Raw genomic sequence first — 46,494 nt, 5'->3', positions numbered from 1 at the left:
CCCCGGCCCCTCCGCCTGTCGTGGCGGCCCCGCCGCCGCCCGCGCCGCCGAGGCCGGTCGTCTCCGGCGCCGACTGGAAGGCCCGCCCCTCGGCCGCGGATATCGCCGCGGTCTATCCGGCGAACGCCCGGGCGCAGGGCCAGTCCGGGTTCGTGGTTCTGCTGTGCGACACCGAAGAGGACGGTTCGCTGTCCAACTGCACCACCCGTGGGGAGAACCCGGCCGCCAGCGGCTTCAGCGAGGCCGCCTTGAAGCTGGCCCCGAAGTTCCGGATCAACGCCATCCACCCGGACGGCGGCGGGCCGCACCGGGGCAAGGTCGGCATTCCGCTAAAGTTCCAACCGCCGGCCCGCTGACCGGCCGCGGTCAGAACGTCCGCTCTTCCAGGTGCCCTTCCTTGAGGGCGAAGACCCGGTCCATGTAGCGGGCCAGTTCCAGATTGTGCGTGGCGATCAGGGCGGCGACGCCATGATTTCGCACGAGGTCGTGCAGGGCCTGGAAGACGCTGGCCGCGGTGTCGGGGTCCAGGTTGCCGGTCGGCTCGTCGGCCAGCAGCAGGATCGGCTTGTTCATCAGGGCGCGGGCGATGGCCACCCGCTGCTGTTCCCCACCCGACAGCTGGGCCGGCTGGTGGTCGGTACGCTCGGCCAGGCCCAGGTCGGTCAACAGGCCGGTGGCCCGCTCCTGCGTCTGGCCCCGGTCACGGCCGGCGATCAGCGCCGGCATGGCGACGTTCTCCAGCGCCGTGAACTCGGGCAGCAGGTGGTGGAACTGATAGACGAAGCCGATGCTGTCCAGGCGGACCTGGCTGCGCGGGCCGTCACCCAGGTGGGTGCAGTCGCGGCCGGCAATGGTCACGCTGCCCTCGGTGGGATGCTCCAGCAGGCCTGCGGCATGCAGCAGCGAGGACTTGCCCGAGCCCGAGGGACCGATCAGACCGACGATCTCGCCCGGGTTCACGTCCAGATCGACGCCGCGCAGGACGTGGAGTTCCCCTGACCCGGTCTTATAGTCGCGCTTGACCCCGCGCAGGGAGAGGGTCGGCTCACTCATAGCGGAGGGCCTCCACCGGATCGAGGCGGGAGGCGTGCAGGGCCGCCGGCAGGGTGGCCAGGAAGCTAACCACCAGGGTCCAGCCGACGATCAGCGCCGTCTCCTGCCAGTCGATCAGCGCAGGCACATGGCTGAGGAAGTAGATCTCGGGGTTGAATACCTGGGTCCCGGTCAGCTTTTCGAGGCCCTGCTGGATTGCCTGGATGTTCATGCAGAACAGCACGCCCAGCACGAAGCCGACCGCCGTACCGACCAACCCGATCGAGGCCCCGGCCATGAAGAAGACCCGCAGGATAGCCGAGCGGCGTGCGCCCATGGTGCGCAGGATGGCGATGTCGCGGCCCTTGTTCTTCACCAGCATCACCATGCTGGAGATGATGTTGATCGCCGCCACGATGACGAAAAAGAACAGGATGAAGCGCATGGCCCAGCGCTCGACCTGCAAGGCGCTGAAGAAACTCTGGTTCTTCTCGGTCCAGTCCTGAACCGACGCGCTGGGGCCGGCGGCGCGGCCGATCTCGAATTTCAGCTTTGGGGCCAGATCGGGGTCGGAGAGCTTGACCTCGATGACGTCCACCGTGCCCTCGCGGCCGAAGAACAGCTGTGCCTGCTCGAGTGGCATGTAGGCAAACGCTTGGTCGTATTCGCTCATCCCCACGGAAAAGAGGCCGCCGACCGTGTAGTCCTTCTGGGTCGCCGACATGCCGAACGCGCTCGAGGCGCCGCTGGGCGAAACGATGGAGACGAAGTCGCCGGGACCCACGCCCAGCGCCATGGCCAAGCGCTGGCCCAGCAGCACCATATCGCCGCCGTACTCGCCCTCGCCGTAGCCCTGGAGGGAGCCGGCCTTGATGCTGTCGGAGACGATCTTGGTGGCCTTTACGTCCGGGGCGCTGACGCCGCGGACGATGGCGCCGGTGATCTGGCCCTGGCCGATGACCATGGCCTGGCCCTCGATCATCGGCGTGGCCTGGATGACGCCGGGAATGGCTCTGATCCTGCGCAGGGTCTCGGCCCGGTTCTGGTCGGCCAGCGGCAGGGCGCCCGCGACATAGACATGGCCGTTGAAGCCCAGCATCCGGGTCAGCAACTCGGCCCGGAAGCCGTTCATGATCGACATGATCACCACCAGGGCCATCACCACCAGGGTGATGCCGGTCACCGCCAGCACGGAGATCAGGGCGAAGCCCGCGTCCTTGCGCTTGGCGCGCAGGTATCGCCAGGCGACCGCCCGCTCCCACAGGCCGAAGGGCGCGGCGGCCACGCGGCTCAGGCCCCGACCGACTTGAGCGCGTCGGCCAGCGGCAGGGTGGACCGCTCACCGGTGGCGCGGATCTTCAGTTCCACGTTGCCTTCGGCCAGGGACTTGGGACCCACCACGATCTGGCGCGGAATGCCGATCAGGTCCGCCGTGGCGAACTTGCCGCCCGGCCGCTCGTCGCGGTCGTCATAGAGGGCCGCCTTGCCGGCGGCGTTGATGGCCGCATAGGCCTGCTCGCAGGCGGCGTCGCAGGCCGCATCGCCCGTGCGCAGGTTGATGACCGACACGTCGTAGGGCGCCACCGCGTCCGGCCAGATGATGCCGTTCTCGTCGTGGCTGGCCTCGATGATGGCGCCCAGCAGGCGGGAGACGCCGACGCCGTAGCTGCCCATATGGACCGGGGCGTTGGACCCGTCCGGACCGGCGACGTTGGCCTTCATCGGCTTGGAGTACTTCTCCCCGAAATAGAAGATGTGGCCGACCTCGATGCCGCGGGCCGACAGTCGATCGGCCTCTGGCACGGCCTCGAAGGCCGCCGCGTCGTGCATCTCCTCGGTCGCCGCATAGAGGGCGGTGCGCTGGTCGACCAGGGGCTGGAGGTCGCCGTCCCAGTCGACATCGGGGCCGGGGGCGCCCATCTCGACCAGGTCCTTGTGGCAGAACACCTGGCTCTCGCCGGTCTCGGCCAGGACGATGAACTCGTGGGAAAGATCGCCGCCGATCGGGCCGGTGTCGGCCTTCATCGGCACCGCCTTCAGGCCCATGCGGGCGAAGGTGTTGAGGTAGGCGACGAACATCCGATTATAGCTGCGGCGGGCGTCCGCCTCGTTGAGGTCGAAGCTGTAGGCGTCCTTCATCAGGAACTCGCGGCCACGCATGACGCCGAAGCGGGGGCGGCGCTCGTCGCGGAACTTCCACTGGATATTGTAGAGGTTGAGCGGCAGGTCCTTGTAGCTCTTCACCGAGGCCCGGAAGATGTCGGTGACCACCTCCTCGGCGGTGGGGCCGTAGAGCAGGTCGCGCTTGTGGCGGTCGGTGATGCGCAGCATCTCGTCGCCATAGGCCTCGTACCGGCCGCTCTCGCGCCACAGGTCGGCGAGCTGCAGGGTCGGCATGAGGATCTCGATGGCGCCGGCGCGGTCCATCTCCTCGCGGACGATCTGCTCGACCTTCTTGAGCACCCGCAGGCCCAGCGGCAGCCAGGCATAGATGCCGGCCGCCTCCTGGCGGATCATGCCGGCGCGCAGCATCAGCTGGTGGGAGACGATCTGAACGTCGGCCGGCACTTCCTTCAGCACCGGCAGGAAAAAGCGCGACAGGCGCATGGTATCCCCTGGAAATCGATTGGCGCTGACTTAGCCGCTGGGGATGTTGATTGGCAATGTGACCGGGCGAAAAGAAGGCCGCCGGGGGGAGGCCCGGCGGCCATCAGTCAATCGTCGGGGAACATACGCCACGGAACACAGCGGGCGGGGCCCGCTTCCGAGACTTGAGAATGCCTGGGGTGGGCGGTTGGTGGCAGGGCCGTTGCGCATTTCGGGGGCGCCGACGGCGATCTGCTCAACGATTGGGCAGACACGGTAAGGGGCGGCGCCCATTTCCTAGTCGCTCCCCCTTTTGGGGGAGCTTGGCGGCGCCGATAGGCGACGTCTGAGGGGGCAGCGCCGGCGTCCGAATTGTCGTGGCTCTAATCACTCACCACGGCGCTGCCCCCACCACCACGCGCGTATTCGCGCGCGGTCCCCCGCCCCCAAGGGGGGCGGAATTGGGGACTGGCGGCCGGCGCCGGCTAGTGAGTCTGCGCCAGCGGCGGGAGGGTGATCAGGCCGAACTTGATGATGGCCATGATGATCAGCCAGAAGACCGCGGACACCCAGGTGGTGGTGATGAACTTCTTCTTGAGGTTGGGATTGATCGGCGCGCCGGGGTCACCGCCGTCGGACACCTTCATGCCTTCCTCGTGGTAGGTGCGGTTGCCCAGCGGCAGGACGGCGAAAAGCACCGTCCACCACAGGGTCAGATAGACGGCGAAGGCGGTGATCGGACCCATCAGTGATGGCCTTCCTTGGGGGTTTCCATCAGCTCGACCAGCATCCCGCCCATGTCCTTGGGATGGATGAAGATCACCGGGGTGCCGTGGGCCCCTATGCGGGGCTCGCCCAGCACGGTGGCGCCCTTGGCCTTCATGGCGTCGCGGGCGGCCAGGATGTCCTCAACCTCGAAGCAGATATGGTGCTGGCCGCCCTTGGGGTTCTTGGCCAGGAAGCCGTGGATGGGCGAGCTTTCGCCGTAGGGTTCGATCAGTTCGACCTGGCTGTTGGGCAGGTTGACGAAGCAGACCCAGACGCCCTGCTCCGGCATCGCCCACTTGTCGGTGATCGAAGTGGCGCCGAGCACCTCGCGGTACATCTTCACGCTGTCGTCGATGGAGGGGGTCGCGACCCCGACGTGGTTCAGTTTGCCGATCATGGGATCCGTCTAGCAGTCGTGGGTTTCAGGAAGGTCGAGAAGGGCGCGCAGACTCCATTCGGCAGTGGTCACATCGACCACACGCCAGTCGCCGTTGGATTGGCGGCACAGTTCCCAGCGCACCGCCTTCTCCTCGCCGAAGTTGTTGAAGGTGGCCTCGATCAGCGAGCCTTCAGGCCCGTCGGCAATGGCTTCGAGAGCAAGGCCGGTCATCTCGGCGTCCTGCGCGTCATAAAGCCAGTCGAAGCCGACTCCGCCCTCTTCGCTGTCCTGGCTGCGGGCCAGGGCGGCGGCCAGGTCGCGGCTGTAGTAGAGAGGCAGCCTGTCCTTCGGCAGGAAGGACTGACCCTCTTCATAGATCGCCTGGACCACGGCCTCGGGCGTCTGGGCGGCAGCAAAGCTGGGCGTGAGCAGCGCCAACGCAGCGATGAGGATCGGGAGGAGTCGCATGAGGGTTCCCTACACCCGAACGCGACGCGCCTCCACCATGACGGTGGGTTAGCGGCGGCGCGACTATCGTAGCGAACCCCTGAACAGGGGTCGCAGGCGGGGCGATAATTTTACCCGGGTATAATTGCCAGCGATCAGATCCGCAGCACCACCGCCTCGACCATCGGCCGGCGCTCCCAGATGCGGTAGGCGGCCTTCTTGACCACGCGGCAGATGGCCTGTTCGACGATCTCGTCGAAGGCGCGCTCTTCGCCGGGGATCTTCCGGATGGCCTGTTCGGCCTCGTCGGCCAGGTCGTCGAGGGCGTCGTCGAGGGGGTATTCGGCGTCGCCGGGGAGGCCCAGGGCCCGGACCTGGGGGCCGCTGACCAGCTTGCCCTTGGCGTCGAGGGCGACGGAGATGGTCAGGGCGCCATTGAAGCTGGCGTGGCGGCGTTGCTTGAGGGCGTCGCCGTTCTCGGGTGTGAGGACCCCGGCGTCGACGTAGAGGCGACCGGCGGGAACCTCGTCGATGATCTGCGGATGGCCGGGGGCCAGGCGGACCATGTCGCCGTTGCGCGGCGTGACGGCGTGCGGGACCTGCAGGTCCTTAGCCAAGGCGGCGTGTTCCAGCAGGTGGCGGCGCTCGCCGTGGGTGGGGACGGCGATCTGGGGCCGGGCCCACTGGTACATCTGCTTGAGCTCGTCGCGGCAGGGGTGGCCGGAGACGTGGATGCCGGGGTGGTCGCGCTCGGTGTAGAGACGCACGCCCCGGTCGGAGAGGCCGTTCTGCAGGGCGCGGATCGGGATCTCGTTGCCGGGGATGACGCGGCTGGAGAAGATGACGTGGTCGCCCTTGCCGAGGGTGATGTGCGGGTGGGTGCCGGAGGCGATGCGCGCGAGGGCGGCGCGGGCTTCACCCTGGCTGCCGGTGCAGAGGTAGAGGATGGTGCTTTCGGGGAAGTAGCCGGCTTCCTTCTCGCTGACGAACTCGGCCGTGCCCTTCATCAGGCCGACCGACTTGGCGGCGGCGGCCATGCGGTGCATCGAGCGGCCGACCAGGCAGACTCGGCGGCCGGCGTCCTCGGCGGCGCGGATGACGGTGTCCATGCGGGCGACGTTGGAGGCGAAGCAGCCGACAGCGATCTTGCCCTTCAGCGAACCGATCAGCTTGGTCATCGCCACGCGGACCTCGCCCTCGGAGCCGGCCACGCCGTCGACGAAGACGTTGGTGCTGTCGCAGACCATGGCCAGCACGCCCTCGTCGCCAAGGCGGCGGATGGCCTCGGCATCGGTGACGGCGCCCAGCAGCGGATCCGGATCGATCTTCCAGTCGCCGGTGTGCAGGATGGTGCCGAGCGGGGTGCGGATCGCCAGGCCGTTGGGCTCGGGGATCGAGTGGGTCAGGGTGATCAGCTCGAGATCGAAGGGGCCGAGCTCGATGGAGCCGCCCAGGGCGACCTCATGGATGGTCACCTCGTCCAGCAGCCCCTTCTCGCGCAGCTTCTCGCGCAGGAGGAAGGCGGTGAAGGGGGTGGCGTAGACGGGGGCCTTCAGCCGCGGCCAGAGCCAGGCGACGGCGCCGATGTGGTCCTCGTGGGCATGGGTCAGGACGATGCCGAGGATGTCGCGGGCGTGGGCCTCGATGTACTCGGGGTCGGGAAGGATGACCTCGACGCCGGGCGTGGTCTGGTCGCCGAAGGTGATGCCGAGATCGACCACGATCCACTTGCGGTCCTCTTCCGGCCCATAGCCGTAGAGGTTGAAGTTCATGCCGATCTCGTTGGAGCCCCCCAGTGGCAGGAAGATGAGTTCGTCGGAGGGGGAAGGCGTGGGCATGAGGCTCAAGTGGTGTTCCTGCGGTGGATTTCCAGCAGACCCCGGATGGTGAGGTCGCCGTCGAAGTGGTCGATAGACTCGGTGGCGCCCTCGAACAGGGAGAAGACCCCGCCCGTGGCGACAACGGTCAGGTGCTCGCCGCGTTCATCCTTGATACGTTTGATCAGCCCTTCGATCAGGCCGATGTAGCCCCAGAAGACGCCCGACTGCATGGCGGTGACGGTATCTGTGCCGACCACGCGGTTGCGCTCGGGCCGCTGGATGGCGATGCGGGGGAGCTTGGCGGCGGCCTCGTGCAACGCCTGCATCGAGAGGTTGATGCCGGGGGCGATGACGCCGCCCTCGAAGCCGCCGTCGGCCCCGATGACGTCGAAGGTGGTGGCGGTGCCGCTGTCGATCACGATCAGGGGGCCGGGATAGACCATGTGGGCGCCGATGGCGTTGACCAGGCGGTCCGCGCCGGCCTCGCTGGGCTTGTCGATGCGCACGGGGATGCCGAGCTCGGCGTTCTCGCCGATGACCAGCGGTTCGACGTGCAGGTAGCGGCGCGAGAGGTTGCGCAGGTTGAACAGCGACTGGGGCACGACGCTGGAGATGATGCAGGCGGTCAGGGCGCCCAAGCTCATCCCCGACATGGCCAGCAGCTGCGACAGCCAGACAGCATATTCGTCGGCCGTGCGGGTGCTCTCTGTTGCGGTGCGCCACTGGGCGATCCAGTCCGTGCCGTCGTGGACGGCGAACAGGGTGTTGGTGTTGCCCTGTTCGATGGCGAGCAGCATCAGGTCTCTCCGAAGAAGACGTCGCCGGCTGTGATGCGGCGCAGCATGCCGTCTGGCAAGCGCAGTCTGAAGGCGCCATCGGGATCAAGGCCCTCGGCGACGCCATGAAGCGTCTCGGTCCCGAGGCGGGCGACGCAGGGCTCGCCCAGGCCGTGGGCGCGGCGGGTCCAGGCCTCGGCGACGGCGGGGAAGCCCAGGCGGTCCCACAGGTCGAGCCAGCGGGCGAAGGATGCGGCTAGGATGTTCAGTGCGTCCAGCGGCGCCGGGGGCGGGGCGGTCATGTGGGCGGCGAAGGTGGTGGCGGGGCGCTCCGGGTTCAGCGGCGCCTCGGCGAGGTTCACGCCTATACCGATGGCCAGCCACAGGCCGCCGCCTGGGGCTGGGCCGGATTCGATGAGGACGCCGCTGGCCTTGGTCCCGGAGATAAGCGGGTCGTTCGGCCATTTCAGGGTGACGATGGACGGCGGGACGAAGGCGTCGGCGAGGTCGGCGACGGCCAGGGCGGCGACGAAGCTGATCTGGGCGGCCTCGGCGGGGGGCCGTTGGGTGGTAAGCAGCAAGGTGGCGGCGAGGTTACGGCCCTGGCCGGTTTCCCAGTTGCGGCCACGACGGCCACGGCCGGCGGTCTGGCGGCCGGCGGTGAGCCAGACGGGGCCGGTCTCACCGGCCTCGGCCCGGCGGCGGGCCTCGGCGTTGGTGGAGTCAAGTTCGTCGAAGGCGATGATGGGGGGGATGGTTGTGCTCATCGCTCTGCCCTCCCCGCTTCAAATCCGTCATCCTCGGGCTTGTCCCGAGGACCCATGGTCAAGCTGCCGCAAAACCTTGCCGTGGAGGCGCGGCTGCGCCTCCACCCCACCGTTTGTCGATGCCGACAAACGGGTCCTCGGGACAAGCCCGAGGATGACGGATGGGGGGGATCGGGGGAGTAGGAGGGATGAGGGATCATGAACGCTAAGCCGTCTGCTCCAGCCAGCGCGCGAACAGCTCCCCGAGCGCCGGCCGCTTCATCTCGATCTCCGCCAGGGTGGCGAAGGTGAGCACACCTCTATCGGAGGCAGGCCATCTGGCGAGTTTGTCGGGGTCGGGGAAGTCGAAGCCGGCGCTGTCCTTGGCCTTGGCGCCGCGGTGGAGAACGACGCGGACGCCGCCCTTGCGCTCGAGGCCCAGGGTGATGCGGTCTTCATCGCCGATGGCGAAGCTGGGGGCGTTCCACTTGATGCGCTCGTTCAGGGCGGGGCCGGCGGCGGCCGCGAGGCCGCGCAGGGCGTCGACCATGGCCAGGGTGTCAGGGTCGAGGGTCGCGCGGTAGGTGTCGATGGGTGACATTTCAGTCCTCCCCCTTCCCCGTCATCCTCGGGCTTGTCCCGAGGACCCATTCATCCGAGCGCACGAACCCATCGGAAGGCCCCATGGCCGGTGCACCAACACCATCCGTTCTTGCGCGCCGACGGATGGGTCCTCGGGACAAGCCCGAGGATGATGGAAAGGGAGTGGGGGTGGCGGGAGTGCTAATCCCCTACCCCAGCACCGCCGCCGCGGCCTTGGCCACCGGCTCGATGAAGTAGAGGAAGGGCATGCAGGCGAGGAAGCTGAACACGGCCGCCACGTAGGCGAAGGCCTTGCCTTCGAAGGCGGGCTTGTCGGTGGCGCCGGGGGCCGGGTCCATCCACATCACCTTGAGCAGGCGCAGATAGTAGAAGGCGGCGACCACGCTGCCGACCAGGCCGAGGACGGCGGCCCAGACCATGTAGGTCTCGCCGGCGCCGATGGCGGCCTTGAACACGTAGAACTTGGCCCAGAAGCCGGCGAAGGGCGGCAGGCCGAGCGCCGACAGGGAGAAGGCGGTGATGGCCAGGGCCAGCCCCGGGCGTTCCTTCACCAGGCCGGCCATGTCGTCGATCGTCTCCATCGGCTTGCCGTCGCGGTTCAGCGCGCAGAGGCAGGCGAAGAAGCCGGTCACGTCGACCATGTAGAGGACCATGAACAGCAGCATGGCCGTGCCGCCCGCCTCGCCGCCGGCGGCGAGGCCGAGCAGGGCGTAGCCGATGTTGGCGATGGAACTGTAGGCCCAGAGGCGCTTGAGATTGCGCTGCGCCAGGCCGGCGAAGGCGCCGACGAAGATGCTGAGCAGGGCGATGGCCACGATCACCTGGCGCCACTCGTCGATGGCGCTGCCGAAGGCTTCGGAGAGGACGCGGGCCAGAAGGACCATGGCGGCCAGCTTCGGCGCGGCGGCGAAGAAGCCGACGATGGGGGTGGGGGCGCCCTCGTAGACGTCCGGCGTCCACATGTGGAAGGGGGCGGCAGAGACCTTGAAGGCGATGCCGCAGATCAGGAAAACCAGGCCGAACAGCACCCCGCCCTCCGCGCCGCCTTCGGCCACCGCCGCGGCGATTTCCGGAAACTGGGTGGAGCCGGCGAAGCCGTAGATCAGCGAGGCGCCGTAGAGCAGCAGGCCCGAGCTGAGGGCGCCGAGCACGAAGTACTTCAGGCCCGCTTCCGAGCCCTTGGCGTCGTCGCGGCGGAAGGCGGCGAGGACGTAGAGGGCGAGGCTGTGCAGCTCGATGCCCATGTAGAGGCTGATGAGGTCGCCGGCGCTGGCCATGACGCCCATGCCCAGCGCCGCCAGGATGACCAGGATGGCGAGTTCGAACTTCTGCTCGCCACGCCGGGCCAGCCAGCGGTCGGAGAGGATGATGGCCACGGCCGAGAAGCCGTAGATGAACACCTTGGCGAAGGCCGAGATCGGGTCGGCGATCATGCCGCCGGCGAAGGCCGAGCCGTGAGGCCCGACCACGGCGGCGATCGCCGCGGCGGCCAGCAGAAGGACGGCCGCGCCGTTGAACACGGCGTTCGACTTGCCCTGGAAGGCGCCCCAGACGATCAGGACGAGGACGCCGACGCCGAGGATGACTTCCGGCCAGGCCAGCGAGAGTTGGTCTAGGAACATGGCGCCCTCACCCGCCCGTCGCGGCGCGGTAGGCGCCGACCAGCGCCTCCACCGAGGCGTCGGTGAACTGGAAGATGCTGGCCGGGTAGACGCCCAGGTAGAGCGTGCCGACGATCAGCGGAATGAAGATGGCCACCTCACGCCAGTCGAGGTCGGTGATGTTGGCCAAGGCGGGGTTGGTCAGCTCGCCGAACATGACCCGGCGATAGAGGCTGAGCGCGTAGACGGCCGACAGGATGACGCCGGTGGCGGCCAGCAGCGCCGTCCAGGTGGAGGCCTGGTAGGTCCCCGTCATGGTCATGATCTCGCCGACGAAGCCGCTGGTGCCGGGCAGGCCGACGTTGCCCATGGTGAACAGCATGAAGACCGCCGCGTACCAGGGCATGCGCTGGGTCAGGCCGCCGTAGAAGGCGATCTCGCGGGTGTGCATGCGGTCGTAGACCACGCCCACGCAGAGGAAGAGGGCGCCGGAGATCACCCCGTGGGAGATCATCTGGTAGAGGGCGCCCTGCTCACCGACCGTATTGCCGCTGAAGATGCCCATGGTCACGAAGCCCATGTGGGCGACGGAGCTGTAGGCGATCAGCTTCTTGATGTCGGTCTGACGGAAGGCGACCAGCGAGGTGTAGATGATGGCCACGACCGAGAGGGCGAAGACCAGCGGCGCCCAGACTTCGGAGGCCTGGGGAAACATCGGCAGGCTGAAGCGCATGAAGCCGTAGCCGCCGAGCTTCAGCAGGATGCCGGCCAGGATGACCGAACCGGCCGTCGGCGCCTCGACGTGGGCGTCGGGCAGCCAGGTGTGCACCGGCCACATCGGCATCTTCACCGCGAAGGAGGCGAAGAAGGCCAGCCACAGCCAGGTCTGCAGCATGGGGTCGAACTTGTAGGTCATCAGCTCGGGGATCGAGCTGGTGCCGGAGATGCCGATCATCGCCAGGATGGCGGCCAGCATCAGCACGCTGCCCAGCAGGGTGTAGAGGAAGAACTTGAAGGCCGCGTAGATGCGCCGCTTGCCGCCCCAGATGCCGATGATCAGGAACATCGGCACCAGGCCGAACTCGAAGAAGAAGTAGAACAGGATCAGGTCGAGGGCGGTGAACACCCCGATGACCAGCACCTCCAGCATCAGGAAGGCGATCATGTATTCGCCGACCCGGTTCTCGATCGACTTCCAGCTGGCCGCGATACAGATCGGCATCAGGAAGGCGGTCAGCACCACGAACAGCACCGAGATGCCGTCGACGCCCATGCGGTAGTGCAGACCGGCGAAGGCGGCGAAGTCCTCGACGAACTGGAACTGGGTGGTCGCCTTGTCGAAGTTGGCCAGCATCAGCAGCGACAGGCCGAAGGTGACCATGGTGGTCACGAAGGCGATCCAGCGGGCGGCGTTGTTGGCGGCCTCGCCGGTGCGGCCGGTCAGGCGGATCGCCAGGATGGCCGCGACGCCGATCAGCGGCGAGAAGGTGATGAGGGAGAGAATGCCGGTCATGGTCCTGGCCTACCCTCGGAACTGGAACAGGGCGTAGGTCAGCAGACCCGCGATGCCCAGCAGCATGACGAAGGCGTAGTGATAGACGTAGCCGGTCTGCAACCGGCCGGTTCCCTTGCCGACTAGCATCGAGGCTTTTGACACCCCGTCGGGGCCGAGGCCGTCGATCAGCTTCTGGTCGCCGCCCTTCCAGAACAGATCGCCCAAGAGCTTGGCGCCGCGCACGAAGACGAAGTCGTACAGCTCGTCGAAGAACCACTTGTTGTAGAGGAAGCGCCACAAGGGCCCCTCCTGCGCAGCGAGCCGCGCCCCCATCCCTTCACGCAGGATGTAGACGAACCAGGCGATGGCGAAGCCCGTGACGGTTACCACCAGCGGCGCCCACAGCACCCAGGTCGGGGCGTTGTGCATCTCGTGCAGGATGTGGTTGGTCGCGGCGTTGAACACCGAGCCATTCCAGAACTCTTCCTGGTGATGGCCGATGAAGCTCTCGGCGAAGGCGAAGCCCGCCGCGATGGCGCCGATGGCCAAGAGGCCCAGCGGGATCAGCATCGGGAACGGCGACTCGTGCGGCTTGTGGTCATGGCCGTGGCCGTGGTCGTCGTCGGCATGCGCATCGGCCAGCGGTTCGTCATGGGTTTCCAGCTGGGCGGCGGAGGCGTGGTCGTCGTGACCTTGCGCAGCGGCGTGGGCGTGGTCGTCATGCTTCCACTTGGGCGTGCCGTGGAAGGTCATGAAGGCCAGGCGCCAGCTGTAGAAGCTGGTCAGGCCGGCGGCCAGCAGGCTGATGATGAAGGCGAACTGCGCGGCCGGGTTATGCAGGCCGGCGGCCCAGCTGGCCTCGATGATGGCGTCCTTCGAATAGAAGCCGGCGAAGCCCAGGTGCAGGTTCGGCAGGCCGACCCCGGTGATCGCCAGGGTGCCGATGGTCATCACCGCATAGGTGAAGGGCAGATACTTCCAGAGCCCGCCCATCTTCCGCATGTCCTGCTCATGGTGCATCCCGTGGATGACCGAGCCGGCGCCCAGGAACAGCAGGGCCTTGAAGAAGGCGTGGGTGAACAGGTGGAACATCGCCGCCTGATAGGCGCCGACCCCGGCCGCGAAGAACATGTAGCCGAGCTGCGAACAGGTCGAATAGGCGATGACCCGCTTGATGTCGTTCTGGGCCAGGCCGACGGTGGCGGCGAACAGGGCGGTGACCGCGCCGACCACGGTCACGATCGTCTTGGCGCCCTCGGCGTACTCGAACATCGGCGACAGCAGGCAGACCATGTAGACGCCGGCGGTGACCATGGTGGCCGCGTGGATCAGGGCCGAGACCGGGGTCGGGCCCTCCATGGCGTCGGGCAGCCAGGTGTGCAGGAAGAACTGGGCCGACTTGCCCATGGCGCCGATGAACAGCAGGAAGCAGGCCAGATCGAGCGCGCTGAGCGAGTAGCCGAGGAAGGCCCAGGTCTTGCCGTCCCAGGATTGCGCCTGCGGGAAGATCTCGGCGAACTCGATCGAGCCGAACATCCAGAAGACGGTCATGATGCCCAGCGCGAAGCCGAAGTCGCCGACCCGGTTGACCACGAAGGCCTTGATGGCGGCGGCGCTTGCGGTGGGCTTCTTGTACCAGAAGCCGATCAGCAGGTAGCTGGCCAGGCCCACCCCTTCCCAGCCGAAGAACAGCTGCATGAAGTCGGCGGCGGTGACCAGCGCCAGCATGGCGAAGGTGAACAGCGACAGGTAGGCGAAGAACCGCGGACGGCTGTCGTCCTCGGACATGTAGCCCCAGCTGTAGAGGTGCACGAGCGAGGAGACGCTGGTCACCACGATCAGCATCACCGAGCTGAGCGTATCGATGCGGATCGACCAGGCCGACTGGAAGTCGCCGACGTTGATGAAGGGCAGCAGCTTGACGGTGAAGTCGGGCCAGTCGCCCATCGCCACCCCGAAGAAGGTGGTCCAACTGAGGGCGCAGGAGAGGAACAGCAGGCCGGTGGTGACCGCCTGGCTGGGGATGTTGCCGATCCGCCGGCCAGACAGGCCGGCGATGGCCGCGCCGAGCAGCGGGGCGAAGACCAGGATGGTGACGAGAAGCTCGTGGGACATCGGTTCCGTCAGCCCTTCATCACCGAAGCATCATCCACCGCGATGTCGCCGCGGTTGCGGAAGAAGGTCACCAGGATGGCCAGGCCGACAGCCGCCTCGGCCGCCGCCACGGTCAGCACGAACATCGCGAAGATCTGCCCGACCACGTCGTGCAGATAGACCGAGAAGGCCACCAGGTTGATGTTCACCGCCAGCAGGATGAGCTCGATCGACATCAGGATCACGATGATATTCTTGCGGTTCACGAAGATGCCGAACACCCCGATGGTGAACAGGATCGCCGCCAGCGTGAGGTAATGCGTCAGGCCGATCATTCGCCCTCTCCCGCGCCAGGCTTGATGTCGACAATGGTCATGCCGGTCTTCGGACCCCGGGCGGTCTGGGCGGCGATGTTCTGGCGCTTGACGCCCGGCTTGTGGCGCAGGGTCAGGACGATGGCCCCGATCATGGCGACCAGCAGCACCAGGCCCGCCGCCTGGAAGAAGTAGGCGTAGTCGGTGTAGAGCACCCGGCCGATGGTCTCGGCGTTAGAGACATCCGGCGCGCTGGCCTCAGGGCCGACGACCTTGCTGGCCGCGCCGCGGGTGGCGACGCTGGTAGCCACGATGATCATCTCGATGGTCAGGATGCCGGCGATGATCAGCCCGACGGGCAGATACTGGGCGAAGCCCTGGCGGAGCGACTTGAAGTCGACGTCCAGCATCATGACGACGAACAGGAACAGCACCGCCACCGCGCCGACGTAGACGACGACCAGCAGCATCGCCAGGAACTCCGCGCCCATCAGGACGAAGAGGCCGGCCGCGCTGAAGAAGGCGGTGATCAGGAACAGCACCGAGTGCACGGGGTTGCGCGCGGTGACAACGGCCAAGGCCGCCAGCACCGTCACAGTCGCCATCAGATAGAAGGCTATCGTAGCCAAGGGCATGCGGCCCTCTTCCCTTCTTTCAAACCCGCTCGAAACACCAACTCGGAATCGCGTGGCCGCGTCTTAGCGATAGGCCGCGTCCAACTCCAGATTCTTGGCGATCTCGCGCTCCCAACGGTCGCCGTTATCCAGCAGCCGCTCCTTGTCGTAGTAGAGTTCTTCCCGGGTCTCGGTGGCGAACTCGGTGTTCGGTCCCTCGACGATGGCGTCCACCGGGCAGGCCTCCTGGCACAGGCCGCAGTAGATGCATTTGACCATGTCGATGTCGTAGCGGGTGGTGCGGCGGCTGCCGTCCTCGCGAGGCTCAGCCTCGATGTAGATGGCCTGCGCCGGGCAGATGGCCTCGCACAGCTTGCAGGCGATGCAGCGTTCCTCACCCGAGGGGTAGCGGCGCAGGGCGTGCTCGCCCCGGAAGCGCGGCGACTGCGGGCCGCGCTCGTTGGGGTAGATGACCGTTTTCTTGGGGGCCAGCATGTACTTCATCGCCAGACCGAAGGCGCCGATGAAGTCCAGCAGGGCCGCGCCCTTGAGCGCCTGAGCGATCCGGCTCATTGGGCCTTCTCCTTGGCGCCGATGACGCACTGGTAGTTGCTCATCTGGTTGGGATCGCCGCCGGCGTCGATCGGCCGGACCACCCCGCCCGACTGTTCGCACTGGGCCTTGGCGCGGCGCATCTCGTCGTAGTTCACGATGCCGCGGCCGAGCGTGTAGCTGCCGGGGTTGGCTTCGCCCTGGCTGGCGCAGGCGGCCAGCAAGACCAGGGGCAGGAGCAACAGGGCGCGCATCAGGCCGCGTGCCCCGTGAACACCCGCCAGCCCGCGACGATGGCCACTGCCACCAGCGAGGTCGGCAGGAAGATCTTCCAGCCCAGCCGCATCAGCTGGTCGTAGCGGTAGCGCGGCACAATGGCTTTCACCATGGCGAACAGGAAGAAGACGAAGATGGTCTTGGCGAAGAACACCAGGAACAGCAGGAAGCTCTGCAGCGTCGCCGGCCATTCAGCCATGAAATCGACCGGGAAGCCGGGTTGCCACCCGCCGAAGAACAGGATGGTGAACAGCGAGCACATCAGCACGATGTTGGCGTACTCGCCGATCATGAACAGCAGGTAGGGGGTCGAGCTGTATTCGACCTGGTAGCCGGCCACGAGCTCCGACTCCGCCTCGGGCAGGTCGAAGGGCGGGCGGTTGGTCTCGGCCAGGGCGGAGATGAAGAAGATCACCGCCATCGGGACCATCACCACGATCATCGGCAGGTTCTTCAGACCCCCGCCGAACACGTTCCAGTTCCAGATCCAGCCGCCCTGCTGCTCGATGATGGAGGTCAGGTTCATGGTCCCGGCCAGCAGGATCACCGTGATGATCACGAAGCCGATGGAAACCTCGTAGGAGACCATCTGAGCCGCCGAGCGCAGGCCGCCCAGGAACGGGTACTTCGAGTTGGACGCCCATCCGCCCATGATGATGCCGTACACCCCCAGCGAGCTGATCGCGAAGATGTAGAGGATGGCCACGTTGATGTCGGCGATCACCCAGCCCGGCGCCAGGGGCATCACCGCCCAGGCGGCGAAGGCCAGGATGAAGGTCAGCAGCGGGGCCAGCAGGAAGACGACCTTGTCGGCCCCGGCCGGGATGACGATTTCCTTCAGCAGGAACTTCAGGAAGTCGGCGAACGACTGGAACAGGCCGAACGGCCCGACCACGTTCGGACCCTTGCGCATCTGCACGCCGGCCCAGACCTTGCGGTCGCCCCACAGCAGGAAGGCCAGGCTGAGCAGCAGCCAGACGGTGACCGCCAGGATCTGTCCCAGCGAGAGCAGGAACCAGCCGAGCCCTTGGCTCCAGAAGTCGGTCGTCGGCACGGGCTACTCCGCCGCCATCTTGGCCGCGCCACTGGCCAGGGCCGCGCATTCGGCCATGGTCACGCTGGCGCGCGCGATCGGGTTGGTCAGGTGGAAGGCTTCCACGGCGCTGGCGAACGGCGCATCGGAGACATCGCCTGCGGCGCCGAGGCTGCCCAGGTCGAACGAGGTCGCCACCGAGCCCGGGGCGTAGTCGATCTGGCCGAAGGTCGGATGATCCTCGAACAGCTTGGAGCGCAGCTGGTCCAGGCTGTCGTACGGCAGGGTGTGGCCGAGCCGCTCGCTGAGCGCCCGGATGATCGCCCAGTCCTCGCGGGCCTCGCCCTTGGGGAACACGGCCCGCTCGCCCATCTGCACCCGGCCCTCGGTGTTGACGTAGAGGCCGTTCTTCTCGGTGTAGGCGGCGCCCGGCAGGATGACGTCGGCCTTGTGGGCCCCCTTGTCGCCGTGGCTGCCCAGGTAGACGGTGAAGGCGCCGCTGGCGGAGGCCTCGCATTCGTCGGCGCCCAGCAGGAACAGAACGTCCAGCGCGCCGGGCTTCAGCATCTCGCGGGTGGACAGACCGCCCTCGCCCGGCAGGAAGCCCATGTCGAGGCCGCCAACGCGGGCCGCCGCCGTGTGAAGCACGTTCCAGCCGTTCCAGCCATCACGGACGATGTTGAAGCTCTTGGCCAGGCCGCTGAGGGCCTTGAGGATGGCGCCGCCATCCTCGCGCGCCAGGGCGCCGGCCCCGACGATGATCGCCGGCCGCTCGGCCTCCTTGAGGGCCTTCACGAAATCGGACTTCGACTTGGCCAGCCCCGATACCGTGGACGCGCCCGCGCCCAGGTAGTCGTAGCCGTAGGTCAGGTCCGCCCGTTGGCCGATGACGCCGATCCGGGTCTTGCCGGCCACCCACTGCTTGCGCAGGCGGGTATTGAACACCGGGGCCTCGAGGCGCGGGTTGGCGCCGACGATCAGCACCACGTCGGCGTTCTCGATCCCGGCCAGGGTGGAATTGAACAGCCAGCTCTCGCGCGGACCCGTCCCGATGGCCGAACCATCCTGGCGGCAGTCGAGGTTCTTCACGCCCAGGACGGTGAAGAGGTCCATCGTCGCCTTCATCGACTCGGCGTCCTGCAGGTCGCCGGCGATCACGCCGATCTTCTCAGGCGCCGTCGCCGAAACCTTGCCCGCGATTGCGGCGAAGGCCTCGGGCCAGGTCGCCGGCAGCAGCTTGCCGCCCTGGCGCACATAGGGCCTGTCGAGGCGTTGACGGCCCAGGCCGTCGACGGCGTAGCGGCTCTTGTCGCTCAGCCATTCCTCGTTGATGTCCTCGTTGATGCGCGGGAGAACCCGCAGCACCGCGGCCCCACGGCTGTCGACGCGGATGGCGCTGCCCAGCGCATCCATGACATCGACGCTCTGGGTCTTCTTCAGCTCCCAGGGGCGGTAGTTGAAGGCCCAGGGCCGGTGGGTCAGGGCCCCGACCGGGCAGAGGTCGTTGACGTTGCCGCTCAGCTCGCTGGTGACGGCGGCGCCCAGGTAGGTGGTGATTTCAACGTCCTCGCCGCGCGAGATCAGGCCGATCTCCGGCACGCCGGCGACCTCGGTGATGAACCGCACGCAGCGGGTGCACTGGATGCAGCGGGTCATCACCGTCTTGATGAGCGGACCCATCTCTTTTTCTTCGACAGCGCGCTTGTTCTCTTCGTAGCGGGTGTCGTCCCGCCCGTAGCCCATCGCCTGGTCCTGCAGGTCGCACTCGCCGCCCTGGTCGCAGATCGGGCAATCCAGCGGGTGGTTGATGAGCAGGAACTCCATCACCCCTTCGCGGGCCTTCTTGACCATCGGGGTCTTGGTGAAGATCTCCTGGCCCTCGGCGGCCGGCAGGGCGCAGCTGGCCTGCGGCTTGGGCGGCCCGGGCTTCACTTCGACCAGGCACATGCGGCAGTTGCCGGCGATCGACAGGCGCTCGTGGTAGCAGAACCGGGGGATTTCCTCCCCCGCGATCTCGGCCACCTGAAGCACCGTCATGCCGGGTTCGAATTCGACTTCGACGCCGTTGACCTTGGCTTTGGGCATAGCTCGTCCGGGACTAACAATTGGGCGGCTGAGTGCACCGGTTTCCCCTGAGGTTCAAGGGGTCCGGACGCATTGCGAGTGGCTCGCAAGTCCGCCCCCTTTCACCGAGCCGAAAGGGCATAGCGGGTCAGAAGACGTCGGCGGCCGCGGTTCTCGACCGACCCGGCCCGGCGATCGCCAGGGCGATCAGATAGACCAGCGTGCAGAGATAGCCCGAGATGAGCATGGCGCCGGCCAGAGCGCTGTAGGCCGCGGGAAAAGCGTTGGGATCGGAGGTCGTAACCCTGCCGGCTTCGGCCAGGGCGTAGATGCCGACGGAGAGTAGTAGCCCAAGGGCTATCAGCCCCGCCCAAGGTAGCGCTAGCCACAGACCGCGCCGCCCCAGACGGACAGCGACAAAAGTCGCGGCGATCATTGGAGCGAGGGAGACCATGACAAAAACCAGAAGACCCAGCAGCGCGCCCATTGGCCTTTACCGCCCGCGCACTAGAACCAGCTCTTGTCGCCGACCACGTAATCCTCGTGGAACTGCTGATCCGACTTCACCAGATAGATGATGAACTCGATGAACGAGATCAGCCCGACCACCATCGGCGGGATGAACAGCAGAACCCAGCCGATCGTGCCGCAAAGGAGCATGATGATCCCGGCGGTGGTCTTGCCCAGATAGAACTTGTGGATGCCCAGCCAGCCCAGGACGAAGGCCAGCAAGGCAGCGACGATCTTGTTCTTGTCGCCGCCCAGGCCGCTGTAGGCCGGGGTCGTCACATAGACATTCCGCGCCGCGCCCTCGACGATCTCGAAATCGACCTCGGTTCCGGGAATCACGCTGCGCACGCCATTGCCCAGGTCCCCGCGCGTGAACGCATAGCGCTGCCCATCGTCCCCGCCGATCAAGCCCGTGCCTTCGAGGTCGTTGTAGCTGAGAACCTTGCCGCGCATAGCGTGCCCCTCAATTCGCGCCGTAGCGGCGCGCCCGGCGGGCATAGTTGCGGCCCGTCCCCAGAACCGCAATCAAGAATTGAGGAGCCGGTTGAACGTCGCAGGCCCAAACGCCTCTAGGCCTCGGGCTTCTGCGCGATACCGATGATTGCAAAGATCACCACTGACAGGCAGAGCGAGATGTAGGCGCCGCTGGCCCAGCTGGCGAGCAGGCCGAGCGGGATATCGCCGGGCAGATAGCCCTTATGGGCGATGAGCAGGCTGAGCACGCCGTAGATCGGACCGCATACGATAGCCAGGACCCAGGGAAAGGTCGGCCAGATGCCGCGTCGGCCCGCCCGATGCAGGATCACCGAAAAAGCCAGCAGGGGAAGCGTCGAGATCAGCGACTGGCCAAGCCAGTAACCCCAGGCCGCCAGCTCTTCCTGCGGCGTCAGGGCGCCCTACTCCGCCGCGACCAGGGTTGCGCCCTGAACGTGCGGACGGCCGGCGCGGTAGCTGGTGATGCGATCCTCCACCTCATGGCGGAAGTGGCGGAACAGGCCCTGGATCGGCCAGGCGGCCGCGTCTCCCAGGGCGCAGATGGTGTGGCCTTCGACCTGCGTCGTCACGTCGAGCAGCATGTCGATCTCGCGCATCTCGGCCTCGCCGGTCGCCATGCGCTCCATCACCCGCCACATCCAGCCGGTGCCTTCGCGGCACGGGGTGCACTGGCCGCAGCTCTCATGCTTGTAGAAGTAGCTGAGGCGGGCGATGGCGCGGACCAGGTCGGTGTCCTTGTCCATGACGATCACCGCCGCCGTGCCCAGGCCCGACTTGAGGTCGCGCAGGGCGTCGAAGTCCATGAACAGGTCTTCGCACTGCTCGGCCGGGATCATCGGCACCGAGCTGCCGCCCGGGATGACCGCCTTCAGATTGCTCCAGCCGCCCCGGATCCCGCCGCAGTGATCCTCGATCAGCTGGCGGAACTTGATGCTCATCGCCTCTTCGACGTTGCAGGGCAGGTTCACATGGCCCGAGACGCAGAACAGCTTGGTGCCGGTGTTGTTCGGGCGGCCGAAGCCGGCGAACCACTCAGCGCCCCGGCGCAGGATGGTCCCCACCACGGCAATCGATTCGACGTTGTTGACCGTGGTCGGGCAGCCGTAGAGGCCGGCGCCGGCCGGGAACGGAGGCTTGAGGCGCGGCTGGCCCTTCTTGCCTTCCAGCGATTCCAGCAGCGCGGTCTCTTCCCCGCAGATGTAGGCCCCACCCCCATGGTGCATATAGAGGTCGAAGTCCCAGCCGTGGACGTTGTCCTTGCCGATCAGCTTTGCCTCGTAGGCCTGCTTGATGGCGGCTTCCATGACCTCGCGCTCGCGGACGTATTCGCCGCGGATGTAGATGTAGCAGGCGTGGGCCTGCATCGCGCGGCTGGCGATCAGGCAGCCCTCGATCAGCAGGTGGGGATCATGGCGCATGATCTCCCGGTCCTTGCAGGTGCCCGGCTCGCTCTCGTCGGCGTTGACGACCAGGTAGTGCGGACGGCCTTCCTTGACCTCCTTGGGCATGAAGGACCACTTCAGGCCCGAGCTGAACCCGGCGCCGCCCCGGCCGCGCAGGCCGCTCTTCTTGACGTTGTCGATGATCCAGTCGGGACCGGCGTCCAGCATGTCCTTGGTGGCGTTCCAGCAGCCACGCTTCTTCGCCCCTTCCAGACCCCAGTCGTGGAGGCCATAGAGGTTGGTGAAGATCCGGTCCTTGTCTTCGAGGATGCCGACCATCGCTAGTCCAGTCTCTTTCTCGCGGGGCGCTCCCCGCCTTAACAGCTATCGCCCGTAAGGGAAGCGGTCGCCCCTTACGGTTTCCAGGTTTCGAACGGGTTGGCCTTGCGCCAGGCAGTGCGCTTCCAGACCACGTAGATGAAAGCCACCCACCCCGCCGCGAGCAGGGCATAGCCCGTCAGGACCAGGATGTGCGGCACGGAGATATAGGTCGAGGCCACAACCAGCGCGACGCCGACCAGGATAACCCCCAACCCGACCAGCCGCTCGAAGCGATGCAGGCCGCGCAGGTGGTCGATGTAGGCGATCCGCCGATTGGTCTCGTCCAGGTCGTCGATCATTCAACGATGCTCCTGGGCCGGGGGCCAATCTCACCGCGCTTGCGGGCCTGAAGGAACCGGATCAACACCACAGCGAACGGCAAGCCGCCCGCGATGATCAGCCCAATGAACACCGGCGCGTTCTCGGTGGTCAGCATGACCGCGAGAGCGCCGACCACGCAGACCATCTCCCAGATCCAGGCGAACACCAGGGGCCGATGGGCGATCAACTCGCGGAAGGTGAGCTGCTCAGCCATCGGTGATCGATCAAACGGCCGGCGCCTTGGCCTTCTTGGCCTTTTCCGGCGCGTTGGGCAGCTTGATCTTCTTGGCGTAGCTGCCGTCGTAGAGCTTGGGATCGGTCAGGGTGTGGATGGCGCCCTTGGGCTCGGAGGCCACGCGGCCGTCGTACGAGCCGGGCTTGGGCGACTTGCCGGCCGCGAAGTCGTCGAGGATGGCGGCCAGGCTCTCCGGCGTCAGGTCCTCGTAGTAATAGTCGTTGATCGCAGCCATCGGGGCGTTGCAGCAGGCGCCGAGGCACTCGACCTCTTCCCAGCTGAACTTGCCGTCGGCCGAGACGTGGTTCTTCTGCCCGATCTTGGCCTTCAGCACGTCCTTCAGGTCGTTGGCGCCGCGCAGCATGCAGGGGGTGGTGCCGCACAGCTGCACGAACGCCACCTTACCGACCGGCTCCAACTGGAACATGGTGTAGAAGGTCGCCACCTCCAGCACCCGGATCACCGGCATCTCCAGCATCGCCGCGATCGCACGGATCGCCGGCTCGGACACCCAGCCTTCCTGCTTCTGCGCGATCCACAGCAGCGGGATCGAGCCGGACTGCTTGCGCTCAGCCGGGTATTTGGCGAGCCAGAATTCGACCTCCTTCATCGACGCCTCGTTGAAGGCGAAGCTCTCGGGCTGGTCTTTGGCGAGGCGGCGGACGGACATCGGACAGGGCTCTCAGGAATTCAAGGCGGCGGCCACGCCGCTATCGCCGGGTCTTTCGGACGCGCACCGGCACGGGCTTGGCCTGCTGTTGGCGAGCCCGCGCGATGGCGATAGCCGCGGCGAGGGCTGCTAGCGCGGCGGCGGTGAGGCCGATGATCATCGGTCGATCTCCCCGAACACGATGTCCAGGCTGCCGAGGATAGCGGAAACATCGGCCAGCATGTGGCCGCGGTTCATCCAGTCCATGGCCGCCAGGTGCGGGAAGCCTGGCGCGCGGATCTTGCAGCGGTACGGCTTGTTGGTGCCGTCGGAAACCAGGAACACCCCGAACTCGCCCTTCGGAGCCTCCACACAGGCGTAGACCTCGCCTTCCGGGGTGCGGAAGCCTTCGGTGTAGAGCTTGAAGTGGTGGATCAGGGCTTCCATCGACCGCTTCATCTCGGCGCGGCGCGGCGGGGTGATCTTGTTGTCCTCGGTCATCACCGGGCCACGGACGGTGCGCAGCTTTTCGCAAGCCTGGCGGATGATCTTGGTCGACTCGCGCATCTCCTGCATCCGGCAGAGGTAGCGATCGTAGCAGTCGCCGTTCTTGCCCAGCGGGATCTGGAAGTCGAAGTCGTTGTAGCACTCGTAGGGCTGGTTGCGGCGCAGATCCCAGGCGATGCCCGAACCGCGCACCATCACGCCGGAGAAGCCCCAGGCCAGCGCCTCTTCCTTGCTGACCACGCCGATGTCGACGTTGCGCTGCTTGAAGATGCGGTTCTCGGTGATCAGGCCCTCGATGTCGTCGCAGATCTTCGGGAACGCTTTCGCCCAGCTGTCGATGTCTTCGACCAGCTGGTCGGGCAGGTCCTGGTGGACGCCGCCGGGACGGAAGTAGTTGCTGTGCAGACGAGCGCCGCAGGCGCGCTCGTAGAAGATCATCAGCTTCTCGCGCTCCTCGAAGCCCCACAGCGGCGGGGTCAGGGCGCCGACGTCCATCGCCTGGGTCGTGACGTTCAGCAGATGGTTCAGGATCCGGCCGATTTCCGAGTAGAGCACCCGGATGATGCTGCCCCGGATCGGCACCTCGACGCCCAGCAGCTTCTCGATGGCCAGGCAGAAGGCGTGCTCCTGGTTCATCGGCGCCACGTAGTCGAGGCGGTCGAAGTAGGGCACGTTCTGGAGGTAGGTGCGGGCCTCCATCAGCTTCTCGGTGCCGCGGTGCAGCAGGCCAATGTGCGGATCGACCCGCTCGACGATCTCGCCGTCGAGCTCGAGCACCAGGCGCAGCACGCCGTGCGCGGCCGGATGCTGGGGCCCGAAGTTGATGTTGAACTTGCGGACCGGGGTTTCCGGGATGGCGGGGATGATCGAGGCGTCGTCGGCCATTACTTGCTCTCCGCCTTCTCGTCGCCGGGCAGGGCGTACTGGGCGCCTTCCCAGGGGCTGAGGAAATCGAAGTTGCGGAACTCGGCGATCTTCACGGGTTCGTAGACCACCCGCTTCAGTTCGTCGTCATAACGAACCTCGACATAGCCGGTCATCGGGAAGTCCTTGCGCAGCGGATGCCCGTGGAAGCCGTAGTCGGTCAGGATGCGACGCAGGTCCGGATGGTTCTCGAAGAAGATGCCGTACATGTCGAACGCCTCGCGCTCGAACCAGTCGGCCACCGGGTAGACGCTGGCGATGCTGGGGACCGCCGTATCCTCGTCGGTGGAGATCTTCACCCGGATGCGGTGGTTCTTCACCATCGACAGCAGGTGGTAGACCACCTCGAACCGCTGGGTCCGCTCGGGATAGTCGACGCCGCAGAGGTCGATCAGCTGGTGGAAGCGGGTGTCGGCGCCGTCGCGCAGCTGAGTCAGCACCTCGACGATCCGCCCGGCCTGGGCCGTGACGGTCAGTTCGCCAAACTCAACCTTATAGGCCACCACGCCGCCGGCGCTGTTGGCGACGATCTGTTGGCCGAGGGCTTCAAGGCCCGCGTCCAGTTCAGCATGGGTCAGGCTCATCGCTCGATGGTCCCCGTCCGGCGGATCTTCTTCTGCAGCTGCAGCACCCCGTAGACCAGGGCTTCGGCGGTCGGCGGGCAGCCCGGCACATAGATGTCGACCGGCACCACGCGGTCACAACCGCGCACCACGCTGTAGCTGTAATAGTAGTAGCCGCCGCCGTTGGCGCAGCTGCCCATGGAGATGACGTAGCGGGGCTCCGGCATCTGGTCGTAGACCTTGCGCAGGGCCGGGGCCATCTTGTTGGTCAGGGTGCCGGCGACGATCATCACGTCCGACTGGCGCGGGCTGGCGCGGGGGGCGAAGCCGTAGCGTTCCAGGTCGTAGCGCGGCATGGCCGAGTGCATCATCTCGACGGCGCAGCAAGCGAGCCCGAACGTCATCCACATCAGGCTGCCGGTGCGGGCCCAGGTGATCAGGTCGTCGGCGGCGGCGACCACATAGCCCTTGTCAGCCAACCGGTCGGAGACAAGGTCGAAATAGGGGTCGTGGACCTTGGGGTCATAGCCTTCGACGCTGGTGCGTCCGGCAGTGAGGGCCGACGGGCCGGCGGGAACGATTACTCCCATTCCAGGGCGCCCTTCTTCCATTCGTAGATGAAGCCGACGGTCAGCACGCCCAGGAAGATCATCATCGACCAGAAGGCGAACACGGACTGCTCCTGCGGCAGGTTCATCAGGCTGACCGCCCAGGGGAACAGGAAGGCCACTTCCAGGTCGAAGATGATGAACAGGATCGACACCAGGTAGAACCGCACGTCGAACTTCATCCGCGCGTCGTCGAAGGCATTGAACCCGCACTCATAGGCCGAGACCTTTTCCGGGTCCGGCGCGCTCGGCGCCAGGATGGCGGCGCCGAAGATGAAGACGAGGCCGATCACCGCCGCGAGCCCGATGAAGATCAGGATGGGGAGGTACTCGAGAAGGAAGGCGTTCATGGGTTTCCCGGGCAGGAGTCGCGCGCGTTGTAGACCAACGATGACGGGGGTTCAAAGGGTCTGAAGCTGTTGCGAGGGGTTCGCATTTAACCTGCACGATCAAGGGCGGTGAGGCGTCTTCGCGGCGGCCGGCGGCCCCACCCGCTTGCCCTGCCCTTCCCGCCGTGCGGTTATCGCCGCCATGACCACAAAACGCCCCCTGGCCATGCGATTCCTCGACGGCGTCGAACGCCTGGGCGACAAACTGCCCGACCCGGTGTTCATCTTCGTCTGGCTGGTCCTGGCGCTGGTGGCGGCCAGCGCCGTCTGCGCGGCCCTGGGGGTGCAGGTGGTCAATCCGGGCACCGGGGAGACCCTGGTCGCCGAAAGCCTGCTCGACCCGGCCAATGTCCAGAAGCTGCTGGTCGAGATGCCCAAGACCCTGACCGGGTTCGCGCCGCTGGGCTATGTGCTGTTGGTCATGCTGGGGGCCGGGGTGGCCGAGCGGGTCGGCCTGCTGTCAGCGGCGGTGCGGGGCCTCGTCCGCCGCACGCCCAAGCGGCTGCTGGCGCCGGTGATCATCATCCTCGGCCTGTTCGCCAACCATGCGGCCGACAGCGGCTTCATCGTGCTGATCCCGCTGGCCGGCGCGGCCTTCGCCGCCGCGGGCCGGCATCCGGTGGCCGGCATCGCCTGCGCCTTCGCCAGCTGCGTCGGCGCCTTCGCCGGCAATCCGACGCCCAGCCAGTTCGACGCCCTGATCCTGGGCTTCACCGAGCCGGCGGTGCACATCCTCAATCCCGACTGGAAGGTGAACCTGGTCGGCAACTGGTGGTTCACGGCCTTCGCCGCCCTGATCTTCGTGCCGGTCGGCTGGTGGGTGACCGAGGCCATCGTCGAGCCCCGCCTGGGCCCCTGGACGCCGCCGGAAGACCACCGCCCCTCGGACCTGCCGCTGTCCGACGACGAGCGGCGCGGCCTCTGGCGCGCCGGGCTGTCGGTGCTGGCGGTGTTTGCCCTCTGGGCCTGGATGGCGCTGTCGCCGGGGGCGCCGCTGCGCGATACCGCAGCCGCCGACCTGACTCAGTGGACCCCCTTCTTCCGCTCGCTGATCGCCGGCTTCTTCGTGCTGTTTCTGGTCGCCGGGGTGGCGTTCGGGATTTCCAACGGGGTGATCAAGAGCCACCGGGATGTGGTCCGGCTGGCCGGCGAGTCCATGCAGGCCATGGCCCCATACATCGTGCTGGCCTTCGCCGCCGCCCACTTCATCGCCATGTTCAACTGGTCGAACCTGGGGGCCATCCTGGCGATCAACGGGGCGGAGTTCCTGCACTCCACCGGCGTGCCGATGGTGGTGCTGCTCCTTGGCGTGGTGGTGCTGACCGCCGTGCTAGACCTGTTCATCGGCTCGGCCTCGGCCAAGTGGGCCGCCCTGGCGCCGGTGCTGGTGCCTATGTTCATGCAGCTGGGCGTTTCGCCGGAAATGACCACCGCCGCCTATCGGATGGGCGATTCGACGGTGAACATGTCCAGCCCCCTGATGCCCTATTTCCCCCTGGTCCTGGCCTTCTGCCAGCGATGGAAGCCGGGGCTCGGGGTCGGAGGCCTCATGAGTTCGGTCCTGCCCTACAGCTTCGCCTTCATGGGCCTGGCGCTCGGTGTGACGGGCTTCTGGGCGCTGATGGAATGGCCGACGGGACCGGGCGCGCCATTCCATTATTCGGCCCCAGCGCCAGTCGCGCCGTAAGGCGTGGATAAAGCGAATTGCCGCGCTTGACAGGACCGGGGCATCCCCCTATTCCGCACGCCTCGCGCCGCTGTCGCAGCGAAACGCGGATGTAGCTCAGTTGGTTAGAGCGCCGGCCTGTCACGCCGGAGGTCGCGGGTTCGAGCCCCGTCATTCGCGCCACTTTCCCCCTTACCCGCACACCGAGAACGCCCGTCACCCCATGACTCGTTCTTGGGGTCCACGTTGGCTGTGTCGACGACCCGTAGGGTGGAGGCGCGGCCGCGCCTCCAGGGTGTTGGTTCGCGGCGGCCGAACTGTGGATGCCAAGAACGAGTCTTGGCATGACGGTGCGGGGGTGGGAGCGGAGAGCCCTACGCCTTCCCCTCCCCCTCACCCTTCTTCAGCCGCCCCCGCTTCGCCAACCCCTCGCGCACCAGCACCTCTAGCTGAGCATTAACGCTGCGCAGCTCGTCGGCCGCGAGGCGCTCGACCGCGTCGAGCACCTCGGGCTTCACCCTCAGCAGGAAAGCGCGCTTACCCGGACTGGCCACCGATCACCCGTAGAGCGTGCCGGTGTTGACCACGGGCTGGGCCTCGCGGTCGGCGCAGAGGACCACCAGCAGGTTGGAGACCATGGCTGCCTTGCGCTCCTCGACCAGCTCGACCACGCCCCGCTCCGAAAGCTGGGCCAGGGCCGTCTCGACCATCGACACGGCGCCGGCCACGATCAGCGCCCGCGCCGCCAGCACCGCATGGGCCTGCTGGCGCTTCAGCATCGCCCCGGCGATCTCCGGCGCATAGGCCAGGTGCATCAGGTGGCATTCGTCGATGACGATCCCGGCCACCGCCACCCGCGTCTGCAGGTCGACCTTCAGCCGCTCGCTCACCACCTCGGCGTCGGCCCGCAGGGTGGGCTCGTCGTTCTCGGCGTGGTCATAGGCATAGTGCCGCGCCACCTCGCGCAGGGCGGTCTCGATCTGGATATTGATGAAGGCCTGGTAGTCGTCCACGTCGAACAGCGCTTGGGCCGAGTCGGCCACCCGCCAGACCACGTTGGCGGCGATCTCGATCGGGTTGCCGCCCTGGTCGTTGACCTTCAGCGTCTCGCTGGTGACGTTGCGCACCCGCATGCTGATCTTCTTGCGCCCGTACCAGGGCAGCACCCAGCGCAGGCCGGTGGTGCGGTCGGTGCCCTTGTAGTCGCCGAACAGGGTGATCGCGACGCCCTCGTTGGGCTGCAGCATGTAGAAGCCGGCCAGGGCCAGCGAGCCCAGCACGATGGCGCCGATGCCCAGGAATCCCAGGGCGGCGTTCTCTTCGATCTGCGGAACCTGGGTGACCCCGGCCGCGATGATCACCAGCGAGATCAGAAGAATCAGGATCCCGTTGATCCCGCCACCGGTCCGCTCGACCGTCTGATTGATTGCCTTGTGCTCAGCCATAACGCCCTCCAAAACCGATATGAAAGTGATATCACTTTTTATCGCTTCCACAATAGCCCGTCATCCCGGAAGTCGCGCAGCGGCTATCCGGGACCCAGGAGGGAAAGAGTGTGATGTCGAAGCGGCCGACAGCCTGCCGGCCGCCCCTGGGTCCCGGCTCTCCGCGCTGCGCGCTCCGGCCGGGATGACGGGTCTGGTCGGTCAGAGCCCCAGAACCAGCTTCGCCATGATGTTGCGCTGGATCTCGTTCGAACCGGCGTAGATGGAGGCCTTCCGGTAGTTGAAGTAGGCCCCCGCCGCTGGCGCCGAATAGTCCGGGCCCGGGTGGAACTCGTTGCCGCCGCCGAAGGCGGGGGTGTAGGGCGCCGCGTAGTGGCCGACGGCCTCAAGCACCAGCTCGGTGATCGCCTGCTGGGCCTCGGAGCCGGCGCACTTGAGCATCGATGAGGCCGGTCCCACCGGCTCGCCCCCGGCCATGGCCGAGAAGATCCGCAGCTCGGTGGCGTTCAGCGCCTCCACCTTGATCTCCAGGTCCGCGATCTTCCGACGGAAGTCGTGGTCCTCAATCAGGGGGCGCGCATCGTCTCCCAGCTCCGCGGCGGCGATCTTTCGCACCTTCTTGAGGCTGTTCATCAGCCCCGGCGCGTAGGCGTTGCCCCGCTCGAATTCGAGCAGGTACTTGGCGTAGGTCCAGCCCTTCCCCTCCTCACCGATCCGATTGCTCACCGGCACGCGGACGTCGGTGAAGAACACCTGGTTGATCTCCTGCTGGCCATCGACCGGCTGGTCGAGCGTGGGCAGCGGCTTGATCTCGATCCCCGGCGTATCCATCCGCAGCAACAGGAAGCTGATCCCGTTCTGAGGCTTGGCTTCCTGCGACGTCCGCACCAGGCAGAACATCCAGTCGGCCCATTGGGCGTGGGTCGTCCAGATCTTGCTGCCGTTGAGGACATAGTCGTCCCCGTCACGGTCGGCCCGCATCTGCAGCGAGGCAAGGTCGGAACCGGAGCCAGGCTCCGAATAGCCCTGGCACCACCAGATGTCGCTGTTGAGGATCGGCGGCAGATGCTGGGCCTTCTGCTCATCGGTGCCGAAGGCCAGGATCACCGGGGCGACCATCTTCAACCCCATGGGCGAGGAGGTCGGCACACCGGCAAGGCTCATCTCCATGTTGAAGATGTACCGCTGGGCGGAATTGAACCCAGCACCGCCATGCTCGACCGGCCAATCCGGCGCCGCCCAGCCGCGCTCGGCCAGCTTCTTCTGCCAGGCGACCTGGCCGGCCTTGTCGAGGTAACCGTTCTTGGACTGGGCCAGGGCAGCTTTCAGCCCCGAGTCATAGTTGGCCGCGATCCAGTCGCGGACCTCCTTCTGGAAGGCCCGGTCGGCGTCGGAGAAGGCGAGGTCCATGGCGCTACTCGACCGCGTCGAGGTATTCGATCTCGGGCCGGCCGGCCATGGTCGGCCCCATCGCCGCGCCGCCGGCCTTGAAGTAGTCGGTGCCGCCGTGATGCTTCAGTGCGTCGGCGTCGACGTACAGTTCCAGCACCTTGTAGACGCCGGGCTCGGTCCGGCTCTTGGTCAGGGTGTACATCAGGCACCCTGGCTCGTTGGCCTTCACCTGCGCCGCCATGTCGAGGAAGATCTTCTCGAACTCGGCCGCCTTGGCCTCCTGCACGAACAGCTTCGCCACCACGCCGATCATCGCATCTCTCCCAAACGATTGTTTGAGAGACCATGGCGCGGTCACGCGGCGGGGGCAAGGGTGACGTGACGGCCGGCGCCATCAGGCGTCAGGCGGGGGTCCGATCCGCATAGGCCCGCAGGACCGCGCTATAATCGTCGCCGATGCCGACATGCCAGATGTCATCATAGGAGACCGACCAGGGCTCGTCCTCCCAGTTGCCGCCGGTGTCGATAGGGCGGAGTTCCACGGCGGCGGCGGTCGCGGCGATCACCACGCCAAGATCGCAGACCTCCTCGTCATGAACCACCACCGTGACACCCCGCGCCCTCACCGACTCGAACAGCGCCTGGAAATCACCGAGGTCGAGCCACTCGTACCGGTCGCCACGGTCGACGCCCCGCCATTCCAGCACCGCCTGCTGGCCCTTCCGGACGTCGTCATGCCGGATCTCCGCGATCTGGCCGAGTGGAAACACCCGGACCCCGTCGACCCGCCAGGACTCGATGTTCTGCAGCAGCACGAACGCGTCGCTCAGAGCGATGACGAAACCGTCGTAGGACGTGTCGTCAGGGGTCACGATCGAGACATAATCGCCCGAGGCCATGTGCTGACGCAGGGCCGGGACGATTCCCCGATCCGGCTTCAGGAAGACAACGTTATCCAGGTGAAGTTACCGCCGCTCGTTCCAGCCGTAGGCCACCCAATGGTGGCCGCCGACCTTGCGGGCCTCGATCACGCCATCGTCGGCCTGGCGAGCGCGAGCCTTGCGGCCGGCGCGGCCGGCCAGGGCGGCGAGCGCCAGGGTGGCGCTGGTCATGATGGCCAGAATGACCACGGCGGTCGCGGCGAAAACCATCAGCACCGAGCCGATGACCACGGCCGCGGTCGTGGCCAGCAGGCCCCCGATCCAGGCCAGGCCCTTCAGGCTGCTCTGCGTCGCGCCCCCGCCGTTGGTCGCCATTATTGCCAATCCTCTCGAGGCGCAATGCGCGCCTGCGTCTCTTATATTTTGGCCGCTCGTCGTGAACGTCAACCAAATGAAGGGTTCAGGCGGCTTTTTTTGGGCTTGGGCGATTCAGGCGGCGCCGGCCATCCGCAGCTCCCGGCGCTCCGCCATGGCCGCGTCGAAGGCGGCGTTGATCGAGGCCGCCTTGGCCTCCGCCACGGCGATGAACTCTTCCGGCAGCCCGCGCGCCCGCGCCCGATCCGGGTGAGCCGAGGACAGCTGCTTCTTCCATTCGGCCCGCAGGTCTTCGTCCGAGGCGTCGGGCAGGACGCCGAGGATCACGTAGGGATCGTTCGCCCCGGCCCCGATGTGGGTGGCCTTCAACCGCCGCAGCGTCAGCCGCGACAGGCCGAACAGGTCCGACACCCGCTCGAGGTAGTCGAGTTCGTCCGTGGTTACCGCCCCGTCCGAGCCGGCGATATGGAACAGCCCGTCGAGCACGTCTTCCAGCAGTTGCGGGCAGCCGCGATAGCGCTTGGCCAGCCGCCGGGCATAGCTTTCGAAGCCAAGAGAGGTCTGGCGCGCCAGTTCGTAGAGCCGGCGGACATTGCGCTCGCTGCCCTCGTCCGGCTGGAACACGGTGGCGAAGGCGTCGTACTCGGCCCCATCGGCCCGCCCGTCCGCCTTGGCCAGCTTTGCGCCAAGCGCGGTCACCGCCGTCGAGAACGCGGGGTCCTCGCCGGGCAGCCCCGCCGGGCAGTCGGGGCATTCGGCTTCGTCCACGCGGTTCGCGGCGAGCCTTGCAATGTTGCGCCAAAAGGTCATGGGAAGGAGAAGGCAGGATACGATGATGGCGGCCACATGACAACGACGCTGCGGAACGCTGTTCGTGAAGGTTTCGTCATGGTTGGGCGCCCGACCGTGAGAAAAGGAACCCGCGCATGACCCGCTGGTCCTTTTGGATCGACCGCGGCGGCACCTTCACAGACGTGGTCGCCCGCGCGCCCGACGGCGCCGAGAAGACCCTCAAGCTTCTATCCCAGTCCCCCGCATATCCGGACGCTGCCGTGGAGGCGATGCGCAGGCTGCTCGGCGCCGCGCCCGGCGAACCCTTCCCGGCCGAGCGGGTCGAGGCCATCAAGATGGGCACCACGGTCGCGACCAACGCCCTGCTGGAGCGAAAGGGCGCCCCGACCCTGCTGGTCACCACCAAGGGCTTCGCAGACGCCCTGGTGATCGGCGACCAGTCCCGGCTCCACCTTTTCGCCCTCGACCTGATCCGCCCCGATCCGCTCTACACCCAGGTCATCGAGGCCGACGAACGGCTCGGGGCAGACGGCCAGCTCGTCACCCCGCTCGATGAACCCGCCCTCGCCGCTCAACTGGCAGAGGCCCGCTCCGCCGGCCTGACCTCGGTCGCCATCGCCTTCCTGCACAGCGACCTAAACCCCGCCCACGAACAGGCCGCCGCCCGCCTCGCCCGCGCCACCGGATTCACTTACGTCGCCCTCTCCAGCGAGGTCTCCCCCCTCCCCCGCTTCGTGCCCCGCGCCGAGACGGCGGTGGCCGACGCCTACCTGACCCCTGTCCTCCAGGCCTATGTCGACCAGGTCGCCTCTGCGATCGCCGGCGCGCCCCTGTGGTTCATGACCAGCGCCGGCGCCTTGGTCCGCGCCGACGTCTTCCGGGGCAAAGACGCGGTGGTTTCCGGCCCGGCCGGCGGGGTGGTCGGGGTAGCCGAGACGGCGCGGCAGGCGCACGCGCCGGCCGTGCTGGGCTTCGACATGGGCGGCACCTCCACCGATGTCTGCCGGTTCGCCGGCGTGCTCGAGCGGCGCGATAAGGCGGACGTGGCCGGCGCCAGGCTGCGCAGCCCGATGCTCGACGTCGAAACCGTGGCGGCCGGCGGCGGCTCGATCCTGGCCTTCGACGGGCTGCGGGCGCGGGTCGGGCCGGGCAGCGCCGGCGCCAATCCCGGGCCCGCCGCCTACGGACGCGGCGGGCCGGCCACGGTGACCGACGCCAACCTGGTGCTGGGCCGCCTGAACCCGGCCTTCTTCCCCAGCATTTTCGGCCCCGGCGCCGACGCCCCGCTGGACGTTGCCGCCGCCCGCGCCCGCCTCGCGGACCTCGCCCAGGCCATGGGCCTGCCCACGCCCGAGGCCGCCGCCGAAGGCTTCATCGCGGTCGCCGTTGAGCACACCGCCCAGGCCATCCGCCGCATCTCAACCGAACGCGGCTTCGACCCCCGCGACCATGCCCTGGTCGCCTTCGGCGGCGCGGCTGGGCAGATCGCCTGCGACGTGGCTGATGCGCTGGGAATGACGGAGGTCCTGAGCCCGTTGCATGCCTCCCTGCTCAGCGCCTGGGGCATAGGCCAGGCCAGGGTCCGCGCCCTCCGCCAAGCCGGCCTCGAACAGCCCCTCGGTTCGGAAGGCCTCAAGGCCGCCGACGCCCTCGCGGACCGCCTCACCGCTGAAGCCACTGAAGCCCTCGCCGCCCAGGGCTCTGTCCCCGGCGACACAACAATCCGCCTGATGCTCCGCTACGACGGCGCCGATGCGGTGCTGCCGGTCGCGCCTGCTGATCAGACCACCGCGAAAGCCGCCTTCGAAACCGCCCACCAGCGTCTGTTCGGGTTCATTGAGCCGGCCCGCACCATCCTCATCGCCAGCGTGGAAGTCGAGGCGGAGGAGTTCGCCCATCGCCAGTTCCTCATCCTCTCGGGGGAGGGGAACCACGCGAAGCGTGGTGGAGGGGGTCCCCACGAACGCCAGCGACAGCCTGTGGAATCCCCAGCCCAACCGCCGGTGGGGACCCCCTCAGTCACCGACTTCGGCGGCGACAGCTCCCCCGAGGGGGGAGCAACTGGGACCCTGCAGGCATCCCACTTGACCGAGCCGACCGAAGGCCCCGCCCTCATTGTTCGCGGCGACACCCAGATCGCCGTCGCCCCCGGCTGGACCGCGACCCGCGAGAAGGACGGCCTGATCCGCCTCAAGCGCACCGCTGCCCGCCAGGCCGCCGAGGACGACTCCGACCGTCCCGATCCCGTCACCCTGGAACTGTTCAACCGCCGCTTCATGGGCGTGGCCGAGGCCATGGGCGCGGCCCTCGAACGCACGGCCCATTCGGTCAACATCAAGGAGCGGCTCGACTTCTCCTGCGCCCTGTTCGACACCGATGGCGGCCTGGTGGCCAACGCCCCGCACATGCCGGTGCACCTGGGGAGCATGGGCGCTTCCGTCCGCGCGGTGCAGGTCCGCCACGACCGTTTCGCCCCCGGTGACGCCTTCGTGCTCAACAATCCCTATTTCGGCGGCACCCACCTGCCCGACATCACCGTGGTGATGCCGGTGTTCATGAATCCCGCCGATGCGCAGCCCAGCTTCTACGTCGCGGCGCGCGGCCACCATGCCGATGTCGGCGGGGTGCAGCCCGGATCCATGCCGCCCTTCTCCAAGACCATCGAGGAGGAGGGCGTCATGCTGGACGCCCTGCCGATGATGCGTGGCGGCGTGTTCCTGGAGGCCGAAACCCGCGCCGCGCTCGCCACCGGCCACTGGCCCGCCCGCGCCCCCGACCGCAACATCGCCGACCTCAAGGCCCAGCTGGCCGCCTGCCAGGCCGGCGCCTCGGCGGTGGCCCAGATGATCGAGGCCTACGGCGCCCGCACCGTCGCCCGCTACATGGGCTTCGTGCAGCAGAACGCCGAGGCTAGCGTCCGCCGCGCCATCGAAAAGCTCACCGACGGCGAGGCCCGCGTGCCGCTCGACGGGGCCGGCGAGATCGTCGTCAAGGTCACGGTCGACGCCGCCGCCCGCGAGGCGACCCTGGATTTCACGGGCAGCGCCGACCAGCTGGCCAGCAACTTCAACGCCCCCAGCGCTATTGTCAGCGCCGCCGCCCTCTACGTCTTCCGCACCCTGGTGGACGACGAAATCCCGCTGAACGCCGGCTGCCTGAAGCCTCTCCACATCCTCACCCGTGAAGGCTCGATGCTCGATCCGCATCCGCCGGCCGCCGTGGTCGCTGGCAATGTGGAGACCAGCCAGCATGTGGTCGACGCCCTCTACGCGGCGCTGGGCGTCATGGCCAACGGCCAGGGAACGATGAACAACTTCACCTTCGGGGACGAGACGCGGCAGTACTATGAGACCATCTGCGGCGGTTCGGGCGCCACGGCGAGTCGACCAGGCACGGGCGCCATCCACACCCACATGACCAACAGCCGGCTGACCGACCCGGAAATCCTGGAGCGCCGCTTCCCCGTGCGGGTCGAGCATTTCGGGATCCGGCACGGCTCCGGCGGGTCGGGCGCCAATCCCGGCGGCGATGGGGCGATCCGGCGAATCCGCTTCCTCGCCCCCATGGAGGCGGCGTTGCTTTCGAGCCGCAGGCTGAATGTTCCGTGCGGAATCCGGGGCGGCGAAGCCGGTTTGCCCGGTTCCCAACGTTTGATTGCCGCAAAGGGCGGGGTAAGGACGTTGACCGGCTGTTTTTCCGTCGCCGTCGAGCCGGGCGACGTCATCGAGATCGAGACCCCGGGGGGCGGTGGTTTCGGACCGGTTGGCGGCGTGGTCGCGTGAATTCAAAGGACGACTGAATGTCCCCCATCCTCGCCGTTCTGCTTTCCCTGATGCTGGCCCAGGAGGCCGCGCCGCAGCCGGAGGCGGCCGAAGCCCCGCCGACGCTGGAACAGGAGTACCCCGTGCCGGCCGGCGCCCCCAGCGACGACTACGGCCTGGTGGCCTGGTGCTACGGCGCCCTGTCCGGTCACATCGGGCTGTATGACAAGGTGATCGAGGACGTCGAGGACATCGAGGTCCGGATGTCGAAGCTGCCCGGCGCCCCGCCCATGGATATGGACGGCTACAAGACCCAGCGCGACGCCGGCCGCGACACCCTGAAACAATTCCGCCGCGCCATGGAGGCGGCCGAGAAGGCCTCTCCCAAGCCGATCGCCCCCTACGGCGCCGAGAACCTGCGCAAGGGCGGCCAGATCTGGGGCATGGTGCGCGACACCAAGGACAAGAAGTATCTGGCCCGTGAGTGGATGAGCTGGGGCCTGCCCGGCCGCTGCGTGCCGACCGCCGAGCGGCTGGAGGCCAAGTCCAGCCTGTTCGGCCAGGCCCTCACCTACAACGTCAAGCCCGCCGCCCCGCCGCCGCCCCCGCCGGAGGATGTGATGACGGTCCCCACCACGCCGCTGACGCCGGACACGACCGCCGCGCCGGTGGAGGGTACGCCGCTTGGCGAGAAGGCGACCGATCCGCAGAACAGCATCGACTACCTGCTGCCCGGCGAAGCCGCCCCAGCCGAACAGGTCGCCGCCAATCCGGAAGACGAAGCCGCCGAGCCGGCGGCCCCCGAGGAAGAGCCGGCGGCCGAGCCGGACGCCACGGACGAGGACGCCCCGGTCCTGCGCGGGCCTCAGGATTAGACGTTCCTTCTCCCAACAAGCGGGAGAAGGACCCTTCAAGGTTTACGCCGCTTCGTTCCGACCGACCGCCAACGGGTCGTAGGCCAGGATCGGCGCCAGCCAGCGCTCGGCCGTGGCGATCTCCCAGCCCTTCCGCGCTGCATAGTCCTCGACCTGGTCACGGTCGATCTTGCCGACCCCGAAATAGTGGGCCTGCGGGTGGGCGAAGTAGAGGCCTGAGACCGAGGCTGGCGGGCTCATGGCGAAGCTTTCGGTCAGGGCCATGCCGGTGTGGTTCTCGGCGTCCAACAGCTTGAACAGCGTCGCCTTCTCGGTGTGGTCGGGCTGGGCCGGATAGCCGGGGGCGGGGCGGATGCCCTGGTACTTCTCGGCGATCAGCTGATCGATGTCGAAGGGCTCGTCGGGCGCGTAACCCCAAAGCTCCGTGCGCACCTGGCGATGCAGCGATTCGGCGAAGGCCTCGGCCAGGCGGTCGGCCAGGGCGGCCGACAGGATGGCGTTGTAGTCGTCTCCCGCCGCCTTGAACCTCGCCGCGATCTCCAGTTCGCCATGGCCGGCGGTGACCGCGAAAGCGCCGATCCAGTCGCCGGACGGGGCGACGAAGTCGGAAAGGGCCAGGTTGGCCTTGCCGGCCGACTTGTCCATCTGCTGGCGCAGGGTGTGGAAGCGGGCCAGTTCCGTGGTGCGATCCTCCCCTGCGAAGACGGCGATGTCATCCCCGACCGCCTGGGCCGGCCAGAAGCCGACGACGCCTTTGGCGGTGAACCACTTTTCGGAAACGATCTTCTCGAGCATCGCCTGGGCGTCGCGGAACAGGTCGGTGGCGGCCTCGCCGACCACGTCGTCCGCGAGGATGGCCGGATAGCGGCCGACCAGCTCCCAGCTGGCGAAGAAGGGGGTCCAGTCGATGTGGCGCGCCAGGTCGGCGAGATCACCCTCGACGGCCCTCACGCCCAGGAAGCTGGGCTTCACCGGCGGCTGGGCGGCCCAGTCGATCGGGTAGGCGTTGGCGCGGGCCTTGGCGATGGGGGTGCGGTTCTTGGCCTCCTGGCCACGGGCGAACTGCTCGCGCACCCGGATGTACTCAGCGCGGGTCTCGGCCTCATGCTTGGGCCGGTCCTCAGACAGCAGGCCGGAGACCACGCCCACGGCCCGGCTGGCGTCGAGCACATAGGTGGTCGAGCCCCGACGGTAGGCCGGCTCGATCTTCACCGCCGTGTGGGTCTTGCTCGTCGTCGCCCCGCCGATCAGCAGGGGGATGTCGAAGCCGCGCCGCTCCATCTCCGCCCCGACGAAGACCATCTCGTCCAGCGACGGGGTGATCAGGCCGGACAGGCCGATGATATCGACATTGTGGGCCTTGGCCTCGTCGAGGATGCGGTCGGCCGGGACCATGACGCCCAGGTCGATGACCTCGTAGTTGTTACACTGCAGGACCACGCCGACGATGTTCTTGCCGATGTCGTGGACATCGCCCTTGACCGTGGCCATCAGGATCTTGCCGGCCGACTTGTGCGGCTGGCCCTCCTTCTCGGCCTCCATGAACGGCATCAGCCAGGCCACGGCCTGCTTCATCACCCGCGCCGATTTCACGACCTGGGGCAGGAACATCTTGCCCGCCCCGAACAGGTCGCCGACCACGTTCATCCCGTCCATCAACGGACCTTCGATGACGTGCAACGGCCGCTCGGCCGCCAGCCGCGCCTCTTCCGTGTCGGCGTCGATGAACTCGGTGATGCCGTTGACCAGGGCGTGGGTCAGCCGCTCCCGAACCGTGCCGGCCCGCCAGGCCTGGTCGGCCACCTTGGCCACCGTCCCGTCGCCCTTGTATTTCGGCGCCAGGTCCACGAGCCGCTCGGTCTGGCTGCCACCGGCCTTGGGCTTGCGGTTGAGAATCACGTCCTCGACCGCCTCGCGAAGCTCAGGCTCGATGTCGTCATAGACCGGCAGGTCGCCGGCGTTGACGATGCCCATGTCCATGCCGGCGTTGATGGCGTGGTAGAGGAACACCGAGTGGATCGCCCGGCGCACCGGCTCGTTGCCGCGGAAGCTGAAGCTGACGTTCGACACCCCGCCCGACACCCGCGCGTACGGCAGCTGTTGCTTGATCGCCCGCGTCGCCTCGATGAAGTCGACCGCGTAGTTGTCGTGCTCCTCGATCCCCGTCGCCACGGCGAAGATGTTGGGGTCGAAGATGATATCTTCCGGCGGGAAACCGACCTCGTCCACCAGGATGTTGTAGGCGCGGGTGCAGATCTCGATCTTGCGGGCGGCCGTGTCGGCCTGGCCCACCTCGTCGAAGGCCATGACCACCACGGCGGCGCCATAGCGCAGGCACAGGCGCGCATGGTGGCGGAAGGTGTCCTCGCCCTCCTTCATGCTGATCGAGTTGACGATCGCCTTGCCCTGGACGCACTTCAGGCCCGCCTCGATGACCTCCCACTTGGAGCTGTCGATCATCACCGGAACCTTGGCGATGTCCGGCTCGGCCGCCATCAGGTTGAGGAAGGTGATCATCGCCTGCTTGGAGTCCAGCAGGCCCTCATCCATGTTCACATCGATGACCTGGGCGCCGGCCTCGACCTGCTGCCGCGCGACGGCCAGGGCGGCCGTGTAGTCGCCATCGACCACCAGCTTGCGGAATTTGGCGGAGCCGGTGACGTTGGTCCGCTCACCGACGTTGACGAAGACAGGTCTCACTACAGCAATCCGTTATCTAGAGCGGGTTCGCGGCCACCCAGGGCCAGTCGGCGACTGATCACCGCCTGGGGCAGGCCGGCGGTGACGGCTTTCATCACCGGACCGGGGCCTTGCCCATGAAGTTGCTTGAGGCCGGCGACCGCCGCACGGAGCTGCGCCATCGACGCCCCCGCCACGACCGTCTTGAAGACCTCGAAATCCTTGGCATCCAGCACCGGATCGCCCGGCGCCGGGCCGATATCGACGCGCGGCGCGGTCTGCACCAGCGCGTTGACCAGCACCGCGGCGGCCTTGTCGTTGGTCGCGCGGCCCAGCCGGCTGCGCAGGTCGCGCAGGAGCTCGGTTTCAGTCGTGGTGAGGGCGTCGGCCTTGTTGAGCTTGACGGTCATGCCCTCGCCTCTTCCCTTGGCCAGGGCGCCACGCGTTCGCGACGAGGCAGATGTCCGGGTCGCACCGTGCCGTAGCCCGTGTCGCGAAGCACTTGCCGCACACCCCGTGACTGAAGACGATAGACCGTGCGCTGTACGCAGCCCCAGCGGCTTCGCACCTCCCACACCCGGCCGTCACGGACGGCATCACAGATCGCCAGGAACCAGTCGATACTTTTCCGGTCCTTCCTGAAGTCCAGAATGAACTCCGAGGACATTGTGTTCAGTTCCGCCCAGCTGTCGCCGAAGCTGACCTCGAGGTCGGCGGCCGGCGGCCCAGGGAAGAGTTCGTACTCATCCATTTCCGGCCTGTGGCTGACCGTGACCGCGCGAGGCGGCAGGCTCGACGCCATCTCGTCAAGCGCCTCCCGCAGCCGGGCGCGCGCATCCTGTCCGCCGGTTGTCATCACGCGAGCTCGAACGGCTCCAGGCCGGCCAGGCGCATGGCCTTGGGCCGTTCCGGCGGCACGCGCGGCGCCTTGCCCTTCACCGATTCGGCCACGTGGCGGATGTGGTCCGGCGTCGTCCCGCAGCAGCCGCCCAGGATGTTGACCAGGCCGCTCTCGGCCCACTCATGCAGGTGGCAGGCGGTCTCGTGCGGCTCCTCGTCGTACTGGCCCATGGCGTTGGGCAGGCCGGCGTTGGGATAGGCGGCGACCAGGGTGTCGGCCACCCGAGCCATCTCGGCGATGTGCGGCCGCATCAGGTCGGCGCCCAGCGCGCAGTTGAAGCCCACCGCGAACGGCTTGGCGTGCTTGACGCTGTTCCAGAAGGCCTCGGCCGTCTGGCCGGACAGGGTGCGGCCCGAACGGTCGGTGATGGTGCCGCTGATCCAGATCGGCAGCCGCTCCAGCCCCTCGTCCTCCAGATCCAGGATCGCCTTGATCGCGGCCTTGCAGTTCAGGGTGTCGGTGATGGTCTCGATCAGGAACAGGTCGACGCCGCCTTCATGCAGGGCCTTCACCTGTTCGCGATAGGCGTCATAAACCTGATCGAAGGTGACCAGCCGGGCGCCCGGATCGTTCACGTCCGAGCTCATCGACAACATCTTGTTCAGCGGCCCGATCGAGCCGGCGACGAAGCGCGGCTTCTCCGGCTCGGCGGCGTTGAACTTGTCGGCCGCCGCCCGGGCCAGCAGCGCGCCCTGGTAGTTGATGTCCCAGACCGCCGCTTCGCACTTGTAGTCCTCCTGGGCGATCCAGGTGGCGCTGAAGGTGTTGGTCTCGCTGATGTCGGCGCCGGCGGCGAAATAGGCCTCATGCAGCTTCTGAACCAGGTCCGGCCGGGTCAGGCAGAGGATGTCGTTGTTGCCCTTCAGCTGGCCGGGGTGGTCCTTGAACCGTTCAGCCCGGAAGTCCTCCTCCGTCAGCCCCTCGCGCTGGAACATCACGCCCCAGCTGCCGTCGAGGATCAGGATGCGCTCCTTGGCGATCTGCTTCAGCTTGGCGATGCGCTCTTGCCGGGTCATTTGGCGGCTTCCTGGTTGGCGAGCTGGGCCTTGAAGTCCGCCTCGGACTTGGCGTTGACCCGTGACAGCTCGGTGGGATCGACGAAGGGGTTGGGCTTGCCGGCCCCCATGGCGGCCTTCTTGGTCCACAGCCCCATCTGCTCGGGATGTGGGGCCAGGAAGACGTCGGCCTCCAGCTTGCCCAGCCTGGCGAAGGTCTTGCGGTAGTCGTCAACGATGCCGGGGTATTGCGGATTGGGCGCCAGTCGATTTGCGGCGACCGAGGTGCTGCACCAGAACACAACCCTGTAGGTCTTGGCGCCATCCTTGACCGTCGTGGTCCAGGAGGTGCAGCCCTTGCTGTGGCCGGGGGTCAGGACGGCCTTCAGGCTGTTGCCGCCGACCGTCAGCACCTCGCCGTCGGCCACGGTCTTGTCCACCTTCACCGACGGGAAGGCGTAGGCGGCAACGTCCTCGGAGCCCGGGTACTTGCCGTTCTCCAGGGCCCATTTGTCGCCGGCGCTGGCGATCACCACTGCCCCGGTGCTCTTCTTCAGCGCCGCCAGGGCGCCCGAATGGTCGAAGTGGGCGTGGCTGTTGAGGATCAGGTCGACGTCGCTCAGCTTGAAGCCCAGGGCCTTGATGTTGGCCTCCACGAGGGCGGCGTTCTGCGGCATGCCGCCGTCGATCAGGATGTGGCCCTTGGGGCTGGTGATCAGCCAGGCCGACAGCCCCTCGGTCCCGACATAATGGATGTTGCCGATCACGGTGAAGCCGGTGGCCGGCTTGGTCCAGCCGGCCGGGAACTGCGCCAGGGCGGCGGTCCCGAATAGGGCGGCTCCAGCAGCGAGGGCGATCAGGGTTTTCTTGATGGTCATGCGGCGGCCTCCGCCGGCGTCGACGCTGGCTCGCGCACCCCCAGCACGCGGCAGATGGCATACACCAGGTCAGCCCGGTTCAGGGTGTAGAAATGGAAGTCGCTGAACCCCTGCTCCTCCAGCTTGGCGCACATCTCGGCGGCCACGCTGCAGGCGATCAGGCGCCGGGTCTCGGGGTCGCCGTCGAGCCCGTCGAACAGATTGGCCAGCCAGCCCGGTATGCTCGCGCCACAGGCCCCGGCCATCCTCACCAAGCCCTTGAAGTTGCTGACCGGCATGATCCCCGGCGAGATCGGAATGGTGATCCCCGCCGCCCGCACCTTTTCCATGAAGCGAAGGAAGGGGTCGATCTCGAAGAAGAACTGAGTGATGCCGCGCGTCGCCCCGGCGTCGACCTTCGCCTTCAGGACGTCGATGTCCTTGTCCAGGCTGGGGTTCTCCGGATGCCCCTCGGGATAGACCCCGACCAGCACCTCGAAGGGATGGATGGCCCGCGCCGCCCGGGTCAGCTCGGTGGCGTTGGCATAGCCGTCGGCGCGGGGCACGTACTCTCCGCCGATCTGACCGGGCGGATCGCCGCGCAGGGCCACCAGATGGCGGACGCCGGCGTCCCAGTAGTCGCGAATCACCTGGTCCACGTCCTCGCAGGACGCCTCGACACAGGTCAGGTGGGCGGCCGGCTTCAGGCTGGTTTCCTCGACCATGCGCTTGACGGTGCGGTGAGTGCGGTCGCGGGTCGAGCCGCCGGCGCCATAGGTCACCGAGACGAAGTCGGGCTGCAGCGGTTCCAGCCGGCGGATGGCCTGCCACAGGTTCTCTTCCGCTTCCGGGGTCTTGGGCGGGGAGAACTCGAAGCTGATGCCGAGCTTGCGGTTGGGCCGTTCGGCCGAGCGGGCGACCGGTCCGATGACGCGGCGGGGCGGGCTCATGCGGCGCTCCTGTTGGTGTTGGCGGGCCGGGAGCCGGCCCAGATCTTGATGGTCAGGCCCTGGCCGTCGGCCGTGGGCAGGGTCTCGCTCACTTCGCCCTCAAGGCCGGCGGCGTCCAGCCAGAGCAGGACCTCGTCGTCGGACAGGCCGAGCCGGCGGTGCTGGTGCTGGCTGCGCAGGAATTCCAGGCCGTGCGGGGCGAAGTCTATGATCAGCAGCCGTCCGCCCGGCGCCACCAGCCGCGCCGCCTCGGCGACCGCGGCGGCGGGATCGCTGAGGTAGTGCAGCACCTGGTGCACCGTCACCAGGTCGGCGCAGCCGCCCGGCAGGCCGGTGGCGAAGATGTCCCCGTGTCGCAGCTCACAGCCGGCCAGCCCCGCCTCGCTGACATTGACGCGGGCGATGTTGAGCATCTGCTGTGAAAGATCCAGCCCGATGGCCCGCTCGGCCCGCGTGCCCAGCAGGGTCAGCATGCGGCCGGTCCCGGCGCCCAGATCGACCAGCTGACCCAGCGCTCCCTGCCCCGCGGCTCTCTCGATGGCGGCCTCGACTTGGGATTCCGAGGCGTAGAGGGTGCGGATCTTGTCCCATTGCTCGGCGTTTCTGGCGAAATAGGCCGTCGCTTCGTTGGTGCGTTCGGCCTGCACGGCCGCTAACCGGTCGCCATCGCGGCGAAGCACCGGATCGCCGTCATCGGTCAGATCCAGCAGCACATCGACGAGCCGCCGGGCGGTTTCGGCGCCGCTCAGCCGGTAGAAGACCCAGGCCCCGTCCGGGAACCGCTGAACCAACCCGGCCTCGGCCAACAGCTTCAGGTGACGGGAGACTCGGGGCTGGCTCTGGTCCAGAATGCGGCAAAGTTCGAGGACGCTCAGCTCCTCGGCAGCCAGCAGGCTGAGGATGCGCAGACGGGTCGGCTCTCCGGCCGCGCGCAGCATCTCCACGGTCTGGACCGATCCCTGGCTCATGGGGGATATAAAGATATCTTTATGTGTTTAAGTCAAGCGTCGAGACAGGCCGCTCGCCCATTGGCCTCGACAGAAGTGATATCACTTTGATAGTGTCGCCACAGGATCAGGAACGGGGACAGATCATGCTCGGCCACTTCATTCGCAACCCACGCCACCGACTGGTCGCAGCCGTGCTGTTCGGAGCTCTTCTGGCCGGCGGCGCGCTGCTTCTCCTGCTCGGCTAACCCGCCACCGGCGTCGCAAGCGGTTCGCCGTGGAAGAAGCGGCGCAGGTTCTCCAGGGTCATGCCGACCATCTGGGGGATGCTCTCCATGGTGCCGCCGGCGGTGTGCGGCGTCAGCACCGTATGCGGCACATCCTGCCATCGCGCCGGCGGCGTCGGCTCCTCGGCGAAGACGTCCAGGCCGGCCATGCCGAGACGCCCATCCTTGAGGGCGGCGATCAGCGCGTCCTCATCAACCACCGGCCCCCGGCTGATATTGATGATACAGCCGCGCGGCCCGACCGCCTCGATGATCTCCTGGGAGATCAGCCCCTTGGCGTCCCCCCGCGTACAGATCATCAGGGCGTCACTCGCTTTCGCCAGCTCCAGCAGGCTATCGGCCCGTCGCCAGCGGCTCTCCTTCGGGTTCGGCCCCCACCAGGCGATCGGCATGCCGAACGCATCCAGCCGCCTGGCGACCGCCTCGCCGATGTGGCCCAGCCCGACGATGCCGGCCGTTTTGCCGCGCAGGGAGTGGCGCGGCCGCATCCGGTCGGTCAGGGTCCATTGCCCGCCGCGCACCCGGTTGTCGCCCTCGACGATGCCGCGCCAGACGGCGATCAGCAGCCCCACCGCATGGTCCGCCACATCATCGGCGTTCAGGCCTGCCGAGTTGGTCACGGCGATCCCCCGCGCCTTGCACCAGGGCACGTCGATACCGTCATAGCCGACACTGACACAGGCGATCAGGTCCAGGCGCGGCATCTCCGCCAGGAACTCGGGGTCGAGCTTGAACTCGCCCGCGTGAACCACGGCCCGCACCCGCTGGCCGGCGGCGGCCAGAAAGGCGAGCCGGTCCTTGTGGTCCCACAGCTTGTGAACCTGATAGCCGGCGCCCGTGAGCGTCTGTTCCATCGGGGCCAGCATGGGGTGGGACAGCAGGACTTCGTGGGGAGGAGACTGGGTCATGCCCAACCTTCCTCCCCCGACGCGCGTCGATCAACCCCGCGCTACAGGATCCAGTTGGTCCCGACCGTGCCGGACACCCGGATCACCATGTCGGCGGCGGAGTCGCCGTTGGTGTCGAAGGACAGGGTGGTCAGGGTCCCGGCGGCCGAGACCGTCATCTGCCCCGCGACGCCGGTGAAGGACGCGACCTGACTGAAGGCCTGGTCGCCGGCGACCCCTGCATTGGCGTCGACCAGGCTGACGTCGAGCAGGTCGCCCTCCGCGACGCTGAAGTCGCGAATGACGTCCATGCCGCTGGCGGTGCTGTCGGCGACCTGGAAGTAGACAAACCGGTCGGCGCCTGCGCCCCCGGTCAGGGTATCGGCCGCCAGACCGCCGTAGAGGACGTCGTCGCCGGCCTCCCCGAACAGCCTGTCGGACCCGAGGCCCCCGCTGAGCCAGTCGTTCGCGCCCGCGCCGTACAGGGTGTCGGCACCGTCCAGACCCTGGATGGCGTCGGAGCCCGCCCCACCCAACAGGGTGTTGTTGCCGGCCGTGCCGGTGGTCAGCGCGTAGCCGGCCGGCGGCGTCGGCTCCGTACCCACAGGAGGCGGCGGCGGCCGGCTACGCGCTGACCACC

The 46,494-nt window shown here is 67.4% G+C and carries 50 protein-coding genes and 1 tRNA gene; 5 read left to right on the top strand and 46 right to left on the bottom strand.

Annotation, left to right across the window (positions count from 1 at the left end; genetic code table 11):
* A partial coding sequence (locus GVN21_RS17400; protein WP_166576006.1) for an energy transducer TonB occupies positions 1–356 on the top strand: 356 nt, incomplete at its 5' end.
* A 10-nt stretch (positions 357–366) separates the two neighbouring features.
* On the opposite strand, the gene GVN21_RS17395 is transcribed toward GVN21_RS17400, so the two are convergent.
* The 30 genes from GVN21_RS17395 to GVN21_RS17250 form a co-directional block, all read right to left on the bottom strand.
* Positions 367–1,053 carry an ABC transporter ATP-binding protein gene (locus tag GVN21_RS17395; protein ID WP_166576005.1) on the bottom strand — a complete coding sequence of 229 codons (687 nt, stop codon included), beginning with the start codon at positions 1,051–1,053 and terminating at the stop codon, positions 367–369.
* Positions 1,046–2,326, bottom strand: a complete 1,281-nt coding sequence (locus GVN21_RS17390; RefSeq protein ID WP_166576010.1) for a lipoprotein-releasing ABC transporter permease subunit — start codon at positions 2,324–2,326, stop codon at positions 1,046–1,048. The genes GVN21_RS17395 and GVN21_RS17390 overlap by 8 nt, the downstream gene beginning before the upstream one ends.
* On the bottom strand, positions 2,323–3,639 hold the full coding sequence (proS, locus tag GVN21_RS17385; protein WP_166576004.1) for a proline--tRNA ligase: 1,317 nt from the start codon (positions 3,637–3,639) through the stop codon (positions 2,323–2,325). The genes GVN21_RS17390 and proS overlap by 4 nt, the downstream gene beginning before the upstream one ends.
* A 464-nt stretch (positions 3,640–4,103) precedes the next feature.
* Complete coding sequence (locus GVN21_RS17380; RefSeq protein ID WP_166576003.1) at positions 4,104–4,364, bottom strand: DUF1467 family protein; 261 nt, start codon at positions 4,362–4,364, stop codon at positions 4,104–4,106.
* Positions 4,364–4,783: a methylmalonyl-CoA epimerase gene (gene mce / locus GVN21_RS17375; protein ID WP_166576002.1), complete on the bottom strand. Its 420-nt coding sequence runs from the start codon at positions 4,781–4,783 to the stop codon at positions 4,364–4,366. The genes GVN21_RS17380 and mce overlap by 1 nt, the downstream gene beginning before the upstream one ends.
* Before the next feature lie 9 nt (positions 4,784–4,792).
* Positions 4,793–5,233, bottom strand: coding sequence for a hypothetical protein (locus GVN21_RS17370; protein ID WP_166576001.1), 441 nt, complete (start codon positions 5,231–5,233; stop codon positions 4,793–4,795).
* A gap of 134 nt (positions 5,234–5,367) precedes the next feature.
* Complete coding sequence (locus GVN21_RS17365; protein WP_166576009.1) at positions 5,368–7,050, bottom strand: ribonuclease J; 1,683 nt, start codon at positions 7,048–7,050, stop codon at positions 5,368–5,370.
* Between the two features lie 5 nt (positions 7,051–7,055).
* Entirely contained in the window at positions 7,056–7,832 is a 777-nt protein-coding gene (locus GVN21_RS17360; RefSeq protein WP_166576008.1) for a type III pantothenate kinase, read from the bottom strand.
* Entirely contained in the window at positions 7,829–8,575 is a 747-nt protein-coding gene (locus GVN21_RS17355) for a biotin--[acetyl-CoA-carboxylase] ligase (RefSeq protein WP_166576000.1), read from the bottom strand. Before GVN21_RS17355 ends, GVN21_RS17360 begins: the two co-directional genes overlap by 4 nt.
* 205 nt (positions 8,576–8,780) lie before the next feature.
* Positions 8,781–9,155: a DUF1801 domain-containing protein gene (locus tag GVN21_RS17350; RefSeq protein WP_166575999.1), complete on the bottom strand. Its 375-nt coding sequence runs from the start codon at positions 9,153–9,155 to the stop codon at positions 8,781–8,783.
* Positions 9,156–9,345: 190 nt separating this feature from the next.
* Positions 9,346–10,779 carry an NADH-quinone oxidoreductase subunit NuoN gene (gene nuoN, locus GVN21_RS17345; RefSeq protein WP_166575998.1) on the bottom strand — a complete coding sequence of 478 codons (1,434 nt, stop codon included), beginning with the start codon at positions 10,777–10,779 and terminating at the stop codon, positions 9,346–9,348.
* A gap of 7 nt (positions 10,780–10,786) precedes the next feature.
* Positions 10,787–12,271 carry an NADH-quinone oxidoreductase subunit M gene (locus tag GVN21_RS17340; RefSeq protein WP_166575997.1) on the bottom strand — a complete coding sequence of 495 codons (1,485 nt, stop codon included), beginning with the start codon at positions 12,269–12,271 and terminating at the stop codon, positions 10,787–10,789.
* 9 nt (positions 12,272–12,280) lie between these two features.
* Positions 12,281–14,368, bottom strand: coding sequence for an NADH-quinone oxidoreductase subunit L (gene nuoL / locus GVN21_RS17335; protein WP_166575996.1), 2,088 nt, complete (start codon positions 14,366–14,368; stop codon positions 12,281–12,283).
* Positions 14,369–14,376: 8 nt separating this feature from the next.
* Positions 14,377–14,682, bottom strand: a complete 306-nt coding sequence (gene nuoK / locus GVN21_RS17330; RefSeq protein ID WP_166575995.1) for an NADH-quinone oxidoreductase subunit NuoK — start codon at positions 14,680–14,682, stop codon at positions 14,377–14,379.
* Positions 14,679–15,296, bottom strand: coding sequence for an NADH-quinone oxidoreductase subunit J (locus tag GVN21_RS17325; RefSeq protein WP_166575994.1), 618 nt, complete (start codon positions 15,294–15,296; stop codon positions 14,679–14,681). Before GVN21_RS17325 ends, nuoK begins: the two co-directional genes overlap by 4 nt.
* A gap of 63 nt (positions 15,297–15,359) precedes the next feature.
* The gene (gene nuoI / locus GVN21_RS17320; protein WP_166575993.1) at positions 15,360–15,848 is read right to left on the bottom strand and encodes an NADH-quinone oxidoreductase subunit NuoI; all 489 of its coding nucleotides are present in this window, start codon (positions 15,846–15,848) and stop codon (positions 15,360–15,362) included.
* The gene (locus GVN21_RS17315; RefSeq protein ID WP_166575992.1) at positions 15,845–16,081 is read right to left on the bottom strand and encodes a hypothetical protein; all 237 of its coding nucleotides are present in this window, start codon (positions 16,079–16,081) and stop codon (positions 15,845–15,847) included. Before GVN21_RS17315 ends, nuoI begins: the two co-directional genes overlap by 4 nt.
* A complete protein-coding gene (nuoH, locus tag GVN21_RS17310; RefSeq protein ID WP_166575991.1) occupies positions 16,081–17,157 on the bottom strand; it encodes an NADH-quinone oxidoreductase subunit NuoH in 1,077 nt (358 codons plus the stop codon). Before nuoH ends, GVN21_RS17315 begins: the two co-directional genes overlap by 1 nt.
* 3 nt (positions 17,158–17,160) lie before the next feature.
* Entirely contained in the window at positions 17,161–19,221 is a 2,061-nt protein-coding gene (gene nuoG / locus GVN21_RS17305; protein WP_166575990.1) for an NADH-quinone oxidoreductase subunit NuoG, read from the bottom strand.
* A gap of 127 nt (positions 19,222–19,348) precedes the next feature.
* Positions 19,349–19,687 carry a hypothetical protein gene (locus GVN21_RS17300; protein WP_166575989.1) on the bottom strand — a complete coding sequence of 113 codons (339 nt, stop codon included), beginning with the start codon at positions 19,685–19,687 and terminating at the stop codon, positions 19,349–19,351.
* Positions 19,688–19,707: 20 nt separating this feature from the next.
* On the bottom strand, positions 19,708–20,163 hold the full coding sequence (locus GVN21_RS17295) for an NINE protein (protein ID WP_166575988.1): 456 nt from the start codon (positions 20,161–20,163) through the stop codon (positions 19,708–19,710).
* Positions 20,164–20,279: 116 nt separating this feature from the next.
* The gene (locus tag GVN21_RS17290; RefSeq protein ID WP_166575987.1) at positions 20,280–20,516 is read right to left on the bottom strand and encodes a hypothetical protein; all 237 of its coding nucleotides are present in this window, start codon (positions 20,514–20,516) and stop codon (positions 20,280–20,282) included.
* 90 nt (positions 20,517–20,606) lie between these two features.
* The gene (nuoF, locus tag GVN21_RS17285; protein ID WP_166575986.1) at positions 20,607–21,926 is read right to left on the bottom strand and encodes an NADH-quinone oxidoreductase subunit NuoF; all 1,320 of its coding nucleotides are present in this window, start codon (positions 21,924–21,926) and stop codon (positions 20,607–20,609) included.
* A 74-nt stretch (positions 21,927–22,000) separates the two neighbouring features.
* A complete protein-coding gene (locus GVN21_RS17280; protein WP_166575985.1) occupies positions 22,001–22,267 on the bottom strand; it encodes a hypothetical protein in 267 nt (88 codons plus the stop codon).
* A complete protein-coding gene (locus tag GVN21_RS17275; protein WP_166575984.1) occupies positions 22,264–22,503 on the bottom strand; it encodes a hypothetical protein in 240 nt (79 codons plus the stop codon). The genes GVN21_RS17280 and GVN21_RS17275 overlap by 4 nt, the downstream gene beginning before the upstream one ends.
* Positions 22,504–22,513: 10 nt before the next feature.
* Positions 22,514–23,194, bottom strand: coding sequence for an NADH-quinone oxidoreductase subunit NuoE (gene nuoE / locus GVN21_RS17270; protein ID WP_166575983.1), 681 nt, complete (start codon positions 23,192–23,194; stop codon positions 22,514–22,516).
* Between the two features lie 156 nt (positions 23,195–23,350).
* Positions 23,351–24,565 carry an NADH-quinone oxidoreductase subunit D gene (locus tag GVN21_RS17265; RefSeq protein ID WP_166575982.1) on the bottom strand — a complete coding sequence of 405 codons (1,215 nt, stop codon included), beginning with the start codon at positions 24,563–24,565 and terminating at the stop codon, positions 23,351–23,353.
* Positions 24,565–25,167 carry an NADH-quinone oxidoreductase subunit C gene (locus tag GVN21_RS17260; RefSeq protein ID WP_166576007.1) on the bottom strand — a complete coding sequence of 201 codons (603 nt, stop codon included), beginning with the start codon at positions 25,165–25,167 and terminating at the stop codon, positions 24,565–24,567. The genes GVN21_RS17265 and GVN21_RS17260 overlap by 1 nt, the downstream gene beginning before the upstream one ends.
* A gap of 17 nt (positions 25,168–25,184) precedes the next feature.
* Positions 25,185–25,778: an NADH-quinone oxidoreductase subunit B gene (locus tag GVN21_RS17255; RefSeq protein WP_166575981.1), complete on the bottom strand. Its 594-nt coding sequence runs from the start codon at positions 25,776–25,778 to the stop codon at positions 25,185–25,187.
* Positions 25,748–26,125 carry an NADH-quinone oxidoreductase subunit A gene (locus GVN21_RS17250; protein ID WP_166575980.1) on the bottom strand — a complete coding sequence of 126 codons (378 nt, stop codon included), beginning with the start codon at positions 26,123–26,125 and terminating at the stop codon, positions 25,748–25,750. The genes GVN21_RS17255 and GVN21_RS17250 overlap by 31 nt, the downstream gene beginning before the upstream one ends.
* 181 nt (positions 26,126–26,306) lie before the next feature.
* On the opposite strand from GVN21_RS17250, the gene GVN21_RS17245 reads away from it, so the two are divergent.
* A complete protein-coding gene (locus GVN21_RS17245; RefSeq protein WP_166575979.1) occupies positions 26,307–27,851 on the top strand; it encodes an AbgT family transporter in 1,545 nt (514 codons plus the stop codon).
* A gap of 85 nt (positions 27,852–27,936) precedes the next feature.
* Positions 27,937–28,013, top strand: a tRNA-Asp gene (locus GVN21_RS17240).
* A 191-nt stretch (positions 28,014–28,204) separates the two neighbouring features.
* On the opposite strand, the gene GVN21_RS17235 is transcribed toward GVN21_RS17240, so the two are convergent.
* From GVN21_RS17235 to GVN21_RS17205, 7 genes are all read right to left on the bottom strand, one after another.
* A complete protein-coding gene (locus tag GVN21_RS17235; protein WP_166575978.1) occupies positions 28,205–28,384 on the bottom strand; it encodes an Arc family DNA-binding protein in 180 nt (59 codons plus the stop codon).
* Positions 28,385–28,387: 3 nt separating this feature from the next.
* Entirely contained in the window at positions 28,388–29,275 is an 888-nt protein-coding gene (locus tag GVN21_RS17230; protein ID WP_166575977.1) for an SPFH domain-containing protein, read from the bottom strand.
* A gap of 201 nt (positions 29,276–29,476) precedes the next feature.
* Positions 29,477–30,685, bottom strand: coding sequence for an acyl-CoA dehydrogenase family protein (locus GVN21_RS17225; protein WP_166575976.1), 1,209 nt, complete (start codon positions 30,683–30,685; stop codon positions 29,477–29,479).
* 4 nt (positions 30,686–30,689) lie between these two features.
* Positions 30,690–30,980 (bottom strand): putative quinol monooxygenase, encoded by a 291-nt coding sequence (locus GVN21_RS17220; RefSeq protein ID WP_166575975.1) that lies wholly within the window; start codon positions 30,978–30,980, stop codon positions 30,690–30,692.
* Between the two features lie 88 nt (positions 30,981–31,068).
* Positions 31,069–31,566: a hypothetical protein gene (locus GVN21_RS17215; protein WP_166575974.1), complete on the bottom strand. Its 498-nt coding sequence runs from the start codon at positions 31,564–31,566 to the stop codon at positions 31,069–31,071.
* A 66-nt stretch (positions 31,567–31,632) separates the two neighbouring features.
* The gene (locus GVN21_RS17210; protein WP_166575973.1) at positions 31,633–31,923 is read right to left on the bottom strand and encodes a hypothetical protein; all 291 of its coding nucleotides are present in this window, start codon (positions 31,921–31,923) and stop codon (positions 31,633–31,635) included.
* A 114-nt stretch (positions 31,924–32,037) separates the two neighbouring features.
* Positions 32,038–32,733, bottom strand: coding sequence for a DnaJ family molecular chaperone (locus GVN21_RS17205; protein WP_166575972.1), 696 nt, complete (start codon positions 32,731–32,733; stop codon positions 32,038–32,040).
* Positions 32,734–32,849: 116 nt separating this feature from the next.
* On the opposite strand from GVN21_RS17205, the gene GVN21_RS17200 reads away from it, so the two are divergent.
* Together GVN21_RS17200 and GVN21_RS17195 are read left to right on the top strand one after the other, a co-directional pair.
* On the top strand, positions 32,850–36,497 hold the full coding sequence (locus GVN21_RS17200; protein WP_166575971.1) for a hydantoinase B/oxoprolinase family protein: 3,648 nt from the start codon (positions 32,850–32,852) through the stop codon (positions 36,495–36,497).
* 17 nt (positions 36,498–36,514) lie between these two features.
* Positions 36,515–37,351, top strand: a complete 837-nt coding sequence (locus GVN21_RS17195) for a hypothetical protein (protein ID WP_166575970.1) — start codon at positions 36,515–36,517, stop codon at positions 37,349–37,351.
* Positions 37,352–37,393: 42 nt separating this feature from the next.
* Here the strand turns inward: GVN21_RS17195 and metH are convergent, their stop codons facing one another.
* The 9 genes from metH to GVN21_RS17150 form a co-directional block, all read right to left on the bottom strand.
* The gene (metH, locus tag GVN21_RS17190) at positions 37,394–40,051 is read right to left on the bottom strand and encodes a methionine synthase (protein ID WP_166575969.1); all 2,658 of its coding nucleotides are present in this window, start codon (positions 40,049–40,051) and stop codon (positions 37,394–37,396) included.
* Positions 40,051–40,440 carry a hypothetical protein gene (locus tag GVN21_RS17185; protein ID WP_166575968.1) on the bottom strand — a complete coding sequence of 130 codons (390 nt, stop codon included), beginning with the start codon at positions 40,438–40,440 and terminating at the stop codon, positions 40,051–40,053. Before GVN21_RS17185 ends, metH begins: the two co-directional genes overlap by 1 nt.
* Entirely contained in the window at positions 40,437–40,886 is a 450-nt protein-coding gene (locus tag GVN21_RS17180) for a hypothetical protein (RefSeq protein ID WP_166575967.1), read from the bottom strand. The genes GVN21_RS17185 and GVN21_RS17180 overlap by 4 nt, the downstream gene beginning before the upstream one ends.
* Positions 40,886–41,947 carry a homocysteine S-methyltransferase family protein gene (locus GVN21_RS17175; protein WP_166575966.1) on the bottom strand — a complete coding sequence of 354 codons (1,062 nt, stop codon included), beginning with the start codon at positions 41,945–41,947 and terminating at the stop codon, positions 40,886–40,888. The genes GVN21_RS17180 and GVN21_RS17175 overlap by 1 nt, the downstream gene beginning before the upstream one ends.
* Positions 41,944–42,804 carry a subclass B3 metallo-beta-lactamase gene (gene bla / locus GVN21_RS17170; protein ID WP_166575965.1) on the bottom strand — a complete coding sequence of 287 codons (861 nt, stop codon included), beginning with the start codon at positions 42,802–42,804 and terminating at the stop codon, positions 41,944–41,946. The genes GVN21_RS17175 and bla overlap by 4 nt, the downstream gene beginning before the upstream one ends.
* Positions 42,801–43,733: a methylenetetrahydrofolate reductase [NAD(P)H] gene (gene metF / locus GVN21_RS17165; RefSeq protein WP_166575964.1), complete on the bottom strand. Its 933-nt coding sequence runs from the start codon at positions 43,731–43,733 to the stop codon at positions 42,801–42,803. The genes bla and metF overlap by 4 nt, the downstream gene beginning before the upstream one ends.
* The gene (locus GVN21_RS17160) at positions 43,730–44,701 is read right to left on the bottom strand and encodes a metalloregulator ArsR/SmtB family transcription factor (protein WP_166575963.1); all 972 of its coding nucleotides are present in this window, start codon (positions 44,699–44,701) and stop codon (positions 43,730–43,732) included. Before GVN21_RS17160 ends, metF begins: the two co-directional genes overlap by 4 nt.
* A 223-nt stretch (positions 44,702–44,924) precedes the next feature.
* On the bottom strand, positions 44,925–45,875 hold the full coding sequence (locus GVN21_RS17155; RefSeq protein ID WP_166575962.1) for a 2-hydroxyacid dehydrogenase: 951 nt from the start codon (positions 45,873–45,875) through the stop codon (positions 44,925–44,927).
* A 41-nt stretch (positions 45,876–45,916) separates the two neighbouring features.
* On the bottom strand, positions 45,917–46,494 hold a 578-nt coding region (locus GVN21_RS17150; RefSeq protein ID WP_205690143.1), incomplete at its 5' end, for a M10 family metallopeptidase C-terminal domain-containing protein.

Origin of the sequence: Caulobacter sp. SLTY (genome assembly GCF_009905535.1) — a bacterium.
Classification (GTDB): Bacteria; Pseudomonadota; Alphaproteobacteria; order Caulobacterales; family Caulobacteraceae; genus Caulobacter.
Note: the sequence above shows the minus strand (reverse complement) of the source record. Positions and strands in the feature narration are given on the sequence as shown.

Coding starts and splice junctions, on each gene's coding strand:
- GVN21_RS17395 (WP_166576005.1), bottom strand. CDS start 1,053: ATGAGTGAGCCGACCCTCTCCCTGCGCGGGGTCAAGCGCGACTATAAG.
- proS (WP_166576004.1), bottom strand. CDS start 3,639: ATGCGCCTGTCGCGCTTTTTCCTGCCGGTGCTGAAGGAAGTGCCGGCC.
- GVN21_RS17380 (WP_166576003.1), bottom strand. CDS start 4,364: ATGGGTCCGATCACCGCCTTCGCCGTCTATCTGACCCTGTGGTGGACG.
- mce (WP_166576002.1), bottom strand. CDS start 4,783: ATGATCGGCAAACTGAACCACGTCGGGGTCGCGACCCCCTCCATCGAC.
- GVN21_RS17370 (WP_166576001.1), bottom strand. CDS start 5,233: ATGCGACTCCTCCCGATCCTCATCGCTGCGTTGGCGCTGCTCACGCCC.
- GVN21_RS17365 (WP_166576009.1), bottom strand. CDS start 7,050: ATGCCCACGCCTTCCCCCTCCGACGAACTCATCTTCCTGCCACTGGGG.
- GVN21_RS17355 (WP_166576000.1), bottom strand. CDS start 8,575: ATGAGCACAACCATCCCCCCCATCATCGCCTTCGACGAACTTGACTCC.
- GVN21_RS17350 (WP_166575999.1), bottom strand. CDS start 9,155: ATGTCACCCATCGACACCTACCGCGCGACCCTCGACCCTGACACCCTG.
- nuoN (WP_166575998.1), bottom strand. CDS start 10,779: ATGTTCCTAGACCAACTCTCGCTGGCCTGGCCGGAAGTCATCCTCGGC.
- GVN21_RS17340 (WP_166575997.1), bottom strand. CDS start 12,271: ATGACCGGCATTCTCTCCCTCATCACCTTCTCGCCGCTGATCGGCGTC.
- nuoL (WP_166575996.1), bottom strand. CDS start 14,368: ATGTCCCACGAGCTTCTCGTCACCATCCTGGTCTTCGCCCCGCTGCTC.
- nuoK (WP_166575995.1), bottom strand. CDS start 14,682: ATGATCGGCCTGACGCATTACCTCACGCTGGCGGCGATCCTGTTCACC.
- GVN21_RS17325 (WP_166575994.1), bottom strand. CDS start 15,296: ATGCCCTTGGCTACGATAGCCTTCTATCTGATGGCGACTGTGACGGTG.
- nuoI (WP_166575993.1), bottom strand. CDS start 15,848: ATGAGCCGGATCGCTCAGGCGCTCAAGGGCGCGGCCCTGCTGGACTTC.
- GVN21_RS17315 (WP_166575992.1), bottom strand. CDS start 16,081: ATGCGCGCCCTGTTGCTCCTGCCCCTGGTCTTGCTGGCCGCCTGCGCC.
- nuoG (WP_166575990.1), bottom strand. CDS start 19,221: ATGCCCAAAGCCAAGGTCAACGGCGTCGAAGTCGAATTCGAACCCGGC.
- GVN21_RS17300 (WP_166575989.1), bottom strand. CDS start 19,687: ATGGGCGCGCTGCTGGGTCTTCTGGTTTTTGTCATGGTCTCCCTCGCT.
- GVN21_RS17295 (WP_166575988.1), bottom strand. CDS start 20,163: ATGCGCGGCAAGGTTCTCAGCTACAACGACCTCGAAGGCACGGGCTTG.
- nuoF (WP_166575986.1), bottom strand. CDS start 21,926: ATGGTCGGCATCCTCGAAGACAAGGACCGGATCTTCACCAACCTCTAT.
- GVN21_RS17280 (WP_166575985.1), bottom strand. CDS start 22,267: ATGATCGACGACCTGGACGAGACCAATCGGCGGATCGCCTACATCGAC.
- GVN21_RS17275 (WP_166575984.1), bottom strand. CDS start 22,503: ATGGCTGAGCAGCTCACCTTCCGCGAGTTGATCGCCCATCGGCCCCTG.
- nuoE (WP_166575983.1), bottom strand. CDS start 23,194: ATGTCCGTCCGCCGCCTCGCCAAAGACCAGCCCGAGAGCTTCGCCTTC.
- GVN21_RS17265 (WP_166575982.1), bottom strand. CDS start 24,565: ATGGCCGACGACGCCTCGATCATCCCCGCCATCCCGGAAACCCCGGTC.
- GVN21_RS17255 (WP_166575981.1), bottom strand. CDS start 25,778: ATGGAAGAAGGGCGCCCTGGAATGGGAGTAATCGTTCCCGCCGGCCCG.
- GVN21_RS17250 (WP_166575980.1), bottom strand. CDS start 26,125: ATGAACGCCTTCCTTCTCGAGTACCTCCCCATCCTGATCTTCATCGGG.
- GVN21_RS17245 (WP_166575979.1), top strand. CDS start 26,307: ATGACCACAAAACGCCCCCTGGCCATGCGATTCCTCGACGGCGTCGAA.
- GVN21_RS17230 (WP_166575977.1), bottom strand. CDS start 29,275: ATGGCTGAGCACAAGGCAATCAATCAGACGGTCGAGCGGACCGGTGGC.
- GVN21_RS17225 (WP_166575976.1), bottom strand. CDS start 30,685: ATGGACCTCGCCTTCTCCGACGCCGACCGGGCCTTCCAGAAGGAGGTC.
- GVN21_RS17220 (WP_166575975.1), bottom strand. CDS start 30,980: ATGATCGGCGTGGTGGCGAAGCTGTTCGTGCAGGAGGCCAAGGCGGCC.
- GVN21_RS17215 (WP_166575974.1), bottom strand. CDS start 31,566: ATGGCCTCGGGCGATTATGTCTCGATCGTGACCCCTGACGACACGTCC.
- GVN21_RS17210 (WP_166575973.1), bottom strand. CDS start 31,923: ATGGCGACCAACGGCGGGGGCGCGACGCAGAGCAGCCTGAAGGGCCTG.
- GVN21_RS17205 (WP_166575972.1), bottom strand. CDS start 32,733: ATGACCTTTTGGCGCAACATTGCAAGGCTCGCCGCGAACCGCGTGGAC.
- GVN21_RS17200 (WP_166575971.1), top strand. CDS start 32,850: ATGACCCGCTGGTCCTTTTGGATCGACCGCGGCGGCACCTTCACAGAC.
- GVN21_RS17195 (WP_166575970.1), top strand. CDS start 36,515: ATGTCCCCCATCCTCGCCGTTCTGCTTTCCCTGATGCTGGCCCAGGAG.
- GVN21_RS17185 (WP_166575968.1), bottom strand. CDS start 40,440: ATGACCGTCAAGCTCAACAAGGCCGACGCCCTCACCACGACTGAAACC.
- GVN21_RS17180 (WP_166575967.1), bottom strand. CDS start 40,886: ATGACAACCGGCGGACAGGATGCGCGCGCCCGGCTGCGGGAGGCGCTT.
- GVN21_RS17175 (WP_166575966.1), bottom strand. CDS start 41,947: ATGACCCGGCAAGAGCGCATCGCCAAGCTGAAGCAGATCGCCAAGGAG.
- bla (WP_166575965.1), bottom strand. CDS start 42,804: ATGACCATCAAGAAAACCCTGATCGCCCTCGCTGCTGGAGCCGCCCTA.
- metF (WP_166575964.1), bottom strand. CDS start 43,733: ATGAGCCCGCCCCGCCGCGTCATCGGACCGGTCGCCCGCTCGGCCGAA.
- GVN21_RS17160 (WP_166575963.1), bottom strand. CDS start 44,701: ATGAGCCAGGGATCGGTCCAGACCGTGGAGATGCTGCGCGCGGCCGGA.
- GVN21_RS17155 (WP_166575962.1), bottom strand. CDS start 45,875: ATGACCCAGTCTCCTCCCCACGAAGTCCTGCTGTCCCACCCCATGCTG.